This is a genomic window from Corynebacterium sp. UMB6689, assembly GCF_030215295.1.
GTDB classification, from domain to species: Bacteria; Actinomycetota; Actinomycetes; order Mycobacteriales; family Mycobacteriaceae; genus Corynebacterium; species Corynebacterium aurimucosum.
On the sequence record NZ_JASOLS010000016.1, the window covers coordinates 1 to 56,469 of the forward strand.

At 60.9% G+C, this 56,469-nt stretch carries 53 protein-coding genes, 1 tRNA gene and 1 pseudogene (1 of these 55 only partly in view); 32 read left to right on the forward strand and 23 right to left on the reverse strand.

The genetic code is table 11. From position 1 onward, the window contains the following. Window positions 1–149: 149 nt before the first annotated feature. The 7 genes from ssd to QP363_RS09365 all read left to right on the forward strand — a co-directional run bounded on the left by ssd (window position 150) and on the right by QP363_RS09365 (window position 4,545). Window positions 150–1,166 (forward strand): septum site-determining protein Ssd, encoded by a 1,017-nt coding sequence (gene ssd / locus QP363_RS09335; protein ID WP_284764274.1) that lies wholly within the window; start codon window positions 150–152, stop codon window positions 1,164–1,166. A 14-nt stretch (window positions 1,167–1,180) separates the two neighbouring features. Continuing rightward, window positions 1,181–2,299, forward strand: a complete 1,119-nt coding sequence (locus tag QP363_RS09340; protein WP_246815692.1) for a TadA family conjugal transfer-associated ATPase — start codon at window positions 1,181–1,183, stop codon at window positions 2,297–2,299. Further along, window positions 2,296–3,045, forward strand: a complete 750-nt coding sequence (locus QP363_RS09345; RefSeq protein WP_144657356.1) for a type II secretion system F family protein — start codon at window positions 2,296–2,298, stop codon at window positions 3,043–3,045. Before QP363_RS09340 ends, QP363_RS09345 begins: the two co-directional genes overlap by 4 nt. After that, window positions 3,045–3,602 (forward strand): type II secretion system F family protein, encoded by a 558-nt coding sequence (locus QP363_RS09350; RefSeq protein ID WP_216382026.1) that lies wholly within the window; start codon window positions 3,045–3,047, stop codon window positions 3,600–3,602. Before QP363_RS09345 ends, QP363_RS09350 begins: the two co-directional genes overlap by 1 nt. 90 nt (window positions 3,603–3,692) lie before the next feature. After that, window positions 3,693–3,881, forward strand: a complete 189-nt coding sequence (locus QP363_RS09355; RefSeq protein ID WP_070444112.1) for a DUF4244 domain-containing protein — start codon at window positions 3,693–3,695, stop codon at window positions 3,879–3,881. Beyond that, on the forward strand, window positions 3,881–4,204 hold the full coding sequence (locus QP363_RS09360) for a hypothetical protein (RefSeq protein WP_070645699.1): 324 nt from the start codon (window positions 3,881–3,883) through the stop codon (window positions 4,202–4,204). The genes QP363_RS09355 and QP363_RS09360 overlap by 1 nt, the downstream gene beginning before the upstream one ends. After that, window positions 4,201–4,545, forward strand: a complete 345-nt coding sequence (locus QP363_RS09365; protein WP_284764277.1) for an Rv3654c family TadE-like protein — start codon at window positions 4,201–4,203, stop codon at window positions 4,543–4,545. The genes QP363_RS09360 and QP363_RS09365 overlap by 4 nt, the downstream gene beginning before the upstream one ends. Here the strand turns inward: QP363_RS09365 and QP363_RS09370 are convergent. Then, the gene (locus QP363_RS09370) at window positions 4,542–6,917 is read right to left on the reverse strand and encodes a DEAD/DEAH box helicase (RefSeq protein ID WP_284764278.1); all 2,376 of its coding nucleotides are present in this window, start codon (window positions 6,915–6,917) and stop codon (window positions 4,542–4,544) included. The two genes, QP363_RS09365 and QP363_RS09370, sit on opposite strands and share 4 nt — an antisense overlap. A 91-nt stretch (window positions 6,918–7,008) precedes the next feature. Between QP363_RS09370 and QP363_RS09375 the strand changes: the two genes are divergently transcribed. Beyond that, complete coding sequence (locus QP363_RS09375) at window positions 7,009–7,212, forward strand: cold-shock protein (protein ID WP_010189920.1); 204 nt, start codon at window positions 7,009–7,011, stop codon at window positions 7,210–7,212. Here the strand turns inward: QP363_RS09375 and QP363_RS09380 are convergent. After that, window positions 7,209–7,838, reverse strand: coding sequence for a DedA family protein (locus tag QP363_RS09380; protein WP_070645704.1), 630 nt, complete (start codon window positions 7,836–7,838; stop codon window positions 7,209–7,211). The genes QP363_RS09375 and QP363_RS09380 overlap by 4 nt on opposite strands. 165 nt (window positions 7,839–8,003) lie before the next feature. Between QP363_RS09380 and topA the strand changes: the two genes are divergently transcribed. Then, window positions 8,004–10,934 (forward strand): type I DNA topoisomerase, encoded by a 2,931-nt coding sequence (topA, locus tag QP363_RS09385; protein ID WP_284764283.1) that lies wholly within the window; start codon window positions 8,004–8,006, stop codon window positions 10,932–10,934. Window positions 10,935–11,478: 544 nt separating this feature from the next. Here the strand turns inward: topA and QP363_RS09390 are convergent. Further along, entirely contained in the window at window positions 11,479–12,852 is a 1,374-nt protein-coding gene (locus tag QP363_RS09390; RefSeq protein WP_284764285.1) for a DUF418 domain-containing protein, read from the reverse strand. A gap of 33 nt (window positions 12,853–12,885) precedes the next feature. Then, window positions 12,886–14,418, reverse strand: a complete 1,533-nt coding sequence (locus tag QP363_RS09395; RefSeq protein ID WP_070444091.1) for an adenylate/guanylate cyclase domain-containing protein — start codon at window positions 14,416–14,418, stop codon at window positions 12,886–12,888. On the opposite strand from QP363_RS09395, the gene QP363_RS09400 reads away from it, so the two are divergent. Both QP363_RS09400 and QP363_RS09405 read left to right on the forward strand, forming a co-directional pair. Next, complete coding sequence (locus tag QP363_RS09400; protein WP_083308560.1) at window positions 14,417–15,664, forward strand: DNA polymerase III subunit delta'; 1,248 nt, start codon at window positions 14,417–14,419, stop codon at window positions 15,662–15,664. The two genes, QP363_RS09395 and QP363_RS09400, sit on opposite strands and share 2 nt — an antisense overlap. A gap of 103 nt (window positions 15,665–15,767) precedes the next feature. Beyond that, window positions 15,768–15,843 (forward strand) — tRNA-Thr (locus tag QP363_RS09405). A gap of 327 nt (window positions 15,844–16,170) precedes the next feature. On the opposite strand, the gene QP363_RS09410 is transcribed toward QP363_RS09405, so the two are convergent. Further along, window positions 16,171–16,626 (reverse strand): DUF4442 domain-containing protein, encoded by a 456-nt coding sequence (locus QP363_RS09410; protein ID WP_070645713.1) that lies wholly within the window; start codon window positions 16,624–16,626, stop codon window positions 16,171–16,173. Window positions 16,627–16,860: 234 nt separating this feature from the next. Between QP363_RS09410 and QP363_RS09415 the strand changes: the two genes are divergently transcribed. From QP363_RS09415 to nagE, 3 genes are read left to right on the forward strand one after another with little or no spacing between them, the layout of a single operon-like run. After that, window positions 16,861–18,018: an N-acetylglucosamine-6-phosphate deacetylase gene (locus tag QP363_RS09415; RefSeq protein ID WP_284764288.1), complete on the forward strand. Its 1,158-nt coding sequence runs from the start codon at window positions 16,861–16,863 to the stop codon at window positions 18,016–18,018. Window positions 18,019–18,051: 33 nt separating this feature from the next. Further along, the gene (gene nagB / locus QP363_RS09420; RefSeq protein ID WP_070645717.1) at window positions 18,052–18,816 is read left to right on the forward strand and encodes a glucosamine-6-phosphate deaminase; all 765 of its coding nucleotides are present in this window, start codon (window positions 18,052–18,054) and stop codon (window positions 18,814–18,816) included. 51 nt (window positions 18,817–18,867) lie between these two features. After that, a complete protein-coding gene (nagE, locus tag QP363_RS09425; RefSeq protein ID WP_284764290.1) occupies window positions 18,868–21,000 on the forward strand; it encodes an N-acetylglucosamine-specific PTS transporter subunit IIBC in 2,133 nt (710 codons plus the stop codon). 153 nt (window positions 21,001–21,153) lie between these two features. On the opposite strand, the gene QP363_RS09430 is transcribed toward nagE, so the two are convergent. Continuing rightward, on the reverse strand, window positions 21,154–22,839 hold the full coding sequence (locus QP363_RS09430; protein ID WP_070645721.1) for an acyl-CoA synthetase: 1,686 nt from the start codon (window positions 22,837–22,839) through the stop codon (window positions 21,154–21,156). Window positions 22,840–23,007: 168 nt separating this feature from the next. On the opposite strand from QP363_RS09430, the gene QP363_RS09435 reads away from it, so the two are divergent. The 3 genes from QP363_RS09435 to QP363_RS09445 all read left to right on the forward strand — a co-directional run bounded on the left by QP363_RS09435 (window position 23,008) and on the right by QP363_RS09445 (window position 25,678). Continuing rightward, window positions 23,008–23,823, forward strand: coding sequence for a GDSL-type esterase/lipase family protein (locus QP363_RS09435; protein ID WP_070645723.1), 816 nt, complete (start codon window positions 23,008–23,010; stop codon window positions 23,821–23,823). A gap of 67 nt (window positions 23,824–23,890) precedes the next feature. Next, window positions 23,891–25,042 (forward strand): S-(hydroxymethyl)mycothiol dehydrogenase, encoded by a 1,152-nt coding sequence (locus tag QP363_RS09440; RefSeq protein ID WP_070444064.1) that lies wholly within the window; start codon window positions 23,891–23,893, stop codon window positions 25,040–25,042. Beyond that, the gene (locus tag QP363_RS09445; RefSeq protein WP_070444061.1) at window positions 25,043–25,678 is read left to right on the forward strand and encodes an MBL fold metallo-hydrolase; all 636 of its coding nucleotides are present in this window, start codon (window positions 25,043–25,045) and stop codon (window positions 25,676–25,678) included. 14 nt (window positions 25,679–25,692) lie between these two features. Here the strand turns inward: QP363_RS09445 and QP363_RS09450 are convergent, their stop codons facing one another. From QP363_RS09450 to QP363_RS09485, 8 genes are all read right to left on the reverse strand, one after another. Further along, the gene (locus tag QP363_RS09450; RefSeq protein ID WP_070444058.1) at window positions 25,693–26,487 is read right to left on the reverse strand and encodes a cytochrome c biogenesis CcdA family protein; all 795 of its coding nucleotides are present in this window, start codon (window positions 26,485–26,487) and stop codon (window positions 25,693–25,695) included. A gap of 81 nt (window positions 26,488–26,568) precedes the next feature. After that, on the reverse strand, window positions 26,569–27,438 hold the full coding sequence (locus QP363_RS09455) for a thioredoxin domain-containing protein (RefSeq protein ID WP_246815690.1): 870 nt from the start codon (window positions 27,436–27,438) through the stop codon (window positions 26,569–26,571). A 147-nt stretch (window positions 27,439–27,585) separates the two neighbouring features. Next, window positions 27,586–28,452: a glucose-1-phosphate thymidylyltransferase RfbA gene (gene rfbA / locus QP363_RS09460; protein ID WP_070444055.1), complete on the reverse strand. Its 867-nt coding sequence runs from the start codon at window positions 28,450–28,452 to the stop codon at window positions 27,586–27,588. A 25-nt stretch (window positions 28,453–28,477) separates the two neighbouring features. Further along, on the reverse strand, window positions 28,478–29,842 hold the full coding sequence (locus QP363_RS09465; RefSeq protein ID WP_070645725.1) for a bifunctional dTDP-4-dehydrorhamnose 3,5-epimerase family protein/NAD(P)-dependent oxidoreductase: 1,365 nt from the start codon (window positions 29,840–29,842) through the stop codon (window positions 28,478–28,480). Window positions 29,843–29,849: 7 nt separating this feature from the next. Next, entirely contained in the window at window positions 29,850–30,854 is a 1,005-nt protein-coding gene (gene rfbB, locus QP363_RS09470) for a dTDP-glucose 4,6-dehydratase (RefSeq protein ID WP_284764295.1), read from the reverse strand. A 59-nt stretch (window positions 30,855–30,913) separates the two neighbouring features. Then, window positions 30,914–32,272 (reverse strand): M1 family metallopeptidase, encoded by a 1,359-nt coding sequence (locus QP363_RS09475; RefSeq protein ID WP_070645729.1) that lies wholly within the window; start codon window positions 32,270–32,272, stop codon window positions 30,914–30,916. 84 nt (window positions 32,273–32,356) lie between these two features. Continuing rightward, window positions 32,357–33,436 carry an alpha/beta hydrolase family protein gene (locus QP363_RS09480; protein WP_070645731.1) on the reverse strand — a complete coding sequence of 360 codons (1,080 nt, stop codon included), beginning with the start codon at window positions 33,434–33,436 and terminating at the stop codon, window positions 32,357–32,359. 38 nt (window positions 33,437–33,474) lie between these two features. Further along, entirely contained in the window at window positions 33,475–34,908 is a 1,434-nt protein-coding gene (locus QP363_RS09485) for an alpha/beta hydrolase family protein (protein ID WP_070645733.1), read from the reverse strand. 655 nt (window positions 34,909–35,563) lie between these two features. Between QP363_RS09485 and lpdA the strand changes: the two genes are divergently transcribed. Continuing rightward, window positions 35,564–36,976, forward strand: coding sequence for a dihydrolipoyl dehydrogenase (gene lpdA / locus QP363_RS09490; protein WP_070645735.1), 1,413 nt, complete (start codon window positions 35,564–35,566; stop codon window positions 36,974–36,976). A gap of 497 nt (window positions 36,977–37,473) precedes the next feature. Here lpdA and ramB read toward each other — a convergent pair whose 3' ends face one another. Next, complete coding sequence (gene ramB / locus QP363_RS09495) at window positions 37,474–38,880, reverse strand: acetate metabolism transcriptional regulator RamB (RefSeq protein WP_070645737.1); 1,407 nt, start codon at window positions 38,878–38,880, stop codon at window positions 37,474–37,476. A gap of 402 nt (window positions 38,881–39,282) precedes the next feature. Here ramB and QP363_RS09500 point away from each other — a divergent pair, with 402 nt between their 5' ends. From QP363_RS09500 to pdxA, 8 genes are all read left to right on the forward strand, one after another. Then, complete coding sequence (locus QP363_RS09500; RefSeq protein ID WP_070444033.1) at window positions 39,283–40,038, forward strand: succinate dehydrogenase cytochrome b subunit; 756 nt, start codon at window positions 39,283–39,285, stop codon at window positions 40,036–40,038. Between the two features lie 15 nt (window positions 40,039–40,053). After that, window positions 40,054–42,093, forward strand: a complete 2,040-nt coding sequence (locus QP363_RS09505) for a fumarate reductase/succinate dehydrogenase flavoprotein subunit (RefSeq protein ID WP_070444030.1) — start codon at window positions 40,054–40,056, stop codon at window positions 42,091–42,093. Then, window positions 42,093–42,842 (forward strand): succinate dehydrogenase/fumarate reductase iron-sulfur subunit, encoded by a 750-nt coding sequence (locus tag QP363_RS09510; protein ID WP_070444027.1) that lies wholly within the window; start codon window positions 42,093–42,095, stop codon window positions 42,840–42,842. Before QP363_RS09505 ends, QP363_RS09510 begins: the two co-directional genes overlap by 1 nt. Window positions 42,843–42,889: 47 nt before the next feature. Then, window positions 42,890–43,261, forward strand: coding sequence for a hypothetical protein (locus QP363_RS09515; RefSeq protein WP_070444024.1), 372 nt, complete (start codon window positions 42,890–42,892; stop codon window positions 43,259–43,261). A gap of 282 nt (window positions 43,262–43,543) precedes the next feature. Then, window positions 43,544–44,713: a UTRA domain-containing protein gene (locus tag QP363_RS09520; protein ID WP_083276409.1), complete on the forward strand. Its 1,170-nt coding sequence runs from the start codon at window positions 43,544–43,546 to the stop codon at window positions 44,711–44,713. 120 nt (window positions 44,714–44,833) lie between these two features. Further along, complete coding sequence (locus tag QP363_RS09525; protein WP_201828758.1) at window positions 44,834–45,850, forward strand: 2-keto-3-deoxygluconate permease; 1,017 nt, start codon at window positions 44,834–44,836, stop codon at window positions 45,848–45,850. Further along, window positions 45,851–47,104: a four-carbon acid sugar kinase family protein gene (locus QP363_RS09530; RefSeq protein ID WP_284764317.1), complete on the forward strand. Its 1,254-nt coding sequence runs from the start codon at window positions 45,851–45,853 to the stop codon at window positions 47,102–47,104. Then, window positions 47,097–48,119 carry a 4-hydroxythreonine-4-phosphate dehydrogenase PdxA gene (pdxA, locus tag QP363_RS09535; protein ID WP_083276407.1) on the forward strand — a complete coding sequence of 341 codons (1,023 nt, stop codon included), beginning with the start codon at window positions 47,097–47,099 and terminating at the stop codon, window positions 48,117–48,119. The genes QP363_RS09530 and pdxA overlap by 8 nt, the downstream gene beginning before the upstream one ends. A 59-nt stretch (window positions 48,120–48,178) precedes the next feature. Here pdxA and QP363_RS09540 read toward each other — a convergent pair whose 3' ends face one another. The 3 genes from QP363_RS09540 to QP363_RS09550 form a co-directional block, all read right to left on the reverse strand. Beyond that, window positions 48,179–48,496, reverse strand: coding sequence for a hypothetical protein (locus QP363_RS09540; RefSeq protein WP_201828756.1), 318 nt, complete (start codon window positions 48,494–48,496; stop codon window positions 48,179–48,181). A gap of 220 nt (window positions 48,497–48,716) precedes the next feature. Beyond that, on the reverse strand, window positions 48,717–49,115 hold the full coding sequence (locus tag QP363_RS09545) for an IS3 family transposase (protein WP_284764320.1): 399 nt from the start codon (window positions 49,113–49,115) through the stop codon (window positions 48,717–48,719). A gap of 75 nt (window positions 49,116–49,190) precedes the next feature. After that, on the reverse strand, window positions 49,191–49,475 hold the full coding sequence (locus tag QP363_RS09550; RefSeq protein WP_070444015.1) for an IS3 family transposase: 285 nt from the start codon (window positions 49,473–49,475) through the stop codon (window positions 49,191–49,193). Window positions 49,476–49,544: 69 nt separating this feature from the next. On the opposite strand from QP363_RS09550, the pseudogene QP363_RS09555 reads away from it, so the two are divergent. Continuing rightward, a pseudogene (locus QP363_RS09555) lies at window positions 49,545–49,787 on the forward strand (integrase core domain-containing protein); the annotation flags it as partial. A gap of 108 nt (window positions 49,788–49,895) precedes the next feature. On the opposite strand, the gene QP363_RS09560 reads toward QP363_RS09555, so the two are convergent. Beyond that, window positions 49,896–50,201 (reverse strand): hypothetical protein, encoded by a 306-nt coding sequence (locus QP363_RS09560; RefSeq protein ID WP_070444010.1) that lies wholly within the window; start codon window positions 50,199–50,201, stop codon window positions 49,896–49,898. Window positions 50,202–50,372: 171 nt separating this feature from the next. Here QP363_RS09560 and QP363_RS09565 point away from each other — a divergent pair, with 171 nt between their 5' ends. The 4 genes from QP363_RS09565 to QP363_RS09580 are packed head-to-tail and all read left to right on the forward strand — an operon-like array spanning window position 50,373 to window position 52,943. Further along, window positions 50,373–51,707 carry a DUF445 domain-containing protein gene (locus QP363_RS09565; protein WP_284764321.1) on the forward strand — a complete coding sequence of 445 codons (1,335 nt, stop codon included), beginning with the start codon at window positions 50,373–50,375 and terminating at the stop codon, window positions 51,705–51,707. A gap of 15 nt (window positions 51,708–51,722) precedes the next feature. Beyond that, complete coding sequence (locus QP363_RS09570; RefSeq protein ID WP_070444004.1) at window positions 51,723–52,184, forward strand: CGLAU_01105 family protein; 462 nt, start codon at window positions 51,723–51,725, stop codon at window positions 52,182–52,184. A 13-nt stretch (window positions 52,185–52,197) separates the two neighbouring features. Beyond that, on the forward strand, window positions 52,198–52,488 hold the full coding sequence (locus QP363_RS09575; RefSeq protein ID WP_070444001.1) for a DUF2516 family protein: 291 nt from the start codon (window positions 52,198–52,200) through the stop codon (window positions 52,486–52,488). After that, window positions 52,488–52,943: a deoxyribose-phosphate aldolase gene (locus tag QP363_RS09580; RefSeq protein ID WP_070443998.1), complete on the forward strand. Its 456-nt coding sequence runs from the start codon at window positions 52,488–52,490 to the stop codon at window positions 52,941–52,943. Before QP363_RS09575 ends, QP363_RS09580 begins: the two co-directional genes overlap by 1 nt. On the opposite strand, the gene QP363_RS09585 is transcribed toward QP363_RS09580, so the two are convergent. Genes QP363_RS09585 through QP363_RS09595 form a run of 3 tightly spaced genes read right to left on the reverse strand, consistent with a single transcriptional unit; the run spans window position 52,940 to window position 55,089 of the window. Then, complete coding sequence (locus QP363_RS09585) at window positions 52,940–53,737, reverse strand: DUF2993 domain-containing protein (protein ID WP_284764322.1); 798 nt, start codon at window positions 53,735–53,737, stop codon at window positions 52,940–52,942. The two genes, QP363_RS09580 and QP363_RS09585, sit on opposite strands and share 4 nt — an antisense overlap. A gap of 23 nt (window positions 53,738–53,760) precedes the next feature. Beyond that, the gene (locus QP363_RS09590; protein ID WP_070645754.1) at window positions 53,761–54,570 is read right to left on the reverse strand and encodes a methylase; all 810 of its coding nucleotides are present in this window, start codon (window positions 54,568–54,570) and stop codon (window positions 53,761–53,763) included. Window positions 54,571–54,597: 27 nt separating this feature from the next. Then, window positions 54,598–55,089, reverse strand: coding sequence for a DUF2505 domain-containing protein (locus QP363_RS09595; protein WP_070645756.1), 492 nt, complete (start codon window positions 55,087–55,089; stop codon window positions 54,598–54,600). 24 nt (window positions 55,090–55,113) lie between these two features. Between QP363_RS09595 and QP363_RS09600 the strand changes: the two genes are divergently transcribed. Next, entirely contained in the window at window positions 55,114–56,229 is a 1,116-nt protein-coding gene (locus QP363_RS09600; RefSeq protein WP_070645758.1) for a UDP-N-acetylmuramate dehydrogenase, read from the forward strand. Between the two features lie 23 nt (window positions 56,230–56,252). Here QP363_RS09600 and QP363_RS09605 read toward each other — a convergent pair whose 3' ends face one another. Beyond that, window positions 56,253–56,469, reverse strand: the end of a protein-coding gene (locus tag QP363_RS09605) for an S-ribosylhomocysteine lyase (protein ID WP_049154446.1). The gene runs 260 nt beyond the window's last position; only the last 217 of its 477 coding nucleotides appear in the window; its start codon lies off the right edge, out of view; it ends in the stop codon at window positions 56,253–56,255.

Consider the following 56,469-nt stretch of genomic DNA (forward strand, 5'->3'; position numbering starts at 1 on the left):
AATCAAGATCACCGCATTATCCCAGGCTGCCCCAGGAATCCGTATCGGTTTATCCACACGAAATGTCCCTTAAGCCAAAACTGCGGAGTTATCCACAGGCGGCTAGGAAGCCCTAGCGCGTGGTAGGTGTGCTCGCGCATGCTTCGGGCATGAGCACGTTTCACCTAGTTATCGCAGTCGGGGATGCCGCACTGCGAGCAGAAGCAGCTTCCGCGGCTGCTGCCAGTACTGCGGAAGTGAGCACCGTCGAGGATCCGCGGGACTTTTCCCGCCACCTGCCGAAGGCGGATGCTGTCTTAGCTGATTCGCTGACGGCCCGTCTCGTGGCGGGGCATCCGCGGGTGTATTTCCTGGCCTTGGATCCGGGGCCGATCGATTATGAGGCCGCACTCTGTTGCCGTGCGACTGCCGCCTTCATCGTGCCAGCCCAATCGAAAGAACTCCTGGGCGCATTAGCTGCGGACGCTACTCCTGAGACCACCGTGTCCACAGGTTTAACCCTGGCGGTGACCGGCTCCGCTGGGGGCTTAGGTACCTCGACCGTGGCGGTGGCGCTGGCCCGCGAGGCAGGCGCGGATCTCCTGGTTGATGCGTGCCCTTATTCCGGCGGCCTCGACTTGCTCACCGGCATTGAGAACAAGCCCGGCGCGCGGTGGCCGGATCTCGCTGCGGGGACCGGTTCGGTTGATGCAGCAGACCTTGTCCGTGCTCTGCCCACCACTCCGGATGGCATCGCGGTTCTCTCAGAGGCGAGGTCTGCCAACGCGGAGGTGGTTGAGATGAGTGCCACCCGGCGCGCGGCCATTATGCAAGCTGCGTGTTTATACCCGGGGACCGTGGTGGTGGATTGCCCGCCGTGGGATATCCCCGACGCGGCGGATCACGTGGTGGTGCTGACCGCCGCTGAGGTGCGGGCGGCCGCCGCCTGCGCGCAGCTGGTGGCAGAGCTTCGCGCCCGGCCGCAGGAGTGCTCCGTCGTCGTGCGCAACCGTCAGTGGGCGGGTCTGGACGCCAGCGATATTGCCACGGTGACTCATGCAGAACCCATCGCTGAGTTGCCGACGATCCGTGGTTTGACCCGCACGGTGGAAACCAGTGGGCTGCCGTGTCAGCTGCCCCGAGCCCTTGTGCGTGCCGCGCGCCAGATGTGGGAGGCCGTGGCATGAACCTGATCGATACGATGCGCACTATCGTGGCCGCCGAGCCGCAGCTGGCCCACGATGCACCGGCCTTGGCGCGGCGCATTCGCCAGGAGGCCGGAGTCATCAGCGATGTCGATGTGCTCGACCTTCTGCAGCGCTTGCGCCACGATTCCGTGGGCTTAGGATTATTGGAACCGGTCCTATCGCTGCCGGGGCTGACCGATGTTGTTGTTAATGGCCCCGATTCCTGTTTCGTCGATTGCGGGCAGGGCCTGCAGCCGCGTGATATCGGCTTTGCCGATGACGCCGAAGTACGCCAGCTTGCTACCCGGCTGGCTGCGGTGGCGGGCGTGCGGCTAGATGATGCGCAACCTTTTGCCGATGGGCGCCTGACCCGCCCCGATGGAACGAGGATCCGACTTCACGCGTTGCTTGCGCCTCCTTCAGCAAGCGGAACTTGCATCAGCCTTCGTGTGTTGCGCCAGGCGCAAACCAGCCTGGAGGAGTTAATAGCCAATGGCAGCATTGATTCCAGCTTGGAGCATGTCTTGCGGGCCGTCGTTGAGTGCCGGGCATCCTTCCTGGTCACTGGTGGGACCGGCTCCGGCAAGACGACGTTGCTCGCTGCCTTGTTGGGGTGCGTGCCCGTCACCGAGCGCTTGCTCATCATCGAGGACACCCCGGAGCTTTCCCCGAATCACCCGCACGTGGTGACCTTGGTATCGCGCCGGGCCAACGCGGAAGGGCGCGGCGAGATTTCTATGTCGCTCCTGCTCCGCCAAGCGCTGCGCATGCGCCCAGACCGCATCGTCGTCGGTGAAATCCGCGGCGCGGAGGTAGTGGAACTGCTTGCCGCGCTCAACACTGGGCACGATGGTGGGGCTGGCACCGTGCATGCCAACTCTGTTGATGAAGTACCCGCCCGCATGGAGGCCCTCGCCGCGCTGGGAGGACTCGACCGCGTGGCGCTGCACTCGCAGCTAGCGGCCGCAGTGCACGTGGTTCTTGGGATGGAGCGTACCCCGCAGGGTCGACGCCTCGCACACCTCGGCGTGCTGGAGGGAAACCCGGTCACGCCTCAGCTGGTGTGGACGGCCGAAGAGGGCCCGCTTCCCGGGTTTGCGCAGCTGTGTTCGCGGTTGGGGGTGGAACCATGATGTGGCTGTTCCTTGCAGCGGCGTGTTTGCTCTCGCAGCCTGCTTCGGTGACGCGGCTGGAATCTCCCAAGCCTCGCTCGCTGGCACCCGCGGCTGTCTTCCTCGGGGTCGGGTGCTGTGTCTTTTTCGGCAGGCCCACTGTTGTGGTGGCGGTGGGCTGCATTGTGGCCTGTGCGCTGTGGTTTGCCAATGACCTGGCAGCCGCCCGGCGCCAGCGCCGCGGTGCTGAGGCACTCGCCTCCTATTTTGGTTCTATTGCCGCTGAGCTGCGGGCGGGCTCGACAACGGCGGGCGCGCTGCGTCGGGGTGCAGATGCCCTTCCTGACTCCACTCCGGAGAGTCTCCGCGACGCGTTGAGCACAGCGGCGGGACTCGCGGCGCAAGGGGGCTCACCCGCGGTGGCCCTCACGGCACCAGAGGTTAAGCGCTATGCAGCGCTACTTACACTGTCCGGGCGCCATGGCGTGGCACTGGCGAGTCTCATTGAGCAGGCCCAAAGCCAGCTGGATACCGCGCGCCGCCACGCCGGTGAGACCGCCGCCTCTTTGCAGGGGCCGCAGGCCACCGCGGTTATCCTGGCGTGCTTGCCGCTGGCGGGCATTCTCATGGGTGGGGCGATGGGTGCGGATTCCCTGGGGTTCCTGTTGGGCGGTGGCTTAGGGGGCATGCTTCTCGACGTCGGCGTGGCACTCGTCTGCGCCGGCTTTGCCTGGTCGCGCCTCATTCTGCGGAAGGCGGCGCAGTGATGGTCTTGACTTATATCTCCACTGCATTAATGGCCGCGGCACTCGCTATCACGGCTGTTGCGCCCTCTGGGCGGATTGCCGAGTCGGGGTCGCGCACGCCGCGCCCGAAGACGCCGCGCGATGGTCCAGCGGCGGACTATAGTGCGCTCGAAGCAGCCAGCGACCTCGAGCTCTTCGCTGCTTGTTTGGAGGCCGGACTCTCCACGCGAAGCGCCGTGGTGGCCGTCGCCGAAGCCTCGTCGCAGTGGTCGGAGGCGGCAGCACTCATTGGGGTAGGGGTTCCCATGAACACTGCGTGGTCGGCGTTGGCCAGCCAGCCGCATTTGGAAGAACTGGTGCGGCTTACGCAGCTGTCTGGTGAATCGGGCGCTGCCATGGCAACTGGGTGCCACCGGTTGGTGGCGCAGCTGCGTGCCGAAGCCTCGGCACAAGCTACCGCGCGGGCGGAGCGCGCTGGTGTGTTCATCGCAGCACCGCTGGCCGTGTGTTTTCTTCCCGCCTTCCTGGTCCTTGGGTTGATACCCGTCCTTATCAGCTTGGGCCAGCAACTCTTCTAAGTCAGCACATACAACCAACCGTTCAACTAACCACTCACCAACTCAGCACACGCAACCTACACAAACACAGGAAAGAAAGATAGGTTAACCATGCAGAAAAAGGTAAACTACCAGTCACTATTAGCTAATGATGATGGGATGTCCACGATTGAATATGCCATGGGCAGTTTAGCCGCGGCAGCCCTCGCCGCGGTGCTCTATGCCGTGGTCAATGGCGGCGAAGTTACCAGCGCCATTACGTCCATCATCACCGACGCCCTGTCCAACTCTCCAGGCTAATGCGCGCGCTTGATGACGCCGGCTCCGTCACCATCGAGGCGGCTCTGTCGCTGTCCGCACTCGTCATCGTTGCGGCGGGAATCGTGGGTGGCATCGCCACGCTGTCGGCCCACCTCGCTGCCGTTGACGCCGCGGGAGCTGCGGCTCGCTCCGCCGCCATCGGCGTGGACTTTCAGCGCGAAGGAGTGACGGTCACCGTGAGCGAAGGCTCCGGCCTTATGACCGCTGAGGCTGCCGTGCCCGCACCCTTGGGAACCATGCGTGCGCAGGCGGTGTTTCCCGCGGAGATGGCAGCCGGTGGGGCCGCAGGGGCGCAGCCATGAGGTGTCGTCAGCGCAGCTGGGCGAGACACCTCGCGGGTGAGGACGGCTATGCCACCGTCGTCACCGCCGGGATCATCGCCGCAGTGACATCGCTGCTCTTGGCAGTCGCGGCGGTCGGATCAGCGGTGGTGGCGCGGCACGAAGCGCAGGTGGCGGCAGACCTCGCCGCCGTGGCCGGCGCGTGGGAGGCGGCTAAGGGCAGGGACGCCTGCACGAAGGCCACAGAGATTGCCGCGCTTAACGGCGCGGAGCTCGGCTCCTGCGTCATCGATGGGAGCGACGTTGAGGTGGCCGCCCAGATGCGCGGGCGCAGCGCCATCGCCCGTGCTGGTCCGGTCTAAGAGGTCATGGTGACCAGTGCGCCGAGGAGAGCTATAGCGCCCGCCTTGTCCAGAGGGTTATTGCCGTTGCCGCACTTGGGGGATTGCACGCATGACGGACACCCGGACTCGCAGGGGCAGGAGCGCACGGCCTCAAAGGTAGCCTTGATCCACTCGGGGAAACGCCGGAAGCCTTCCTCGGCGAAGCCGGCGCCGCCGGGATGGCCGTCGTAAACGAAAACCGTGGGCAAGCCCGTATCGGCGTGTTGGGCGGTGGACACGCCGCCGATATCCCAGCGGTCGCAGGTGGCAATGAGCGGCAGCAGCCCAATGGCGGCGTGTTCGGCCGCATGGAGGGTGCCGGGCGTGCGCCCGGCGGTGACTCCCATCGCTGCGAGTGCCAGCGGATCGATGGTGTAGGCCACCGCCCGGGTCACCAGGCGCTGCTCCGGCAGGTCAAGGGGGATATCCTCGCCCACGGAGCCATCGGGAAGCCGAACCTGGTAGCCGGTGACCTTGTCGGTCACCTCGACCTCCAGGCTGGCCACCCACAGGCCGGGGGCGTAGTTCACCAAGTCATCGGCCTCGCGCAGGATGCGGATATCCGTCGTGGACTTCGGCTGCGTGGTGTAGTCCGGCGTCTTCGGTACGGCGAGGGCTACGCCTGGCTCGGCGGGAGCTGCGCCACCATCGCCTCCGCCGAGGTGAAGTTCCTCGATCACGAAACTTTCACCGCGGTGCAGGTACACCGCGCCGGGATGTACCTGGCTGACCGCGCGGGCTGCATCGATGGTGCCGAGCAGGCGGCCGTCGGAAGAATCGACAATCATGACCTCCTCGCCTGAGCCGCCGCGCAGCGAGACGGCCGTGTGCGCGGTCTCCGGGGTGAGCTCGCTGGAGCCAGCGGGCAGGGGAGCGGCGAACCAGCCCTGCGGGCGCCGGCGCAGCAAGCCCTGCTGGGCTAGGTCATGAACCACGTCTTCGGCGTGGAAGGCGGCCACGTCGGCGTCGCTCAGCGGCTTTTCTACCGCCGCGCAGTACACGTGTCCGCCCAGGATATAAGGGTTAGCGGGGTTGAACACGCTGGCCTCGACCGGCCGGCCCAACAGCGCTTCCGGGTGGTGAACCAGGTAGGTATCCATCGGTTCATCGCGGGCTACCAACACCACCAGAGAGCCCTGCCCGCGGCGGCCCGCGCGTCCTGCCTGTTGCCAAAAGCTGGCGACCGTACCCGGGAACCCAGCGGTGACCACGGCATCCAGCCCGCCGACGTCAATGCCCAGTTCCAAAGCCGAGGTAGTGGCTACGCCGAGCAAGGAACCATCATCCAGTGCCTGCTCCAGCGCGCGGCGGTCCTCGGCCAGATAACCCGCGCGGTAGGCGGCAATCCGGCGCGCAAAATCCGGCCGGCCCAGCCTCCCGGAGAGCTCTTCTGCTGCACGTAGCGCGGTGGTCTCTGCCGCGCGCCGCGAGCGCACAAAGGTCAACGTCCGCGCGCCTTGCGCCACCAGCGCGGCCATCATCCACGCTGCCTTCGTCGTAGCGGCGCGACGCACCGGGGCACCGTTCTGCCCTTCGATGCCTTCCATGAAGCCCGGCTCCCACAGCGCGACCGTCCGCGCACCCGTCGGCGCGCCATCCTCGGTCACCGCGAGCACCTCGCGCCCCGTCAGCCGCGCGGTATGCCGCGCCGGATCCCGCATGGTCGCCGAAGCCGCAATAATGACTGGCCGCGAGCCATAGTGCTCGCACAGCCGCAGCAAACGCCGCACCACCAGCGCCACGTTCGCCCCGAAAACCCCGCGGTAGGCATGCGCCTCATCGATGACGATGAATTTCAAGTGCCTCAGCACCCGCGCCCACCGCTGATGCGCCCCCAGCAGAGAAGAATGAATCATGTCCGGGTTGGAAAAGATGAACCGCGCTTGATCCCGGATGCCGGCGCGCGCTTCGGTGGGGGTGTCGCCGTCGTAGGGGGCGGGGTGGACGTCGCGAAGCACGGCGATATCCTGCGTGAGCTCCAGCACCGCGCGCAGCTGGTCCGAACCCAGCGCCTTCGTCGGCGTGATGTAGAGCGCGCACGCGGTCGAATCCTGCGCCAGGCGGGACAGGATGGGCAAACGGTAGCCCAGCGACTTTCCGGAACTCGTCCCGGTGGACACCACCACGTCGCGCCCCTCCCACGCGGCCTGTGCCACGGCGACCTGGTGGGCATAGAGCTTGGCCACACCCTGCTCCTCCAACGCCGCCCGCAACTCCGGCAGGACCCACTCCGGCCACTCGGCATAGCGCGCTGGCTGGGCGGGCAGGGTGGTGGAGTGCGTTAGCTCGGACTCGGGGAAACGCTCAACAAGGTGCTCGACGAGCTCCTCACCCAGAGGGTTCTCACTCACGCTTGCCTCCACTAATCTGCTGTAGGTGTCCAAACGTGGCACACTGGTGCACTAGTTTGCACTACTTTATTTCCGCAAAGGACAACTCATCATGGCATACGGTACCGTCAAGTTCTTCAACGCCGAAAAAGGCTACGGCTTCATTGAGCAGGAGGACGGCTCCGGCGATATCTTCGTGCACTACACCGAGATCCAAGGAACCGGCTTCCGCACTCTCGAAGATAACCAGCGCGTCTCCTTTGAGATTGGGGAAGACGCTAAGGGCCAGCAGGCCACCAACGTCGAGGTGGTTTAGGGGGATTCGGCATAGCCGCGCCGGGTATCCCACCATTCCAGCAGCTTATTCTGCCCCTTTTGCAGGCCGAAGCCGATGATGACCGCGGCGATGATGGAAATGAGCATGGCTATCGCGGGCGAGCCGGAGAAAGCCACGCCGCCGAGATAACCAATGGCTAGCGCTTGCGCCACCCACAGCAGCACCCCGAAGGTGTCGAAGAAGAAAAACAGCGGCCACGGGTAGCGCATCGAGCCGAGCAGAATCGTCATGAAGAGCCGGGCCGAGGGGATGAAACGCGCAATGATGATCGCCGCGCCGCCGCTGCGCCGAATGTTGCGTTTAACCCACGTTAAGGCATCGTAGGCCTTCGTGCCTTTTTGGGCTCTATTAATAAGGGTAATGAGCCGCGTTCCCAGAAAGAAGCACAAGTTATCCCCCACAATGGCGGCAACCAGCGCGACGAAAAACATGGTGGGAAGGTGGGGAAAACCTTGGGAACCAGACCAAGCGCCAACCATGTTGAGGGGAACCTCTGAAGGCAACACGGGGAAGAAGCAGTCGAGGAAAATCAGCGAACCCACCAGCGGATAAATCCACTGGGTGGCCATGATGACCTCGAACCATGCAGTAATAGACGCAATCACGCTGTCTCCCGGTTGTGTACTGTGAGGCGAATCCTCGGACGGCCAGTATAGACCCCCTGTTGTGTGGACGCGTACTGGCCTGAATAACTAGAGTGAACCTCTATCTGTGTACTCTAGGGGCAATTGCCCAGCAGAGGACTAACCATCGGAAGGGATGAAGTCGAAGTGGCAGAAGCTACCGGCCCGGGGAAGACCCTGGTCATCGTCGAGTCAGCAACCAAGGCGAAGAAGATTCAGCCTTATCTCGGCGATAAGTACATTGTTGAGGCCTCCGTCGGCCACATCCGGGACCTTCCCCGCGGCGCTGCCGACGTCCCCGCTAAGTATAAGAAGGAATCCTGGGCGCGCCTCGGTGTTAACCCGGAGGATAACTTCACCCCGCTGTACGTCATTAGCCAGGACAAGAAGAAGAAGGTCGCTGACCTCAAAGCCAAGCTGAAGGAATGCGACCAGCTTTATCTAGCAACAGACCCCGACCGCGAGGGCGAGGCCATTGCCTGGCACCTGCTCGAGGTGCTCAAGCCCAAGGTGCCGGTGCGCCGCATGGTCTTCAACGAGATCACCAAGTCCGCCATCCTGGAGGCGGCGGAAAATACTCGTGAGCTCGATGAGAACCTCATCGACGCCCAGGAAACCCGCCGCATCCTCGACCGCCTCTACGGCTACGAGGTCTCCCCGGTGCTGTGGAAGAAGGTCATGCCGCGCCTGTCGGCTGGCCGCGTGCAGTCGGTGGCTACCCGCGTCATCGTCGAGCGCGAGCGTGAGCGCATGGCGTTCATCCCTGCTGAGTACTGGGATCTCACGGCAACGCTCAAGTCCACACCGGACTTTGACGCACGCTTGAGCGCCCTTGATGGCAAGCGCGTGGCCGCGGGCCGCGACTTCAACGATAGGGGGCAGCTGAAGAGCGACGAGGTGGTCGTCGTCAAGCAGGCCCAGGCGGAGCAGCTGGCCAGCGCGCTGGAAGGCTCCACCATGACGGTGGCCAGCGTTGAGCACAAGCCTTATTCGCGCAAACCTTCCGCACCGTTTATGACCTCGACGCTGCAGCAAGAGGCAGGCCGCCGCTTGCACTACACCTCGGAGCGCACGATGCGCATTGCGCAGCGTCTTTACGAGAACGGTCACATTACCTATATGCGTACCGACTCGACCTCCCTGTCCAAGCAGGGCCTAGGCGCCGCGCGTGAGGCCGCCACCTCCATCTTCGGTGCGGAGTTTGTTTCGGATGGGCCGCGCACGTATGACCGCAAGGTGAAGAACTCCCAGGAGGCCCACGAGGCCATCCGCCCCGCCGGCGAACGTTTCGCCACCCCGGGCCAGCTGGCCGGGCAGCTCGACGCCGAGGAATACAAGCTCTACGAGCTAATCTGGAAGCGCACCGTGGCCTCCCAGATGGCCGATGCCAAGGGAACCTCGATGAAGGTGACCGCGGCCGTGAGCGCTGGTGGTCACGACGCGGACTTTTCTGCGACCGGCCGCACGATTACCTTCCCGGGCTTCCTCAAGGCCTACGAGGACGTGGCGGCGAAGGGCTCGAAGGAAGAGTCGCGCCTGCCGCACCTCAACGAGGGCGACACGCTGAAGACCGCTGCGGTGACTGCCGACGGCCACTCCACCAACCCGCCGGCGCGCTATACCGAGGCCAGCTTGGTCAAGAAGATGGAAGACCTGGGCATTGGGCGCCCGTCGACGTACGCCTCCATCATCAAGACCATCCAGGACCGCGGCTACGTGCTCTCCCGCGGCAACGCGCTGGTGCCTTCGTGGGTTGCCTTCGCGGTGGTGGGCCTGCTGGTGAATAACTTCACCGAGCTGGTGGACTATGACTTCACCTCCTCCATGGAGGACGAGCTCGATGCCATTGCTGCCGGTTCGGAGAACGGTACGGACTGGCTGAATAACTTCTATTTCGGCAACACGGAGGCCGGCGAGCGCAAGGCCGCATCCATTGCCCGCCACGGCGGCCTGAAGTCCCTGGTGGACATCAACCTGGAGGCTATCGATGCCCGCCAGGTCAACTCGCTGCGTCTTTACACCGACGCCGAAGGTCGCGATGTCTTCGTGCGCGTGGGCCGTTACGGGCCGTATATTGAGCGCGCCGTGGGTACCAACGAGGATGGCACGGTGGAGTACCAGCGCGCTAACCTCTCGGAGACGGTCACCCCGGATGAGCTCAATGAGGCTTTGGCGGAGAAGCTCTTTGCCACCCCGCAGGGCGGGCGCGAGCTGGGCCAGAACCCGGAGAATGGCCGCACCATCGTGGCCAAGGAGGGCCGCTTCGGACCGTACGTGACCGAGCAGGTGCGTGACGACGAGCGCGAGAAGGCCGAGGCCGAAGCCGAGGAGATCGTCAAGGAAGAGCGCGCCGCGGAGGACGCCCAGCGCGCCGCCGAGGGCAAGCGCGCGAAGAACTGGGAGACCAAGACCGCGGCGAAGCAGAAGGAAAAGCGCATTGCTGAGTACGTCGAGGAGAAGCTCAAGCCAGGCACGGCCTCGCTTTTTGCCTCGATGGAGCCGGCCAGCGTCACCCTCGAGGAAGCACTGAAGCTGCTGAGTCTGCCGCGTGAGGTGGGCGTGGACCCCTCGGATGGCGAGGTCATCACCGCGCAGAACGGCCGCTATGGCCCGTACCTAAAGAAGGGCAAGGACTCCCGTTCCTTGGCCAAGGAGGAGCAGATCTTTTCCATCACCTTGGATGAGGCGCGCCGCATCTACGCGGAGCCGAAGCGCCGCGGCCGTGCGGCCGCGCAGCCGCCGATTAAGCAGCTGGGTGATAACGACGTGTCCGGTAAGCCGATGACGGTCAAGGACGGTCGCTTTGGCCCGTACGTCACCGACGGCACGACGAATGCCTCGCTGCGCCGTGGTGACGACCCGGAGCAGCTTACCGACGCCCGCGCCAACGAGCTCCTCTCCGAGCGCCGCGCCAAGGATGCCGCGAACGGTGGTGCGAAGAAGTCGACGAAGAAGAGCACCAAGAAGTCGACCAAGAAATCGACGAAGAAGGCCACGAAGAAGTCGACCAAGAAGGCCACGAAGAAGCCTTCGCCGGGCACCAAGAACGTGGTCAAGGCCGGATCACGTAGGAAGTAGCAGGACATGAAGACCAGCTTCGCCCGCGATATGGTGGCCCGCACCCAGGAAGGCACGGAGGCTCTCCTGCGCGCGGCGGGCCCGGCCTTTACTGGCCGCGATCACTTCACCCTCGGCGCGCTTGCTGCGGGGGAGACTGCTGTCTGGTCACGCCTGTTTAAGTGGCGCACGCTCGGTGTGGCCACGACGGCCGCTGTACCCGTGCTGCTGGCCCTGCGCCCGGACTGCGCACCGGAGACCCGCGTGGGGCTCATCGCCGCATCCCTGGGGCAGGCCGCCAAGCGCGGTGCACCAACGACGTTCGGCGTGACGTGTGTGAGCGCACAATACGCATCCTTCGCGTGGGCGCTGCGCGGCGCGCGCAATGATGCGGTGGGCTGGGGTCTGCGCGCCGGAGCGTGGGCCGCAGGCATTGCGCTCTCGCGCACCCGGAGTGAGCGCCTCGCCACGGCCGTCGCCGGAATCCCGGCGGCCGCTCTCTCCGCGCTAGCCGGTGATGAGAAGCTCCGCGCCGACGAAGCCACGCAAGGACTGAGCCATGGCGCTAACCTGCTTCTGGCCTCTGAGGCGCTGACGGTCCTGAACCCGGCTGAGCAGCGCCAGGATGCGGGCCTGCGTGGCCGAGCCCTGGATGCGGCGCAGTCGGCGGCGCAGACGGTAGGCCTGGTGCTGCTGGTGGATGGGCTGGCGCGGAAGGGCCGGGGTTAGACGCCGCACCTAATTCCGGGCGCATTGTCTTGCCGTAGGATAGGCGGCGGTGCACCCATTCGAAGGGGCCCGGCTTGCCTGCGGCCTCGAGCGCGCAGGCGATGATAAGCGTTGCTAGCCATACCCCGGCGGCCAACGTTGCTTGGCCTGCGGCGCTGAACTCCGGTCCAATGTTGAGGGCGAAGGGGTAGACCAGCGCCAGGAAGAACACGGACTGTAGCGCATAGCCGGTCATGGAACGCTTGCCGAGTGCGATGAGCGGCCACAGGAACCACGGGCGCGCACCACGGCGCTGCAGGGGTTCCAGGGCAAGTGTCGCCGCCGCCACGATGCCCGGCCCGGTGAGCATTCCGATGCAGCTATTTGCTGCGTTGAGGGGATCTGCCAGCGCTGGATCCAGCACCCCAATCGTCGACAAGCCCCAAGGCAGGCCGAGGAAGAGAATGATGGCTACAGCCACCAGTGTCCACGCCCATAGCTCGCGATGATGGCCCCCGGCCAGAGTGCCGCGGCGCGCCCACACGAAGCCCACGAGCATAACCGGCAGGACCATGGCGCCGGTTAGGGGGATGGACATCAGTTGGGCGCCGACCATGATGGCCTGCTCACCCAGCAGCTCCCAATAGGAGTCGGCGGCAGTAAAGCCGCTGAAATCGAAATCTGAAGTATCGATGAATGCGGCCCCAATACCCATTCCGATGCCCGACACAACCAGCAGCGAACAAAGCCCGTAGGCCACGCGCATGAGGAGCTTGTCAGTTAAAGAAAGCAGCAGTGCGATGAGCATGCCCATCGCGCCATAGAGGATCATGATGTCGCCGGAAAAGAGAAAGAGGCAGTGCAAGACGCCGAACAGGGCGAGAAAGCCATAGCGTTTTGCCAGCACGGCTTGTGCGCGGAGAAGCGGGAAGCCGCGCCGCCATAAGCTCATTGCGATAAGCCCCACGCCGAAACCTAAGAGCGTGGAGAACATCGGCAGGCCGCGCACGTGAATGAACATGGCGGCAAAGACCACGTAGATTTTGTCTGCGAGGGAGTCGACGCCGCCGAAATAAGCATCGGGGCCATTGCCGTCGTTCATAATCCACGCGGTGCAGACGTTTGCCAGCGCAATGCCTAGCAGAGCCATGCCGCGGGCGACGTCGGGGACGAGAAGGCGAGGACTCGAATTCTGGCGTGGCGGATGGGGCTGGTGTGGCTGATGGGGCATGGCCCCGAAACTACCAGAATCACAAAGACTTATTTATCCGAGGGCGCGCTCCGCCAGCGTCGGGCGGATAGGGCGCGCCAGTTGCGTCATGCGGCGACGCCCGCGCAGCTCGATAGACTTCATCAGTGTCCAGCGCGCTTGCTCGGCCTCGTTAGCGCCGCGCAGCGTGGCGGAGTTGGTGAGCACTTGGCCGGGCGTGTCCTTGGCCAGCTCGGTAAGGCGTGCGGCCTCATTGACGGCATCACCAATAACGGTGTACTCGAAGCGGTCCGCACCACCAATGTGGCCGGCTACCACGTGGCCCGCGGCCACGCCGATGCCTGCCTGCAGTCGCAGCCCGCGCAGTTCCTGGCGCAGTTCGCGGGCAGCCTGCAGGGCCATGGAGTTGGCATCGTAGACCGTCAGTGGGGCACCGAACACGGCCAGAGCAGCATCACCCTGGAACTTGTTGATGATGCCCTTATTGCGGTGTACCACCTCAACGACGTGCTCGAAGAACTTGTTGAGCTCTTCCACGACCTCCTCCGGGGTGTGGTTGACGGCGAAGGTGGTGGAGCCGATGACGTCGATAAACAGCACTGCCACCTTGCGGTCCTCGCCGCCTAGCTCCGGGCGCTCCTCCAAGGCGCGCTGTGCCACCTCAGTGCCGACATAGCGGCCGAAGATGTCGCGCACGCGCTGGCGCTCACGCAGGCCGCGCATCATTTCGTTGAAACCAGCTTGAAGAACACCGAGCTCAGAGCCGTCGTAGATGTCTACCTGGACGTCGTTCTCGCCGCGGCGCACGCGGTTGATGGCGTCCTGTAGCTCCAGGATGGGGTCCACCACGCTCATCATGGCGAACATGGTGCCGATAAGCCCCGTGCCCAGCGCCGTGATGCTCAGCGCGATGATGGCGGGGATGATATCGGCGGTATCGGCGGTGAACATCCCCATTTTCTGGCCCAGGTGCACCAGGATGATGCCGATGAGCGGGATGCCGGAGGTCATGAGCCACGTGGAAAGCAGACGGTACTTAATCGGCGGCTCCAGGGTGGAATCCTCAAAGCGGCGGGCAACGGCCTCCGCTGCCACGGGGCGCACGAGGCGCTCCGCCTGCAGGTATGTCAGGAGAACGATGAGGCCGCCGGCCAGTGCAGCAGAAACACCGACGACCACGGCCAGCCGTGCCGAGTGCTGGCCCGCTAATATCACCGCCAAAAGAATGCCCAGCAGCCAGACACCTGCGGCCACGCCAGATTGGTAGAGCGGGATGCGCAGGACCAAGTTGCGCACCATATTGGGATCATGGTCATCGGGACTGCGCTGCCAGTCCAAGACCGGCCGGAACAGCCGCAGGGTCACCGCGATGCCGATGATGACGGCGAAGGTTACGAACAACGTGCCATAGGTCCACAGGTGGGGCGTGTGGGCGATGAAGTCGGAGATCTCCGGCATGGGGAGAAAGAAGACCACGAAGGTCATGATCGCAATGGCACCGATGATGTTGGAGCCAAGGACGAGCGCGGCGTACATCGGCCATTGAGTACCCCATAACCAGCGGGCGCCACGCATCAGTCTATTCATGGTTACTCACTTTAGTTATCCCAGTAGGCTAGGGCGAGTGAATACATCAAGCGTTGCAGAAAGGCTTGCCGACGCCCCCTCCGTCGCCCACACCATCCTCAGTGCTGCCCGCGCGGCACGGGGCGAAGGTGACCCGCGGGCGATGAGCCATTCCTGGCTCTTTACCGGTCCTCCCGGTGCCGGCCGCTCGCTGGCGGCGCAGTGTTTCGCCGCAGCACTCATGTGCACGTCTGCCGACGAGAACGGCAACCCCGGATGCGGGCGCTGTGCCTCCTGTCAAAGCGTCCTGGACAATCAAGAGCACACCGACTTGGTCTACGTGGACCCGCAGGAGCAGTTCATTACGGTCGGCGAGGCCCGCGAGGTCATTGGGCGCGCGGCCAGCCTGCCGAGTGTTGCACCCTGGCGCGTGGTCATCTTCAACAAGGCAGATCGCCTCCGCAACGAGGCCGCCAACGCGTTGCTCAAGACCGTGGAGGAGCCGCCGGAGCGCACCGTCATCATTATGGTCGCGCCCTCGGAGGATCCGGAGGACTTCTCGGTCACTCTGCGTTCCCGCTGCCGCCACCTTTATATCCCGGCGCCGAGCGTGGAGGGTGTGGTCAAGCAGCTCGTCGCCGAAGGCGCCAGCGAGGATGACGCGCGCCTGGCCGCCGTGACCACCCTGCGCCACGTGGGGCGCGCGCGACACCTGGTCAACGAACCCGCCGCGCAGAAGCGCCGCGCCATGGCCATCAACCTGGCCGAGGATGTCTTTCACGGCTCCCAGGCCTTTCAATCCGTCACAGCGCTGCTGAAATTCATTGAGAAGGAGGCCAAGGACTCCCACGCGGCGGCGGAGGAGGCGGAGCGATCCAAGATTGAACAATCCTTCGGCGTTGGTGCCAAGGGTAAGGGCGCGACGAAGGCGCAGCGCGACGCCCGCAGTGCCCTGAAGGATATGGAGGAGCTTCACAAGAAGCGCGCTAAGCGCCGCATCGCCGACGGCCTCGACATCGCCCTCGTGGATCTCGCCGGCATCTACCGTGATGCACTCATGCTCAAAGTTGGTGCCGAGGTGGAGATGACCCACCCGGATTTCGCCGGCCTGGCCGGCGAACTTGCCCAGCGTGTGAGCGAAGATGGCTTGCTGGCCGCCCAGTCCGCCATCCGCACCTGCCGCGAGCAGCTACCGCAGAACGTCACCCCGCAGGTGGCTTTCGACGGTATGGTGGGTCGCCTGCGCCTAGCCTGCGGTGCGCGCTAACTTGCAGCATTTGCTGTGCGTGCCCCACATCAAGCAGCCCGATTTCTTTCTCAGCCCTGGCCTAGGCTAGACTCTCACGCGGTGCATATACACACTGCATCGTGCCGCCTTAGCTCAGTCGGTAGAGCATCTCACTCGTAATGAGAAGGTCGCGAGTTCGATTCTCGCAGGCGGCTCCATTAAGCCCCAGCTAGAACAGTGTTCGGCCTAAACAACACGTTTTGTCGTTTAGGCCGCCAAGGTGAGAACAAAGTAAAAACGCCAACCCTCGGAGCAAAGGAATTCTCAGGCCGAAGCCCTACTCCCATTCGGGAACCCAGCTTTATCCTTCTCGGGTTGACGTTGTGACTCAAGGATAATTGGGCGCGAGGCCTTCCACAACACATAACTTCCCGGTGTGGACGAAATGGAATCAAACTACCAGGTAAACTCGGCGCCAGAATTTTTGGGAAATACTCCGGTAACCCCAGCGTCTGCGACGACGCGCAGGCTTTCGTACTCGCTGCTTATTTCTGCTTGCGTCGGTAATATACCTGCCGGCGCACATGAGCGACGACATCGCCTTCCTCATCGATGATGTTGACGTCGAACCAATGCAGGTACTTCTGACCGTTGGCCGTCTTTTCTTCGATGAGCGCGTAGGTCTCCTCCGGAATGCGCATGTCGGCGGTGACCGTGCCACGGCCGGGCTTGAGGTACTTAATCTCACCAGCGGCATCCCAGATGCGGTACTCCTTGCCTAGACGGTGCATCGAGGCGAGCATGAAGAAGGGATCCGTCATGGCGGAGAGCGTGCCGCCGAAGGCAACGCCCATGGCGTTCTTGGTCAACATGTTCGGCTTGTGGCTGACCACGACACGCGTGCCGTCATCAGCGAATTCCTTGATCTTTATGCCAGCGCCCAGAAAGGGCGGCCAGAAACCCATGAGGTGCTTGAGCTGACGTGCAGAAAAGTGGGCCATGAGGATAGCTCCATTTGGGTGGACGGTCAGGTGGGCTAAATGTGGTCAACTCTACCGTTGTGGGATGAGGAGAGTCCCAGACTTCGGTTCTTGAGCACACTATAAGTCACCTGCGCTCACACACCCCCTTCGGCGGAGGCGTGATTCACAAAAATCAGCAGCCCTGATAAATTTCAAGTGAATTGTCAACCGGGCTGCGCCACGCCAGCCCGTACAAGCAGAATCGAATGAGTCATGCAGACAGAGGCGAAAGGCCACGTCGAGGGCCTCTACATCGATGAGAACTTCGAGCTGCGCGCCGGGGCCGTCACATTTGGGGAAAGTATTGAGGGCATAGCGCTTGGCGACGTCCCCGCAGCCGAGGCCGCCTGGCGCGCCGGGGACCCGGATGCGTTGCTCTGGGTGCCCGGTTTCGTGGACCTGCACAACCACGGCGGCAACGGCGGGGGATTCCCCAACGGCGACTATGAACAGTGCCTGGCCGCAGCCCGCTTCCACCGCGCACACGGCACCACAACGTTGTTGGCCAGCTTGGTTTCCGGCACGCAAGAAGAGCTGTGCGCCCGGGCCGAGCTTTTGGCCCAGCTGGCTGAGGAAGGCGAGATCGCCGGCATCCACATGGAAGGCCCCTTCATCGCGGCGGCCAAGTGCGGCGCGCAGGACCCTTCGCGCATCGTGCCCGGTGACCCGGACTTCTTCCGCGCGGTCATCGCCGCGGCCCGCGGCCACCTGCGTTCGATTACCTTTGCGCCGGAAACGGAGAACGTCGACAAGCTGCTCGAAGTCTGCGCGGAGCACGGCATCATCGCCAGCCTGGGCCACACCGAGGCCGATTACGACACCACGCTGAAGGTTATCGCCCAGGCCAAAGAGCTCGGCGTCACCGTGACCGGCACGCACCTCTTCAACGCCATGCCGCCCATCCACCACCGCGCGCCGGGCACGGTGGCCGCCTTGCTCACCGCGGCGAAGGCGGGGGACGTGGCTGTCGAGCTCATCGCCGATGGCGTGCATCTTGTGGACGGCACCGTGGACATGGCTCACAACCCCCGCTCCTTCGCGGTGACGGATGCCATGGCGGCGGCTGGCATGGCCGACGGTGACTATGAATTGGGCTCCCTGCCCGTCACCGTGAGCGGGGGAGTCGCGCGCGTGCCCAGCGGCGCCATCGCGGGTGGTACGTCCACCTTGGCCCAGCAATTCGCCAGCTTCGCCGCACGCCATGGTCTGGGCGAAGCGGTGCGTTTTACCTCCACCACGGCCGCCGATGTGCTGGGACGCAAAGATCTAGGCCGCATCGCGGTTGGTGCACGCGCCAACCTGGTGGGCCTCAATACCCAGCTGGAACCGGTGCGCGTCATTGTCGGTGGCACTGAATTTATAAACTTTTAAACAAGACTCTCACTCACATCAGAAAGGCAGATTATGGACATCCTCATTCGCTCCACCCCCGCCGAGGTCGCCGCCGCGGCCGCCGATATCCTCGCACGCTACGCCAACAATTCCGCCACCCTGGGGCTGGCCACCGGTTCCACCCCGGTGGCCACGTACAAGGAGCTCATCGCCCGCCACGAGCGCGGCGAGGTCAGCTTCGCGGGCAGCCACGCATTTCTTCTCGACGAGTACCTTGGCCTTAACCCCGAACACGAGCAGTCCTACTACGCCACCATCCGCCGTGACTTCACCAGCCACGTCGATTTCGATGATGCCTTGGTCAAGAGCCCAGAGGGCAGCGCTGCCGACCCCGTGGCAGCCACCGCCGCCTATGACCAGGCCATCCGGAATGCCGGTGGCATCGATATCCAGTTGCTCGGCATCGGTGCGAATGGCCACATCGGCTTTAACGAGCCCTCGAGCTCCCTGACCTCGCGCACTCGCGTGGTGGCGCTGCACCCGCAGACTGTGCAGGATAACTCCCGTTTCTTCGACAATGTCGAGGACGTTCCGCGCCACGCACTCACGCAGGGCTTGGGCACGATTAGCGAGGCCCGCCACCTGCTCCTCATCGCCACCGGCAGCAACAAAGCCAACGCGGTGCAAGCGATGGTTGAGGGACCGCTTTCGGCGCGCTGCCCTGGCTCGGTACTGCAGCTGCACCAGCACGCCACGGTGATTGTGGATGAAGCCGCCGCTGCCCGCTTGGAGGATCGCGAGTACTACCTCTTCGCGGACCAGAACCGCCTGCGTTAAAGCTCCTTTTTCTCATTCCATAACTTCCCTTCTCGAAAGGACGTTTCAGACATGAAAATAGATGTCATGGGGCCGCTGCAGCGGCTCGGAAAAGCCCTCATGGGCGCCGTGGCGGTGCTGCCCGTCGCGGCGATCCTCAGTGGCCTTGGCTACTGGATTTCCAGCGCCGCCGGCCCGGATAACCTCGCCGCCCAGCTGCTGATTAGCTCCGGTGACGCGGTCCTGGCCAACCTGGGCTGGATCTTCGCCATCGCCATTGCTTTCGGCCTGGCCAAGGATTCCAACGGTGCTGCGGCACTCTCTGGTTTCTTGGCCTTCGCCACCTTCATGAAGCTGCTCGGCCCCGACGCCGTGGCCGGCTACCGCGGCATCGAAGACCCCACCGCGCTGACCGGCGATGAGGCTCTGCACTGGGCATCGGAGGGCTGGAACGCCGTGGGCGGCGGAAACGTCCTCTTTGGCATCCTCGCCGGCATCATGGCGGCCTGGGTCTATAACCGCTTCCACGGCACCAAGCTGCCGGACTTTTTGGCCTTCTTCTCAGGCCGGCGCCTCGTGCCGATTCTTACCGCCATCATCGCCATGGTGATTTCCGGCGTCCTCTACTTCGTGTGGCCGTTCATCTACAACGCGCTCTTCAACTTCGGTACCTCCATCCAGGGCCTGGGTGCGGCGGGTGCCGGTATCTATGGTGTGGCTAACCGCCTGCTCATCCCGACTGGCCTGCACCACGCGTTGAACTCCGTCTTCTGGTTCGACGTCATCGGTATCAACGACATTGGCAACTTCCAGGCGGGCCAAAAGACCATCGAAGCAGCCGCAGCCGCCACCTCCGCCGCGGACTGCCCGGGCATCTGGGCGAATGGACAGTGCACGGTCGAGGGCGTTGTGGGCCGCTACCAGGCGGGCTTCTTCCCGGTCATGATGTTCGGTCTGCCGGGCGCGGCACTCGCGATGTACCTGCGTGCGGATAAGAAGAAGCGCAAGGTGGTCGGCTCCTTGATGGCTGCTGGTGCCCTGGCTTCCTTCTTCACCGGTGTGACCGAGCCGCTGGAGTTCTCCTTCATGTTCGTCGCCCCGCTGCTCTACGTGGTGCATGCACTGCTGATGGGCCTGTCCGTCTTCATCGCTTCCACCATGGAGTGGACCGCTGGATTTGGCTTCTCTGCCGGTTTCGTGGACATGCTGCTTTCCTCGCAGAACCCGCTGGCCAACAAGTGGTACATGCTGCTGGTGATGGGCGTGGGCTTCTTCTTCCTCTACTTCATCATCTTCTACTTCCTCATCGGCTGGCTTAACCTCAAGACCCCGGGCCGCGGCGAGGACGAAGCCGACAACGTGGAGGATTCTGCTACCGGCGATGACAAGACCGCAGCCGATGCCGCCCGCATCATCGAGGGCCTCGGCGGCAAAGACAACATCGACTCACTGGACTACTGCACCACGCGTCTGCGCGTGGGTGTGAAGGACCGCGCGCTTGTTCGCGACTCCGTGATCAAACGCGCCGCCGTCTCCGGTGTCATCCACCCCTCCGAGAAGAGTGTTCAGGTCATCGTGGGCCCGGCCGTACAGTTCATGTATGACGAGGTCAGCCACCAGCTGCGCCACGGTTCCCCGGCCCTGGCCACGACTGGTGCAGCGAGCGCGGCTGGAGCTGCGGGGGCTGCAGCCAGCGCCGGTGCCGCTTCCGCTAATCGCGTCAGCAGCGATGACGCGGATGTCGACGTGCGCGCCCCGTTCGCGGGTGACGTCGTTGAGCTCTCCCAGGTCCCGGATGCCTCCTTTGCCCAGGGCATGGTGGGCGAAGGCTTCGCCGTTATGCCTGATGCCGTCGATGCCTTCGACGTCTGCGCCCCAGTAGACGGCACCATCACCATGGTCTTCAAGACGCGCCACGCTTTTGGCATGAAGACGGCAGACGGGCTGGACCTGCTCATCCACATCGGTATCGACACCGTGGAGTTGAAGGGTGAAGGCTTCACGGCCTTGGCTAAGAAGGGTGATACCGTCACTGCCGGCACGCCGATCATCGCGGTGGAGGCAAGCAAGCTGCGCGAGCGCGGCGTCAACCTCATCACCCCGGTGGTGTGCCCGACGGCCAAGCAGGTTGCCGGAGTCGACATTGCTCGCGAGGGCCATGCCCTGCCAGGCGAGGTCGCCGCAACCGTCAAGCGCAGCAACTAATCTGATTCGGTTCAGCCCAGACATAAAACTGCCCTAGTTGACAAAACCCATGCTGCTTCATGCGGTGAGGAGCGAAGGTTTTGGCAACTAGGGCAGTTTTGGCTTGGTGGGTTCTATGCCTTGAGAAAACAAGCAGAGAAAAATGAGCGTGGGCTAGTCGGTGTGGCTTAGCAGGCGCGGCACCACTTTGCCCGTGGCGTTGCGCGGCAGCTTGTCTAGGAAGTGGACGTCGCGCGGCACGGAGTGGTCGGCGAGGTTCTCGCGGACCCAGGTGCGGATGCTATCGGCAGTCACGGTGTTGCCCAGGGCATCCCGCGTGGTTACTGCCCACACGGCGATGCGCTGGAAGGTGGTCTCATCCTCCACGCCGCCGGCGTGCACCTCCGCGATGCCCGGCATGGCCTCAAGAACCTCCGTCACCGACTGCGGGTGCACGTTCTCACCACCGACGATGATCATGTCATCGGCGCGGCCCACCACGTGCAGGTAGCCGTCGGGGTCGATATAGCCCAAGTCCCCGATGGAGATGAGGCCATCAACCTTGTTGAGCGGAATCTTCGGGTTCGTATAGCCAATGAGCGCGGTGGAATTAGTCAGGTAAATCTCGCCGACCTCGCCGCGCGGGACCTCATTGCCTTCCTCATCGAGGATGCGCAGCTTGGTGCCGGAGGCAATCTTGCCGCCGATGGTCGGGTCCTTAGCCACCTCTTCCATGGTGGCCGTCGATGCCAGTGCTAGCTCCGTGGAGCCATAAACATTGCAGAGAATCGGGCCGAAGCGCTCGTGGGTTTCCTTGACAATCTCCGGGGTCAGCGCGTGCCCGGCGGAGGCAATGAACTTCAGGCTTGAGGTGTCATACGCCGAATCCGGGTCAACCTCAACCATCTGGCGGAAGAAGACGGGGGAGGAGAGCAGGCCATCGAGCTGGTAGCGCTGGATATCATCGAGTGCGGCCGCCGGGTCAAAGACACGGCGGGTGACAATGGTATTGCGCAGGCCCAGAGCGATGTTAAGGCAGGCCCAGCCCCACGTGTGGAAGATGGAGGCGGTCATCTGCACCTTTTGGTCCCCGCGCCACGGCACCGCATCCACGATGGAGGCAACCACCACTGGCAGCGTGGGCTCCGGGCGCATGATTCCCTTGGGAATACCCGTGGTGCCGGAGGACATCAGCACGATATGCCCGTGCTTGGGCCAGGTGGGAAGCTTGTGCTTCTCGACGTCCCGCGGGTTCTCCACGATCTTGCGCAGCGATGCCGCTTGCGCCAGCTCAGCGGGAATTTCCGCACCGGACTCGTGGCCAATGACGACGTGCAGGCCATCAATGGGGCTAGCGCTATTGGTGGGATTAGGACCGTCGGCGGGGGCGAGACGGTCGATGAATTCATCGTCGATAACGAGCACGTTGATGCGGTTTTCCTCGATGCATCCGGCGAGCTGTTCGGGGGAAGATCCAACGTTGAGCAAAAAGATGTGTGCCCCCGCATAGCCTTTGGCGGCCAGCGGGGTGATGATGCCGCGGCCATTGCGTGCCATAACACCGAGGCGGATCTCATCGAGCCTCAAAGAAAGCAGCCAGCGCGCGAAGGTCTGGGAATGATCGCGCAGTTGGCGGTAGGTGAGTGCCCCGTCATCGTCGATAAGCGCTAGGCGTTCTGGGCAGGTCATGTATGCCTGCTCTACTTCGCGGGCGGTGGTGAAGCGGTAGCGCGCGAGAACCGGTGCGGTCAAGGCCACCGCCCGCGGGCCGCCGGCGGGGCTAATGAGGCCTGCGCGGAACAGCGAGGGGATAAAACGCCCGAGGGCAGCGGCGTGAAAGGTTACATCAGAAAGCTTCATAAGGTTCTCATCGATAAGAGGGGAAAAGAGGTTACGGGGCGGCGGGGGAGCCGCAATAAAAACGACAACCTGTTACAGGTGTTGCTATTGTTACATAAGCTGCAACCGCTAGCGTAGTCTATTATGGTTTCGGTCTAGAACATACTCTCTTGGAAGGACATTAGTCACGTGAAGTCTACTCAGCGCATTGCCACCCTCTGCGCCGCCCTCCTCGTGGCGGTTGGATTGACTCAAGCTCCCCAGGCAGTTGCCGGCGAGCGTAACCTCGTTGCCTTCGGTGATTCCGTGCTCGCGGATCCGCAACTGGATGTGTATCTGTCCTCGCGATTGGGCTCTTCTCAGCGCAACCCGAGCTTGAACTGCCCGTCCGGCAATAACTACGCCAAGCGCACTGCCGCCAAGCTGGGCATGCCGGTGGCGGATTTCTCCTGCTCCGGTGCTGTGTCCATGTCCCAGGGGCCGCAGGTGAATGCACAGATCGACGATGCCATTCGCCGTGGCGCGCTCAGTGCGGACACCCAGCGCGTGCTCTTCTCCAGCGGGTTCAACGATACGTATAACAACGCCGGGCTTTCCGACGGCGACCTGCGCGCCCGCTGGGTCGGCGCCAATGCGCCGCTGATCCACAAGATCCGTGCGGCAGCGCCCAATGCCCGCATCCAGATTGTGGGTTACCCGACCATTGGCTCGGGTGACCGCTACTGCCTCCTCCACTTCGGCCCGAAGCCGGCCGATGCCACGGCTCTGCCGATGGTGCAGCGCTATGAAAACGTCGCGCAGTGGATGCAGGTGGACCTGGCGCGCGCTACCGGAACCGAGTTCGTGGACATGAAGCCGATGACCTGGGATCGTGGCATGTGTGCCGACGCCGACAAGCGCCTGTGGGCGGGTCTGGTGGACTTCTCCGCGGGGCCGGGCAACCTGCCGCTGCACATTAATGCTCGCGGTCACGAGTTTGTGGCCAACCACCTCGCTAGCTTCTAGAAGCGCGCTCTTCTGACTTTTCAGGCCCGGGCAACGTTGCCCGGGCCTTTCGCGTACCCTCGCGGACATGGCTGTTAATGAAAATGTAAATGAAAATAACTCCCAGCAAGGCGCGGAGGTCGTCCGCGGCGTGATTGCGCGCGCGAAGGGCGAGCCCGTCGAGACCGTCAACATCGTCGTGCCCGCCCCGGGCGAGCACGATGTCGTGGTCAAGGTCCAGGCCTGCGGCGTCTGCCACACCGACCTGGCTTACCGCGATGGCGATATCGAGGATGCCTTCCCCTTCCTGCTTGGGCATGAGGCGGCGGGCGTCGTCGAGCGCGTGGGCGATGCCGTCACCCACGTCGAGGTCGGTGACTTCGTGGTCCTGAACTGGCGCGCGGTGTGCGGCGAGTGCCGCGCCTGCAAGAAGGGTGAGCCGAAGTACTGCTTCAACACCCACAACGCCTCCGCGAAGATGACGCTCGCGGACGGGGATAAGGACGCCGGCACCGAGCTCACCCCGGCGCTCGGCATCGGCTCCTTCGCGGAGAAGACCCTGGTCCACGAAGGCCAGTGCACCAAGGTCAACCCGGAGGCAGACCCGGCGGCCGCGGGCCTGCTGGGCTGTGGCGTGATGGCCGGCTTGGGCGCTGCGGTGAATACCGCGGACGTCAAGCGCGGCGAGTCCGTCGCGGTCTTCGGCTGCGGTGGCGTGGGCATGGCGGCCATTGCCGGCGCGGTGCTGGCGGGTGCCTCCAAGGTCATCGCCGTGGACCTGGACCCGGACAAGCTGGAACTGGCCAAGAAGTTCGGCGCTACCCACACCGTTGCGGCGAAGGATAAGTCTGAGGACGAGGTCATCGAGGCAGTCCGCGAGCTCACCGATGGTTTCGGCACCGACGTGGCCATTGACGCCGTGGGCATCCCGGTGACCACCCGCCAGGCCTTCTACTCCCGCGACCTGGCCGGCCGCATGGTCATGGTGGGCGTGCCGAACCTCACCAGCCGCTTCGACGTCCCGGCGATCGATTTCTTTGGACGCGGCGGATCGCTGAAGTCCTCCTGGTACGGCGATTGCCTGCCGGAGCGTGACTTCCCCATGTACGTCGACCTCTCCCTGCAGGGCCGCTTCCCGCTGCAGGACTTCGTCACCGAACGCATTGGTCTGGACGACGTTGAGGAAGCCTTCGCTACCATGAAGGCTGGCAAGGTACTTCGATCCGTAGTGGAGCTGTAAATGATCATTGAACAGTTTGTAACCTCAGGAAAGTTCCGCCTGGATGGCGGTGAGTGGGACGTGGACAATAACGTCTACATCCTGGCCGCTGGTGGCGCGTCAAGCGACGCCGAGTGCTACATCATCGATCCTTCCCACGACGCCGAGCGCGTCATCGAAGAGGTAGGACAGCGCACCGTCAAGGGCGTTATCCTCACCCACGCACATAACGACCACTGCGAACTCGCGCCCCAGGTGGCTGAGCACTTCGGTGTGTCTGTGTACCTGCACCCGGATGATCGCCCCCTGTGGGAGGAGACGCACGAGGACGCCACCTTCGTGCCGCTGGAGGATAACCAGCTCTTCACCGTGGGTGATAGCGATTTCGTGGTCTTCCACACGCCGGGTCACTCGCCGGGATGCGTGGTGCTCTACATTGCGGACGAGGCCACGCTGCTGTCGGGAGATACTCTCTTCAACGGCGGGCCGGGCGCTACCGGCCGCAAGTACTCTGACTTCGACGTCATCATCGAGTCCCTGCGCAACCGCGTGTTGAACCTCCCGCCGGAGACCCGCGTCCTCCCGGGCCACGGCGATGAGACCACCATTGGTGCTGAGGCGGCGCGCATCGATGAGTACATCGCGCGCGGTTACTAGACCTTAAGCAAACCTTAGGCCTGGGTGCGGGCTGCTTTCACTCCCACGGCCACCGTGGCAGCGAGTGAAAGCCCGAACCAGACCCACGCATCCGCCACGCCCGCGCTGAAGGCGCGGGCTTTTTCCTGCACTGCGAACTGTGCATCCGTGCTTAAGACCGCGGGTAGTGTTGCGCTGCCGTAGCTCAAAATAAACAGCACGCCGATGAGCACGAAGAACGCGCCCGAGACAATGGACAAGGTATTCGTGCGCACGGGGCCGAGGACCACCTCGCGCCCGCGCAGCCAGGACCACGAGCCCACATCGAGGCGCTCCCACAGCGCAGCCAGCACAAAGAGCGGTGCAGCCATGCCCGCAGCATAAGCCACCATAATGAGTCCGCCGTAGAGCGCGCTGCCCGACGCTGCGGCCGTGGTGAGAACAGCACCTAGGAGCGGGCCCGCGCAAAAGCCGGCGAAGCCATAAACCGCGCCGAGCAGAAATACCTTGCCCCGCGCCTTACCGGACAGGGCATCCATGCCGGGGATGCGGAAGCCGCCACCTAGGGCGGTAAAGATTCCCAGCGCGATGATGATCCACCCCGCCACCGTGATGACCTGGCTGCGGTATTGCGCAAGCAGGGCGGCCAGGCCCATGCCGATGGGCACGAGCGTGGTGCACAGGCCCAAAAAGAAGACCATGGTCTTGAATAGCAGCTGGCGCTGTGACTCAAAGGCATAGGCAAAGAAGGCTGGCACCAACAGCGCTGAACAGGGGCTGATCAAAGTCAGCACACCGGCGATGACGGCGCCAAAAATTCCGATGCTCATACGCTCACCCCTACTGCATAACCGCCCAAGAATGCGGTCAAGATAACCAGTGCGATGAAGACCCACACGATAAGCGGTGGTTTAGGCATTGGCCGCCTTTCCCAGCTGTTCCTGGATGACCTGCTCAAATACCTCTAGGGGCTGCGCACCACTGACGAACTGATCTCCCACCACGAAGGCCGGGGTACCCGTAATACCAATCTGGGACGCATAGCTGGTGGCTGTCTCGATGACCTCGGTGTAGGTGTCATCCGTGGCCTGCTGGCGGAACTTCTCCAAGTCCGCAACGCCGGCCTTCTTGGCAAACTTCATGAAGTCCTCGATGCCGAATTCTGGGTGGCCGCTGATGTCCTTGCTGGCGGTGTAGAGCTCGTGCTTGAACTCCTGGAACTTGCCCTGTGCTGCGGCCGCGCGCCCGGCCTTGGCAGCTTCGACGGCGGCGGGGCCGTTCACGGGGAAGTCATTCCATTCGATGCGCACCAGGCCCTTTTCCACGTACTTTTTAAGGATATCCGGCTCGGTGACATTAGCGTGGCGGGAGCAGAACGGGCACTCGAAATCGGAGAATTCCGAAATCACCACGGGCGCATCCACCGCGCCCACGGCGAAAGGATCGTCCTCTTTCTTGCGGTGCACGACTGTGATATCCCCGGTCTTGATATCGCCGCCGGGGCCGAAAATCATCGGGTCACCCTTGCCGTCGGCGAATTTCGTGCCGGGTGTGGCCTTGTCAGCGTCCTTCGTTAGGTCTTCGGTGGGTGCCGTGCTCGTCGCGGTCTCCTGCGCTGCGTGAGTACCTTCGTCGTTGGAAGAAGCACGTTCCGCCAGCAGGAAACCAATGATGATGGCCAGAATTACAATGATTACTAACAATCCCCACGCCACGGGGCTGATGGTGGATAGCGCTGATTTCTTCGAATCATTGGTGGGACGAGAGGATGAACTAGGCATGCGATTACCTTAACGCGTCTGGGCTCGTTTGGGTGATGGTGGCTCCTGATACAGGGCGAGGGACGCTTAGGCGCGTACCGATCGATCAAATAAGGTCCGAAAACCTCCGGTATCTGAGCCCTTATTTGATCGATCGGTACCTCGGGCTTAGCTCTCTTGGGCGGCGGCGAGGAGATAACGGCCATAGCCGGACTTCAGGAGGGGCTCGGCCAGCTCGGTGAGTGCGGCGGCATCGATGAAGCCTTCCTCGAAGGCAGCAACCTCCGGCGAACCAATGACGGTGCCGGTGCGTTTTTGCATCACCTCGACGTAGGACGAGGCCTCACTCATGGAGTCCACCGTGCCGGTATCCAACCAGACGTCACCGCGCTGCATGCGCTTGACGCGCAGCTGCCCGCGGCGCAGGTATTCCTCGTTGACGGCGGTGATCTCTAACTCCCCGCGCGCGCTGGGCTGGATGGATTTGGCAATCTCCACCACCGAATTGTCGTAGAAATACAAGCCCACCACGGCGTGGTTAGACTTGGGTGCATCGGGCTTTTCCTCGATGGACAGGGCCTGGCCGGAGGAGTCAAAGTCGACAACGCCGTAGCGCTGCGGATCGGAAACCTCGTAGGCAAAGATGATGCCGCCGCCTGGGCGGCTGCACTCATTCAGTGCCGTGGAGAAGCCGTGTCCGTCAAAAATATTGTCGCCCAAGACGAGGGCCACATCATCCTCAGCGATGAAGTCTTCCGCGATGAGGAAGGCCTGCGCCAAACCTTCGGGCCGGGGTTGGACCGCATAGTGCAGCATGAGGCCGAGCTGCGAGCCATCGCCGAGCAGGCGCTGGAAGGCTGCCTGATCTTCCGGGGTGGTGATGATGAGGATCTCGCGTATGCCGGTCTGGATCAGGGTGGTCAGGGGATAGTAGACCATCGGCTTGTCATAGATGGGCATGAGCTGCTTCGAGATGCCCTTGGTAATGGGGTAGAGGCGGGTCCCAGAGCCGCCTGCGAGAATGATGCCCTTCATGGGCTTCAAGCTTAACGGAGGAGTGTTATGCCGGGTAAAGCCCCAGGTAGAGCGCCAAAGCGGCCCGCCAGTTCATGGGTTTAAAGCCGGTGGCTTCAATCTTGGACAGGTCGAAGGTGGACTCCTTCGGGCGGGGGGCTTCGGGCCCGGCGATCTCGCGGTACTGCTCGGTGCTGACCGGCGCGACATTGGCGGGATCCTGGCCCACGCCGGTGAAAACGGCCATGGCAATCTCATCGCGGCCCACCACATCGCCCGAGTTGGAGATGTTGTACACGCCGTACTCGGCTTCAGTCTTGAGCAGGTGGATGATGCCCTTGGCCAGGTCCTCGGCGAAGGTGGGGCGCCCGCGCTGATCATGAATGACGGAGGGCTTGACGCCCTTATTCGCCAACGAGCGCATGGTGGCCATGAAGTTGGCGCCATCGCCGAAGACCCACGAGGTGCGGATGACGTAATGGCGCGGTGCGGTTTGCGCGGCGGTATCGCCCGCGGCTTTCGACGCCCCATAGGCCGAGAGCGGGGAAGGCACTTCCTCCTCGGAGTGGACCTCGTGAGAGCCATCAAAGATATAATCGCTGGATACGTGTACCAAGGTCAGGTTATTCTCCGCCGCAATGCGCGCGAGCTTCGCCGGGGCGGAAGCGTTGACCGCCCAAGCTGCGGCGCGATCGTCCTCCGCACCGTTGACATCGTTATAAGCCGCGCAGTTGATGATGGCTGAGTATTGCTTCCACGGGCGGGCAGGCGGGTTAGTGATATCGAATTCTTCGTGTCCACAGAACTCCACCGCGCCCAAGCCAGCGGAGGGCAGGAACTTCTTTAATGCGCGGCCCAGTTGCCCGTTGGCCCCGGTGACCAGGATGCGGCGAGGGGGCATGGGGGAGACGTCGGCAAGCGCGGGGTGCCCCTTGTCCTTGTCGGAGATCTCCGTTGGTTCCAGCGGCCAGTCCACCATGTCCAGGTTGACGCAGGTGTACTCCGCGTCCGGGGACCAATGGTCATTGACCAGGTAGGAGTAGGCGCAGGCCTCCAGAGCCTGGAAACCATTAGCCACGCCCCGCGGCACGAAGACGGCCACGTCCTCGCGCAGCTCGTGGGTTACCAGTTGGCCAAAGGTAGATGAGCCCTCACGCAGATCGCACCACGCGCCGAAGGCCCGGCCGGAGGCTACGGAGACGAGCTTGTTCCAGGGCTCCGCGTGCAACCCGCGCGTAACCCCCTTCTCCGCATTGAAGGAGACGTTGTTCTGCACCGGCTGGAAGTCCGGTAGCCCGGCCGCCACCATCTTCTCGCGCTGCCAGTTCTCCTTGAACCAGCCGCGGTTATCGCCGTGGACGTCGAGCTCCACAATGAGCAGGCCCTCAATGGCCGTTGACTGCACCTTCATGGTTTCTTTACTGTCCTTGCTTTGCGTAGTTGGCTTCGACTTCTTCCTTGCCTGGGCGCCACCAGTCCTCGTGTGCGCGGTACCACTCAATAGTGGCGGCCAGGCCCTCCCGCAGATCTGTGTAGCGCGGGGTCCAGCCCAGCTCGCGGCGCAGCTTGCTGGCATCCATGGCGTAGCGCTGGTCATGGCCCGGGCGGTCCGCCACGTGCTCAAAGCGCGCCCGGCCATTATCCGTCGCCCCCATGAGCTCACAAATCATCTCGATGACCTGGCGGTTGTTCGTATCCTCCTGGTCGGCGCCGATGTTATAGGTCTCCCCGATGCGCCCGCGGTCCAGGATGACGAGCACCGCCTCGTTGTGATCATCCACGTGGATCCAATCCCGCACCTGCTCGCCGGTGCCATAAAGCTTGGCTGGCTGACCTAGAAGCAGGTTGGTGATTTGTCGCGGGATGAACTTCTCAATGTGCTGATACGGGCCATAATTATTGGAGCAATTAGACATGGTTGCCCGCAGCCCAAAGCTGCGCACCCACGCACGCACCAGGTGATCGGAGCCGGCCTTCGTGGCCGAATAGGGCGAAGAGGGGTTATAGGGAGTCTCCTCGGTGAAGTAGGTATCGGCGCCAATGTCCAAATCACCAAAAACCTCATCGGTGGAGACGTGGTGGAGGCGCACATCGTGGCGGCGGCAGGCCTCCAGCAGCACGAAGGTGCCCATGATGTTGGTGTGGAGGAAGGGCGAAGGATCCCGCAAAGAGTTGTCATTGTGGGATTCCGCTGCGAAGTGCACCACGGTATCCGCCTGGGACACGAGCTTGTCGACGACCCCCTCATCCGCCACGTCCCCTACCACGAGCTCGGCGTCCACGCCGTCGAGATTGGCGCGATTGCCCGCGTAGGTGAGCTTATCTAGGACGGTGATCTCCACCTCCGGGCGCTGCTGGGCCACGAGCCGCACGAAGTTTGCACCAATAAAGCCGGCGCCGCCGGTAACAAGCAGTCTGCGCATGGTCTCCCAGTTTAGAGCATGCAGTGCTCATGGTACTGCCGGGATGAAGCGGCCGATTTTTATAGCGGGAAGCGCGGCAGCTCCGGCTTATCCAACCACTGGGCTAGGAGCTGGTCGACGTCACCCGGGTTCTCCGCTGCCTCGCGCATGCGGCTGATGAGATCCTCCGGGGTCACCACCGAGTGCTGCGCTGCGGTGAGGTACTCCCGCACCGTGCGGAAGAAGGCCTCATCACCCACGAGGCGGCGCAGTGCGTGGACGGTCAGCGCACCGCGCTTGTAGACGCGGTCATCGAACATATCGCGCGTACCAGGATCGCTGAGCAGGATGTCCTGCTTCTTGCGGGCCAGCACCTGATAATGCGAGCGCGCTGATTCATGTGCCGGGCGGCCATGCGCGTGCTCAAACCACAGCCACTCGCAGTAGCAGGCGAAACCTTCGTTGAGCCAGATATCCTTCCACTCCATCAGGCCCACGGAGTTGCCGAACCACTGGTGGGAGAGCTCGTGCGCGATGAGCCGCTCGAAGACGTGATCCCCCTTGACGTGGTTGGAGCCAAAGATAGACAGGCCCTGGGCTTCGAGCGGGATTTCCAGCTCATCATCGGTGATGACTACCTGGTAATCGGCGAAGGGGTAGTGGCCAAAGAGCGTGGAATAGAAATCCAGCATCTCCTGCTGCTGGGCGAATTCCTCGAGCACTACGTGCTTGAGGCGGGCCGGTGCCCACGCGCGGACGTTGGCCCCAAGTGAGATCTCGATGTACTCACCAACTTGGACCGTGGCGAGGTAGGTGGCCATGGGGTGCTTGACGCGGTAGTGCCAGCGCGTCATGGAACCACCCGCGCTACGGCGGGAGACCAGCTTGCCGTTGGAGATGACCACGAAAGGATCGTCGGCGGTAATGCGAATATCGTAGGTGGCCTTTGCGGACGGGGTGTCATCGCACGGGAACCAGCTGGGCGCGCCATTGGGCTGGCTAGCTACCAAAGAGCCGGAATCCGTCTCCTCCCAGCCGATCTCACCCCATGGCGTGCGCAGCGGGCGGGGTGATCCGCCATAGCGAATCAGCAGTTCAAACTCTTGGCCTTCTGCGATTGTGTCGGCGAAGTTCAAGCGCAGCTTCCCGCCGGATAGGCGGAACTTGGCTACGCGCGGTGCATGCTTTGCCGTGATGCGGCGGGCCACCATGGCGCCGCCGAGGTCGAGGGTGAGCCTGTCCAAGTCCTCCAATGCGCGAATATGAAGCACAGCTTCGCCTTGGAGCATGTTGGGCTCCACGCGGTAGGCCAGGTCCAAGTCATAGTGGGTGATTTCGAAGCCGAGGTTGAAATCCACCCCGGTATAGCTATCCCGAGTAGGTGCGGCGTGGCCGCGGGCGGACGAGATATGCGAAAGGGCGGTAGAAAGCAGCTTCATAATGCCGCTATCCTACCGCCCTGTTTGACTTATCCGAAGCCAGGGGAGCAGGCATGCCGAACCACGACATGCTTAGCTCACTGTTTAGGAGTTGAAGGCTTCCTCAAAGGTAGGCCAGGACTTCACCAGGTCCTCGCGCCAGCCCGGCCAGGAGTGCGTGCCCACATTGCGGAGGTTGTAAGTTGCCGGAATGTTCTGCTTATCCAGCTTTGCCTTGAGCATGTGGGTGCAGTGGTTAACTGCCGCCTCGATGACGCCGCCTTCCACCTGCAGCTGCGCCGAGCCCAGGTAGGCCGTCAACGGGCTGTAACCCTTGTTGATGTAGTAGGACGGGGTATCCTGCTCACCGGCGAAGCCCGATGCGGAGGAGATGTACAGCTTGGTGCCGCGCAGCTTCTCGGAGTTCATCAGGGCGTCGTTGTAGCGGTTGTAGGCAGAGCCCATCGGTCCCCACATCTGCTCCGGCTGGCCGCCACCGCGGTTCACAGTGAGGCGCAGGAACTCGTACTCGGTGGGGTAGGCGGTCGCAGCACAGCCGGCGAAGGAACCAACTGCGTCATAGAAGCCTTGGTTGTGCTGAGCAAACAGCAATGACGACGTCGCGGACATGGACATGCCGGCGATGGCGCGCTTGTTGCTTGCGTTCAGACGCTCCTCCAGCGGGCCAGGCAGCTCCTTGGTCAGGAAGGTCTCCCACTTCTGCGGGCCCTTGAGGTACTTGCCGTTGGGATCCTCCAGCCAGTCGGTGTAGTAGGAGAAGGCACCTGCCTGCGGAACCACCACGTTGACGTCCTTCTCAGCGTAGAAGTCCACGACATCCGACATGTACAACCAGTCGGAATCCTGCTCGGCGGAACCAGCGCCGTTGAGCAGGTAGACCGTCGGGCGGTCCGGGTTCTTAGCCGGGATGACAGCCAGCGGAATGGCGCGGCCGTTCATCGCCGGCGAGGTAGCCTCCAGCTTGAGAACGCGGGCGTCATCCTTGTAGTGCTCATACCACTTTTGGCTCTCCACCTCCGGGGTGACCTGCAGGTCCGAGATAGTGGATAGGGCAGTGTCACCCGCAACCTGCTGCGGGGTGATGGTGGCAGCACCGGCAACGGGGCTGACCAGCGCGGCGGCGCTGAGCGCGCCGGCGGCGAGGAGAGAGCTAAGACGCTTCATAACGTTCCTTATTCAATAATTGGTACGGCGAATAGAGCTTAGTGCTCGGTCGCCTCAGTATCTACTGGCAGGGAATCAGCGGGGGCGTCGTTGTTCGCCTCTGCCTCATCCAATTTCGCATCCTGACTATCGGCCTCGGCCTTCATTTCGTTAGCGCTCGTGTCCTCATCTGCGGCATAAGTTGCCGCTTCAGGTGCGGAGGGGTTCTCAGGAAGACCGAAGGCGCGTGCAAAGGTTGGCCACGAGGAGTTGACGTCGTCGTACCAGCCCGGCCAAGAGTGGGTACCGGTGTTGCGCATGTTGAATACAGCGTCGACACCTTCGCGCTCCATCTTTGCCTTCAGGTCATGCGTGCAGGCGTTCATGGCTGCCTCGATGACGCCGCCCTCAACCACGAGGGTGGAGGAGGACTTGAACGCCTGGGACGAGCCCAAGGCGTCAATCTTGGACGAGCCCAAGTCAGTTGCTCCAGCCAAACCGGAGTTGGCGGAAACGTAGACCTTGGAATTGCCCATGTTGTTCTTCGTGGCGTTAATGAGGCCATCGTTGTAGCGGTTGTAATCGCCGCCCTTCGCACCCCACATCTGCTCGGTGCTTCCGCCACCGCGGTTCACCGTGAGCTGCGCGTAGAAGTTTGGCAGCGGAGTCGAGGTAGCAGCGCAACCGGAGTAGGAGCCGATGGCATCGTAGAAGTTCGGGTTGTGCTGCGCCAGCACCAGCGAGGAGGTAGCAGACATGGACATGCCGGCGATGCCGCGCTTGCCGTTGCCGTTAATGCGATCCTCCAGCGGTCCCGGCAGCTCCTTGGTCAGGAAGGTCTCCCATTTCTGTGGGCCCTTGAGGTAGTCGCGGTCCGGGGTAGTCAGCCAGTCGGTGTAGTAGGAGAAAGCACCCGCCTGCGGGATGACGACGTTCACGTTGCGGTTGGCGTAGTAGTGAACGAGATCCTGAGTCTTCTCCGTATTCGGATCGAGATCCTTGGCCACGGTGGAAGTAATCCAGTCCATGCCCTGCTCGGCGCCGCCGGCACCGTTGAGCAAGTAGAGGGTGGGGCGGGAGGCGTCAAAGGTGCCGTCCGGGGTGATCACTGCAAGGGGGACGTCGCGGCCCATAGCGGGCGCGGTGGCCTTGATGCCCCTCACCTTATGGCGATAATCCCAGTACTTGAAGACATAGCCCATCCACTTTTTGTCATCCGGGATGTTCTTGATATCGACGTTCTTAAAGGAGACTTTCTTGTCGAAGGAAGCCTCAAACTGCTCACGGGACGGCGTCGGGTTGCCGGCTTTGTCCTTAGGCAGGTACTCCTCGAGCTCGTCGTAAAGGTCGATATCGGAAATCTGGGATTTTTCAGCGTTACCGCGGATTTCATCCGGGTCAATGTCGGATGCGCTGGCGATAGGGGATACAACGGCGCCGAGGGCTAAGGCTGATGCCGCTGCCAGCGTCGTGAGAGAGCGCGCAATCTTCATGGAATCTCGCTTTCTTGATGATGAGCGGAAGTGTAGGGGCAAGTTTAAAAGATGCTCCGGACAAACCACCCTTGAAATGGGCAAAAGTACTGATAGACGGGCAATTCAGTACCCCCGAAGATAAGGGTAGCGTGATTAAACATACCAAGTTATTAGAGTGAATGGTGGTATTGAAGTTGAAACCGTGTCATAATCTTTCCGCGCCTATTCCTGGGTTATGTAACGCAACGACAGTCTCGTTCGTTAGTGGAGCTAGGTACCGAGACCGCCTCCGGCGGCTGCCTGCATCGCTGTGACCTCGCGGGAGGGGTGCCGCGTAAAGTCGCGCACGCCGCTCAAATACCAACAGAAAGAAGAAGAATGAACTTTTTTGACACCATCCTCGTTTCCATCAACCAGGTGCTGGGCCAGATCGCTCACTTCGGCTCCTCCACGTCCTCGAAGGCTGCCCTGGACTGGGGTCTGTTCTAAGAAATCTGCAGGGGGTAGTGCCCCGCTTTCCTTCCCCTAATCCCCTTCATTGGGGGTTGGGGGTTTATTTGTGCCAGTTTGCATTCCGCGCGTTAGGCCTGCATCGGGACGGCTATGAACGTCTGGTGGATACATGCTCGGGGGTGGTGGGACAGCGAGCCTAAAGTTACGTATCCTATAGAGCGTGACTAATGAACATTTTGACGTTGTAGTACTCGGCGCGGGCCCCGGCGGCTACGTGTCCGCCATCCGCGCTGCCCAGCTGGGCAAGAAGGTTGCCGTTATTGAGAAGCAGTACTGGGGCGGTGTCTGCCTCAACGTGGGCTGCATCCCGTCCAAGGCTCTTCTTAAGAACGCTGAGGTTGCACACACCTTCAACCATGAGGCAAAGGCCTTTGGTATTTCCGGCGATGTTTCTTTCGACTTCGGTGTTGCGCACAAGCGCTCCCGCAAGGTTTCGGAGGGCATCGTCAAGGGTGTGCACTACCTGATGAAGAAGAACAAGATTACGGAGATCAATGGTCTCGGCTCCTTCAAGGACGCCAAGACCATCGAGATTACCGAGGGCGATGACAAGGGTAAGACCGTTACCTTTGATAACTGCATTATCGCCACCGGCTCCGTTGTCCGTTCCCTTCCGGGCGTGGAAATCGGCGGCAACATCGTGTCCTACGAGGAGCAGATCCTTAACGATGATGCCCCGGATTCCATGGTGATCGTTGGCGCAGGCGCCATCGGTATGGAGTTTGCTTACGTTCTGGCCAACTACGGCGTGGACGTGACCATCGTGGAGTTTATGGACCGCGTCCTGCCAAACGAGGATAAGGATGTTTCCAAGGCTATTGCCAAGGAATACAAGAAGCTTGGAGTGAAGCTCCTGACCGGTTACAAGACCACCGCCATCAAGGACAACGGCGACAATGTCACCGTTGAGGTCGAGTCCAAGGACGGCTCCAAGACCGATACGCTGACCGTGGACCGCTGCATGGTCTCCATCGGCTTTGCCCCGCGCACCGAGGGCTACGGCCTGGAGAACACCGGTGTCGAGCTCACCGAGCGCGGCGCCATCGCTATCGATGATTACATGCGCACCAACGTTGAGGGCATTTACGCCATCGGTGACGTCACCGCGAAGCTGCAGCTTGCACACGTGGCTGAGGCGCAGGGTGTCGTGGCCGCTGAGGTCATCGCCGGCGCTGAGACCCAGCTGCTGGGTGACTACATGAATATGCCGCGCGCTACCTTCTGCAACCCGCAGGTTGCCTCCTTCGGTTACACCGAGGAGCAGGCTCGTGAGAAGTTCGCTGACCGCGACATCAAGGTTGCTACCTTCCCGTTCTCCGCTAACGGTAAGGCAGCTGGTCTGAACGAGACCGCGGGCTTCGTCAAGCTCGTCGCTGACAGCGAGTTCGGTGAGCTCATCGGTGGCCACATGGTGGGCTCCAACGTTTCCGAGCTGCTGCCGGAGCTGACCCTAGCGCAGCGCTTTGATCTCACCGCTGAGGAGATCGGACGTAACGTTCACACACACCCGACTCTGTCTGAGGCTATGAAGGAAGCAGCCGAGGGTATCGGCGGCCACATGATCAACCTCTAAGGTCACGGCAAGAAGCCAAAACAAGAACTCTCCCCCTCAAACCCAGAAAGGGTTTGAGGGGGAGAGTTGGTTTTAGCGCCGTAGCGCGCCTGCCTTTAGCCGAAGAGCTTGGAGGACAGAACGAACGGTGCATTAACGATGGTTACGAGAAGGCCCTGAATCTGGCCAAGGAAACCGTTAGCAAAGCTGCTCATGATAGTGATCCTTTCGATAGGGGATATCGGTCATGTTCCATTATAAGAAATTCGACCCTGAAAAATCTATGTATTTTGATAGGCAAAATCATGAGAAAGCTTTTTAAGGTCAATGTATATGGGCTGGCGGAAGCTTAAATGTCCAGTTCAAGATGTATAACAGGATTCCTGGGGGCGGATCTGTCCCCGGAAAAATTCATCCCGACTCTGGAGAGCGCTCCCCATAAAAGACAATAAAACGTTATTTGTGGTGTAAAAGCGTTCCTTTTGGCTAGTCCCTACTGCACGTGTCGCGAGATCTGGTTAGTACGGCGCAACCGCGGAGCGGTGGGCATCAATGACTAACTGCTCGTTGATAGCGGGGAAAGCTCGCTGCGAACAGTTCTGGCGCGGGCAGGTGCGGCAGCCAGCGCCAATCGGGGTCGCGGAAGAAAGGGCATCGAGGTTCAGGCCCTGGGCGTAGACAGTGCGGTTGGCGTGGCGGGCCTCGCAGCCCAAGCCGATGGAGAAGAGCTTGTTGGTATCCCCGAAACGGCCTTGCGGGTAGCTCACCGTGCGCGAAACCCAGAGGTAATTGCGCCCATCCGGCATCTGCGCCAGCTGGCGGGAAATGGTGTTGGGGCGTGAGAAGGACTCGTAGACATTCCACAGCGGGCAGGTGCCGCCGGAGTTGGAAAAGTGCACGCCCGTGGCTGATTGGCGCTTGGACATGTTGCCGGCGCGGTCCACCCGTACAAAGGTAAAGGGGATGCCGCGCTTGTTGGGTCGCTGCAGCGTGGAAAGGCGGGAGGCAATGGTTTCATAGCCCACGCCGAAAACATTGCAGAGGTACTCCACGTCATACCCGGATTGCTCGGCCTCACTATGGATGAGGTTGTAGGGCAAAAGGATGGCTGCAGCGTAGTAGTTGGCGATTCCCCGCTTGGCCAAGTTGATCGAGGCATCCGAGGTGAAGGGTTCTTCGTCCACGAGGTGGCTAATAAGCTCACCCGCTTCCAGGAACCCCAGCTCCGCCGCCATGCGGAAGGCGCGCTGGCCCACGCTCAGGCGGCTGGCTAGGCGAAGGGTGCCGGTGTTCTTGTCAAAGCGGTGCAGTGTGCCATCCATGCGATCGGTGGTGAGAATCTCCACGCCGTGCTGGGATGTGAGCCTGTCATTTAGAGCCTGCTCGATATCGCGGATGTGGAAGGGGGTGACGCCGAGCTCCGCGGCAATTCCCTCCGCATGAATATCCAATTCATCGAGGTAATTCTGCCGGGCATAGAAGAAGTCCCGCACCTCGTCGTGGGGCATGGATAGCGCCTGGCTGCCATCCGAGCGGCGGGTGTCGGTGGCAAGCGAAAGCTTGTCGCGAATGTTGCGGTAGCGACGGTGGATATCCACGAGCGTGCGGGCAACGGTGGGGTGGTTATAAACCAACTCGGACAATTCCTGAAGCTCCACGGGGGAGGGGCAGATTTCCTGGTCTTGTACGACATCCTGGATTTCTGCCAGCAGGCGTGAGTCATCATCGCGGGAGAAGAACGTGGCATCAACGCCAAATGCTTCAGTGATTTTCAGCAAGACCGGGACGGTAAGCGGGCGCACGTCATGCTCAATCTGGTTGACGTAGCTCGCTGAAAGTCCCAGCGTAGCGGCGAGGGAGGCTTGGCTGAGATCACGTTCGCGGCGCAGCTGGCGCAGGCGCGAACCCACGTATGTCTTGCTCATGTGAGCTAGGTTACCTAGTGCCTTTCACTCATAACAATATTTTTGCAAGGAATGTGTGAAGTATTTTAACTCCGCTGCGAAGTGGGGGTGTTGGCAAGGTGCTGGGCGGGAAATGAAAGGCGGATACCAAGCGAAAGTTTGACACCTAAAGGGGTAGGGTCGTCACTCACGCCACACCCTGTGACAAAAGTCTCATCCGCGAAATGTTTTCGCAAGGTCAATATTGCGTAAAGGGAAGTGATCAAGGTAGAGCGGCAAAAGGGGTGGGGCACTTAAGGCAACCCTTGCCTTATCTCAAATCTTTCGGCGGGCTGTAGGAGGGGCAAGAGGCCTGCAAAGCAAAGAGATAACTAGTGGTCAGCGTGAAGTTCTGCGTAAGGTAAGGACGACTATGGAGGTGTCATGTCTGTAAAAAATCCTGACCGTGAAGCTCTCGCTCACGGCCGCATTACTAATGAAACGATTCGTCCTAAGCCGGGAATTCCGTCCTGGGCTTTGAAACTGACGATGGCAATTACCGGTCTGTTCTTCGCACTCTTCGTTGTGGGACACATGGCCGGCAACTTGAAGCTTTACCTGCCGGCTCATGACGGCCAGGAAGCCCTCGATGCCTACGGTGCATTCCTGCGCAGCATGGGTGATCCGCTGATTCCGAGCGGCCACCTTCTGTGGATCATCCGCATCGTTTTGCTGGCGTGCGTGATCGCCCACATTTACGGTGCCTTCGCGCTGACCGCTCGCTCCAAGGCATCCCGCGGTAAGTTCAAGCGCACCAACCTGATGGGCGGCATGGATTCCTTTGCGACGAAGACCATGCTGGTGACCGGCGTCGTGCTGCTCCTGTTCATCGTCTTCCACATCCTGGATCTGACGATGGGTGTTCAGCCGATCGCTCCGGAGGCTTTCGCTCATGGTGCCGTGAAGGCCAACATGATCGCTACCTTCTCCCGCTGGCCGGTGACCATCATTTACATCGTCGCCATGCTCTGCCTCTTCCTGCACCTGACCCACGGCATCCGCCTTGCGGCTTCCGACCTGGGTATTACCGGTGCTAAGTGGCGCGAGGTATTTGTCATCCTGGCGTACGTTGTCCCGGCCGTCGTGTGCCTGGCAAACATCGTCATGCCGTTGTCCGTCGCCCTGGGCTGGGTCAGCTAAAGGAGTTTTGAACCCATGACTAACGCGAATCCTGTGTCGAACGCGAACACTGAACTCAAGCGCGAGCACCCGAACTTCTCGCACCCGCAGTCCATCGTCCCGGGCGTTAAGCCGGGCCGCATCCTGGAGTCCCACGAGCCGCACGGCGTCCCGATGAAGGACATGTGGAGCTACCAGAAGGACCACATGGAGCTGGTCTCGCCGCTGAACCGCCGCAAGTTTGAAATCATCGTTGTCGGCACCGGCCTGGCTGCTGGTTCCGCTGCGGCTGCCCTCGGCGAGCTGGGCTACAAGGTAAAGGTCTTCACCTACCACGACTCCCCGCGCCGTGCGCACTCCATTGCTGCGCAGGGTGGTGTGAACTCTTCCCGCCACAAGAAGGTGGATAACGACTCCGCTTACCGCCACACCAAGGACACCGTGAAGGGTGGCGACTACCGCTGCCGCGAGTCCGACTGCTGGCGCTTGGCTTATGAGTCCATCCGCGTCATCGACCACATGAACGCCATCGGTGCTCCGTTTGCTCGCGAGTACGGCGGCACCCTGGCTACCCGTTCCTTCGGTGGTGTGCAGGTCTCCCGCACCTACTACACCCGTGGCCAAACAGGCCAGCAGCTGCAGCTGTCCACCACGTCTGCGCTCTACCGCCAGATTGGCCTGGGCAACGTGGAGCTCTTCGCTCACCACGACCTGCAGGACATCATCACCTACACCGACGGTGGCAAGAAGCGCGCCGGCGGCATCGTGACCCGTAACCTCATCACCGGCGAGCTGAAGGCCTTCACCGGCCACGCAGTCATCCTCGGTACCGGCGGTTACGGCAACGTCTACCACATGTCCACGCTGGCTAAGAACTCGAACGCTGGCGCCATGATGCGTGCGTACGAGAACGGTGCTTACCTGGCTTCCCCGGCATTCATCCAGTTCCACCCGACTGGCCTGCCGGTGAACTCCGAGTGGCAGTCCAAGACCATCCTCATGTCCGAGTCGCTGCGTAACGACGGCCGCATTTGGTCTCCGATCAAGGAGAAGGATGACCGTCCTGCCAACGAGATTCCGGAAGAGGAGCGCGACTACTTCCTGGAGCGCCGCTACCCGGCCTTCGGTAACCTCGTCCCGCGTGACGTGGCGTCCCGTGCCATCTCCCAGCAGATCAACAAGGGCCTGGGTGTTGGACCGCTGCACAACTCTGTGTACCTGGATTTCCGCGACGCCATCGAGCGTCTGGGCAAGGACAAGATCCGCGAGCGTTACTCCAACCTCATCGAAATGTACGAAGAGGCCATTGGTGAATCCGCTTATGAGACCCCGATGCGTATCGCCCCGACCTGCCACTTCACCATGGGTGGCCTGTGGACGGACTTCAATGAGATGACCGCCATCGACGGTCTCTTCGCCTCCGGTGAGTGCTCCTGGACCTACCACGGCGCCAACCGTCTGGGTGCGAACTCCCTGTTGTCCGCTTCCGTTGATGGCTGGTTCACCCTGCCGTTCACCATCCCGAACTACCTGGCACACCACCTGGGTGAGGCCAAGCTGGCTGAGGATTCTGCTGAGGCCAACGAGACTGTCGCTCGCGCTCAGGCTCGCATCGACCGCCTCATGTCCATCCAGGGCCAGAACCCGCACGGCCCGGCGTACTACCACCGCCAGCTGGGTGACATCCTCTACTGGGGTTGCGGCGTGTCCCGTAACGTCGAGGACCTCAAGGTTGCCATCGAGAAGGTTCGCGAGCTGCGCAAGGACTTCTGGGCTAACGTCCGCATCACTGGTGAGGCCAACGACATGAACCAGGTCCTCGAGTACGGTCTGCGCGTTGCTGACTACATCGACCTGGGTGAGCTCATGTGTATTGACGCCCTTGACCGCGACGAGTCCTGTGGTGCTCACTTCCGCGAGGACCACCTCTCCGAGGACGGCGAGGCCGAGCGTGATGACGAGAACTGGTGCTTTGTTTCCGCTTGGGAGCCGGGCGCTGCTGAGGGCGAGTTCATCCGCCACGCTGAGCCGCTGTACTTTGATTCGATCCCGCTGATGACAAGGAACTACAAGTAATGAAACTGACACTTGAGATCTGGCGTCAAGCCGGACCGACGCAAGAAGGCAAGTTCGAGACCGTGCAGGTTGACGACGCCGCCGAGCAGATGTCCATCCTGGAGTTGCTCGACCACGTCAACGACCGCCTCATTGAGGAAGGCACCGAGCCTTTCGCATTCGCTTCTGACTGCCGCGAGGGCATCTGCGGTACCTGTGGCCTCCTGGTCAACGGCCGCCCGCACGGCCCGGGCCAGAACACCCCGGCCTGCCAGCAGCGCCTCTTCCAGTTCAAGGATGGCGACACCATCAAGCTGGAGCCTTTCCGCTCCGCTGCCTACCCGGTTATCAAGGACATGATCGTGGACCGCGCCAAGCTGGACCACGTCATGGAGCAGGGCGGCTACGTGTCCATGGATGCGGGTACCGCTCCGGACGCTGACACCCTGCACGTCAACCACGAGACCTCCGAGTACGCCCTGGATCACGCTGCCTGCATCGGCTGCGGTGCCTGCGTGGCATCCTGCCCGAACGGTGCTGCCCACCTGTTCACCGGCGCCAAGCTGGTTCACCTCTCCCTCATGCCGCTGGGCAAGGAAGAGCGTGGCCGCCGCGCACGCAACATGGTGGACGATCTGGAGCAGAACTTCGGCCACTGCTCGCTCTATGGCGAGTGTGCCGACGTCTGCCCGGCTGGTGTGCCGCTGACCGCGGTTTCCGCGGTTACCCGCGAACGCGCACGTGCTGCTTTCCGCGGCAAGGACGACTAAGCTATAGTCATTCACAGGATTAACAGGAACGAGAGAAAGTTTCAGCCATGAGCGACCTCAACCCGGCAGTTGCTGATCACCACAGCGAGACCTACCCGGAGTTCTCCGGTAAGATTCAGGACTCCTACATCGAGGGATATGACCCCGTTTCTTACGGCGCACCGCACTCTTCTTTGCTGCGCACCTCCACCTGGGTGGGCATGGGTCTGACTCTCTCGATCCTGCCGCCGCTGGGCATCCTGATCTGGGGCCTCGGCACCTGGCTCTACCCGGACGGTACCGCGGGTGCTGATTACCAGATCAACCTGATCGTGGGTGCCATCGCCAGCGTTGTCGTAGCCATCCTGGCTATCGCCGCCGTCAAGTATGGCCGCCGCTACTACCGCCAGTACCGCAAGGAAACCGGCCGCATCAACTAGGCACCTCCTAGGCCGTTGAACGCCTGAGTTTCTGTACTGGTACCACAACAACCCCCACCTCCAAACAAACACAACGCATGGGAGACCATGTGAGGAGGTGGGGGTTGTTGGCGTTTGGGGTGAGCGCCGGCGCTTGGCGACGTCCCGCTCGTGCCTCCTTGCGCGGAATATTCATTCAGCCTAGAACTGTGATGTCTAGCGACTTTTTGGACGCGGAGTCCAGGAGGTTTTGGACAGGATGTCTAGTGGCTTTTGGGACATTTACGGCGGTGGAATAGCCGGATGGCTATTCCATTGCATAAGCGTAGAAAGGTCGCAGATTTCGATCCCGTTCGTGACGGCAAGACGGTCACACAGTTTTGCAAAGAATTGGGGATCTCGCGGCAGACGTACCACAACATCAAACACCGGATAGCGCAGAAGGGCCGAGCAGGTATTGTGCCGGATTCGACTGCCCCGAAGAACCCGTTTAAGAAATTTGACGAAGCCGACAAAATCGCAGTCGTCCATGCCAGACAACAGTTAATGGAGCAAGGCTTAGATTATGGCCCTTGGTCGATCTACTATTTCTTGTTCGACACCCCTAGCCCCCAACCTTGCCCCAGCCGAATCAACCAACCTTCTGCACTCGATACCGATCTCCAGGAAAATAGAATCTCGAACGACCCAATGCATTTCCAAAGGAATGCCAAAGCATGTTCAAAATGTGGTTCCAACAATGCGAGGGGATTTGCCGATAGGATTAGACCTAAAACAGGTTCAATAACCCCGAATATTCCAATGCCAACTCGAATACCGCTCTATTTGACCGTCGCCACAACACTCCGAGACGAAATAAATTCATCTGTGCTAGTTGGATACTTACCTTCCGAATCCAGCCTTCAACAGCGTTTTGACGTCTCCCGATCCGTCATTCGCCAAGCGCTTTCCCTCTTAGAATCAGAAGGTTTACTTTCCAAATCGCAAGGTCGACAAACAGAGGTAATAAATCCGAAGAGAGTCCATCGAGTTGCCCAATCACTTAATGGTCTAGGCATGCAGGCCCTGCTCCAAGAAATGGACGTTCGTACGAAAGTGCTGACGCTGACAAGGAATTCCATTAGTGGAGATATTACATTTCGCCGAATCAGATTCTTGGACGGTGTACCATTCTGCGTCATCGACACGCAGGTACCTTTCGAGGCTGCCACGGGGGTAGACGAAGATTCACTGGAGCAGAGTTCGCTACATGACCTATTCCGCTCAGCAGGAAACATGCCTACCCATTCGTCACGATCAATTACAGCCATTCCTGCGTCTGAGGAATTAGCCGCCCTCTTAGAGTTGCCAGTTGGCGCCCCCCTTCTTGTGCTCTCAGGCAATACAACAAATATCGACGGGGATGAGATCGAACGATTTACCACTTTCCACGCCGGTACCCGCGTTGCGCTAGATCTCGAAACTTCCACATAGTGTGAACCGGCACACAAAAAGACAGCCATAAGACCCTTGACTTATCCGTACAAGTTGCTAAATTCTTACTTGTACGGATAAGCGATGCTGTCTGTCAGCATCTACACTAAGGATATTGGAATGGCTGAATCACAAAAATCAATCCTTCCTCTCTGGGATTGGATGAATAAAGTCCCTGGCGGAACAATGGTCATCCCCCTCATTCTGGGATCAATCGTCGGAACTTTCTTCCCTTCATTCCTTGACATGGGTTCTTTTACCACCGGACTTTTCAAATCGTCCGCGACGCCACTAATTGCACTACTAATTTTTGCTACAGGTACCCAAATCACTGTTCGAAGCTCCGGACCAGTGCTCGCACATGCGGGAACAATTCTTCTCGCCAAGACAATTATTCCGGGCCTTCTGATCGTTGGGCTTGGACACCTGATCGGTTTGGATGGATTCTTCGGAATTTCAATCCTCGCTCTACTAACCGTGGTAGCAAATTCCAACGGCGGAGTATGGCTCGCTTTCACTGGCAAATACGGCGACTACCGAGATCGCGGCGCGTACATCGCTTCAGCCGTAAATGATGGCCCCTTCTTCACTTTACTTTTCTTAGGCGCTTCAGGAATGGCCGACATCCCTCTCTCGCTAATGGCCGCAGCAGTCATTCCACTCATCATTGGAATGGTTGTAGGAAATCTTGATCCCAAATGGACCGACGTTCTCCGTCCTACCGGTGCCATCGTAATTCCATTCTTTGCCTTTGCTCTAGGAACCGGAATTAACTTGGGCTCAATCGCCACAGGCGGAGCGATGGGACTGATCCTCGGCGTAATTTCGGTACTTCTTACCGGCGCGGTTACCTATCTTGGATACAAATTTGTTCTTCGACGCGGCCGAGAATCAGGCATGGGCTTCGCCGCGGCTACAACAGCTGGAAATGCTGTAGCGACTCCGTTAATCGTTGCAGAAGCAGACCCTACGTTTGTCCAATATGTAGATGCAGCCACAACTCAGGTAGCCGCCGCAGTTCTTGTTTCTGCAATTCTGGCTCCCCTACTCGCAGCGTACGTTCTCAAGAAAGAAGGCGGATTGATAGATCGGAGTGAGGCCGAAGTGCCACAAAATCTTGACGAGGAGAAAGTCTAAATGTTACCTCGTACCCTAGTCTTAGCGGATGACCTTACTGGAGCAAATGACACCGCAGTCCAGTTCGCAGACAACGGTTTCAACACGCTCCTCACAAGCTCCGTTCAAGAACTTGTAAAACTGGACAATTCAAGAAGTGAAGTTGTCGCAATCAACGCTGCCACCCGACCAAGCTACGCAAAGGCCGAGGAAACCACAAGGAATTTGACTGAGCAAGCTATAAGAGCCGGGTTTGAGCAGATTTATCTCAAGGTTGATTCAACGATGCGGGGATCTGTGGCGCAACAAATTAAGGGCGCAATCGCAGGACTTGGTAATCGAAATGCGCTCGCATTCGTTTGCACCGCATATCCAGAAATGGGACGAGTCATCAATGATGAAGTTCTATACGTAGACGGAATTCCAGTTACCGAAACTCGCAGTGGGCGAGATCCGATCACACCCGTGAAGTCTTCCAGAATTGGCGATCTAATTCCTGACTCATTTCATGTTAGGAATCACCACGACGTCGACCACTGTGTCCAAGAAATTATCGAAAGCACCGCTCAAATAATTACTTTCGATGCAAGAGTTCAAGAAGATCTAGAGCAGATTAGTGAAGTCGCGGACCGAGTCGAGCGGCCAATTGTCTTTGTCGGCTCTGCCGGCCTTGCACAAGCACTTATCGCCAAGGCAAGCGAACCAAAATCAGCAGCAAAACTACCGCTACCAATCGATTTTCCACCTTTGGTCGTGGTGACATCGATTCATGACGTGAGTCAAGCACAGGTCGATGAATATATTTCAGACTCCGCAGGAGTTTCGTCTACTGTGTTCAGCCCGGCCCCAGCTCAGCTCACACAAGACCCCTCAATGCCCAGCCTTCTACGGCAAATCAGTGTGCTTTCGCAAGACACCAATGGTGTACTCGTCTTGAGAGCAAACCCAACGGTTACTGCATCGATTGAAAAACGAGCTCAAGTTGCATCTGACTTCGCGAACAAGCTTTCATCACTTACTAAGAAGGCACTACAAAGCGGAAAGTTTGGATCGCTAATCATTTTCGGTGGAGACGGCTCTGCTGCATGCTTCAAAGAACTTTCCATAGCAAATACCCAAGTTCTCGGAAGCATTGAAAAAGGCGTTCCTCTCTCAATAGTCGTAGACGGGCCATTTGAAAAGCTACCCATCGTGACAAAGTCTGGTGGATTTGGGGAACCCAATCTATTGATCAATATTGTGAATCAAATTTGGAAAGGAATTTCAAATGAATAATCCAACACTTGCTATTACCATCGGAGACATTTCCGGAATCGGACCCGAAATCACAGCTAAGACACTCCTGCTTCACCCTGAACTGCGTGAAATTTGTGTCCCCATAGCCTACGGTGATGCCAATTCATTGCGCCATGGATGTGAGGTAGCAGGTCTAGATCCAAATTCCGTTCACGTCTTGACTTCTCCAAGTGACGCAACTAATGATCCCAACCGAATCGAAGTCATCCAGGTTGGACCAGAACTTGAACGAGTTGAGCTCGGCAAAGTTTCGGCCACCGCAGGCGATGGTGCATACCGATTCGTCGTCGCTGCATGCGACGACGCAAAAAAGAACCTCGTTCAAGGGATTGTCACCGCACCGCTGAACAAAGAAGCCATGCATGCGGGCGGACACCTGTGGCCTGGACATACAGAAATCTTGGCACATGAATTTGGCGTGGAAAACTATTCAATGATTCTTTCCGCAGATGATCTATTTCTCTTTCACCTGACCACCCACCAATCACTCAAGTCCGCAGTTGATTCGTGTACACCGGATCGAACCTACAATGTAATCAAACTCGCAGCAGCTCTTGGAAAGGCTAATGGACACCCTGAGTGGACAATTGGAGTTTGCGGAATCAATCCACACGCAGGTGAAAATCGTCTGTTCGGCGATGAAGACCAAGACCAACTGCTCCCAGGAATCCAAAGAGCTCAAGAAGAAGGAATAAACGTCACAGGACCGCTGCCAGCTGATGCACTGATTCCTGCTGCAGTAAAAGGAAAATACAACCTTGTTATCGCCTGTTATCACGACCAAGGACACGCTCCGTTCAAGGCCGTATACGGAGACAACGGGGTAAACATCACTTCTGGCCTCCCAGTTGTACGTGTTTCCGTGGATCACGGCACCGCTTTTGACATCGCTGGAAAAGGCATTGCACGCGAAGAATCTTTAGTACTGGCAACGAGGCGTGCCGCTGAGCTTTCTTCTGGATGGGCCGATGTCTGGACCGTGGCTTCGAGCTAAACGGATCCACAAGACCTCATTAATTACTTGTTTGCCGTCTTCGGAGACCAATCCTTTCGTCAGTCTCCACTTTCAAAGACGTACTCGAGCTCGCGCTTGGGGTTGATCTCTCGGTAGAAGTCCTCGGCATAGACCCACATGTGCGCGAGGATCCCGCCCAGCTGCGCCCGCAGCTGGGCGTCGCTGTAGTCCCAGGCGGTGGAAATGCGGCCGAGAAGCAGCAGGTTCAAGTCCTCGTGGCCGTCATTGAGGATGAGGTAGGAGGTCACGACGGCTTGCTCCTGGTTGGCCTTGACCACCCAGCCCATGAGCTCCGGCAGGGAGCAGCCACAGCGCGCGGACGGCACCGTGAGGCGGAAGACGATGTCGCCGCGCATGCCACCTGTCGATTTGGGGTAGTTGGTACCGCGAGTCCGCGTAGTTGGTACCGGTGTTCTGCGTACCCGGTACTGCAAGGGGGTTTTCTTTCATAGTTGATGTTGGCGACACCACAATCCGCTGGTGTTGCGTCAACTTCTACTTGGAAGGAGCTGGTCCTTGTGGCCAACTTCAAGCAGATCATCGCGATGTGCCTTGATGGTGCTAGCTACGCGCAGATCACACACGCATTGGGATGTTCACGACGAGAGGTATCCTGAAGGTGATATCGCCTACGTAGACGTGGTTCGGCCTGTCAGCGGTGAATTTGCGGCCTATTAAATCGGGCATGACTCGATGGCCAGGCTTGCGCCTGGTGGTGATGCATCGACGCCGTTTAGTAAAGCCTTTCAGCCCCATGGATTTCATGATGCGTGCGACCTTCTTGTGATTGGTCGGAGGAAAGTCCGTATCGTCGTTAAGGCTTGCAGCGATGCGTTTAGCACCATAAAGCCCGTGCTCATCATCGAAGATGGTCTTGATTCTCGCACCAATAAGGGCATCGGAACACGTCTTTAACCTGCGTTCTTGGCGGATGTTGAGCCATTTGTAGAACGAGGAGCGATTGAGATTTAACACGTGGCACATCCGCTTGACCGAGTATTCGGTTTGGTGGTCATCGACAAACTGGAAGCGGATTACCAGCGTGTCTCTTTAAGCAAAATATTTCGCGGCCTTGCGCAGGATGTCGCGTTCTTCGCGCAGTTTCGCGTTTTCTTTTTCTAGCTGGCGGATCCGTTCAGAATCAGTGGTCGCCTGGGCCTTGTCACGCATGGTCTTCGTGCGGGCACGTTTGCCGGTGCCGTACTGCTTAAGCCAGGAATAAAGTGAGGAGCGATTGACTCCAAGCTCTGCTGAAGCCGCGTGAAGTGATAGGTCCTCATTGTTTTCGTAGAGGGCCACAGCATCACGTTTGAACTGTTCGGAGTACCTAGGCATGGTGGTAGATTACCTTTCTTCCCAACCCAACCGGGCTGGATATCAGGTGTCTACCTAACAGGGGTCAGGTCCAAGCTCTGGGAGGTGTGCCGCAGCCTGGGCATTGCTCAGTCCGTGGGGCGTACTGGTGTGTGCTTCGATAACGCGATGGCCGAGTCGTTCTGGTCCATGCTTAAAACCGAGTTCTACGACCGTAAGCGCTGGGCGACCCGTGATGCCGCGCATAAGGCCGTTGCCTACTGGATTGAAGTCGTCTACAACCGTCGGCGCCGGCACTCCGCACTGGGGATGGTCAGCCCCGTCGACTTCGAGAACCACACCGGTTCAACCACCAGCAGAAAAGAAATAGCTGCCTAACCACTAGGTAGCTCCACTACGTGTCCACGATTTGCGGGCAACCCCACTCGTGGGCCGAGCAGCTTATTCAGCTGCTCGGCGTTGGCGTAGGTCTTGGCAAATCCTCCTTTGAGCTTGTTTATAAACAGGGGCGCGATGGAATTCAGTCAGACCACCTGTCGTTTCGCGGAAGTAGATGACATTCTTCTGAGCTACTTCGTGTTCCAGATCGTCAGCGATGTTGAGTGAGCCGTTACGAAGGCGGGTGATATTTCCCTTGGAACGGCCGTAGGCGAGCATGAGATCGAAGATGAACTCGCGGTCATACTCATCTTTCCCAGCAAGCGGCTTGATGCGTTCTTCGATTGCTTTGAGGCTGAGTCTTGCCACCTAGTTCACCCTTCAATTCAGTGGAATAGCCCTCGGCAGGCTGGCGTTCATAAAGCTAGGAGTCGATCTTAGTGTTGGCGGCGATCGAGTGTGTCCGTTACGCGCACTAATGTTGATTGATGGATTAGCTATCCATCACGAAGCCTCGTTTACCCCAAGGAGAACCAACCCATGACGCACCGCGCAGACGCAGGGCTTGAGCCGGCTAAGGAAACGTCGGCGGCGCAGACGTCGTTTGTGCCGCAGCCAGGAAACCAGGAGGCGCGCCGGGCGGACCTGCGCCGCTGGAAGGCGATTGCGCTGTCCTTCCTGATTGGTGCGGCGGTGATCTTTTTGGGGTGCTCGTGGTGGCAGGCGTCGGCAAGCGGGGCTCCGGTCTGGGTGGGCTACGTGCGTGCGGCAGCGGAGGCAGGCATGGTCGGTGGACTGGCGGACTGGTTTGCCGTGACCGCGCTGTTCCGCCGCCCCATGGGGCTGCCCATCCCGCACACAGCACTCATCCCCAACAACAAGGACCGCGTGGGTGATGCACTCAAGGACTTCGTGGAGGAGAACTTCCTCACCGCGGATGCACTCAGCGCCAAGGTGCGGGAGGCGGAGATACCGCTGTGGCTGGCGCGCCAGGGCGTGGAGCCTGGGCGGGCGGAGGAGGTCTCCGCGTGGATTGGTGAGCGCGCAGCCAGTGTGGTCGCAGACCTAGACCCGGCGGAGGCGGAGCAGTTCATTCGCACCCAAGTCATGGACCGTCTGGCAGAGCCGGAGTGGGGCCCGCCGCTGGGGCGCCTGCTGGAGGGCTATATTGCAGACGGCAAGGCTCGCCCGCTGGAGGATGACCTCATCGAGTGGGCGCACGGCAAGATCCTTGGCATGGAATCCACTGTGGTCACCGCCATCGATGAACGCATGCCAGGCTGGGCGCCGCGCTTTGCCCGCGAGATGGTGGGGGAGAAGGTCTATGCCGAGCTCGTGGAGTTCGCTGATGAGGTCCGCCGCAACGGCAACCACGAAGCCCGCCTAGCCATTCGCCGCAACCTGTCCAAGCTGGCTTCGGACCTGCAGTGGGATGAGGATATGCGTGGGCGCATCGAAGGAATCAAGCAGGAGATGTTGGCCTCCGATCAGGCGCAGAAAGCCCCGGCGGCGATGTGGGCGACGGTCTCCTCCACGCTCATTGAGCAGCTCACCGACTCAGAGTCCTTCCTGCGTCAGAAGATCACCGCCAAGGTGAAGGAATTGGCGCACCGTCTGTTGGAGGATTCGGAGTTCCTGGCTCAAGCCAACGAGCTGGTGGATAAGGCCGCGCGCTACGCGGTGGAGAAGTTCGCGCCGGAGATCATCGCGATTATTCCAGAGACCATTAAGCGCTGGGATGCCCAGGAGGCTTCCGAGAATATCGAGCTGATGGTGGGCAAGGACCTGCAGTTCATTCGCCTCAACGGCACGGTCGTGGGTGCGCTGGCTGGGTTGGTTATCTACACTGTCAATCATCTGCTTTTTGGCGTCTAACAAGGAGTGACGACCATGTCCGTATTTGACTCAATCAAGAATGCCGGTTCCTCTGCTTTTGATGTGGCCAAGGATTTTGGTGGCCGTTTCAAGGAAGAGCGCCAGAACCAAGCCCAGAGTGCGCAGGCGGATCGCATCGCGCGTGCTGCCGATGAGGCGGGCATGGGTGATGGCACTGCGAAGGAGGAGTCCTTCTTCGACCGCGTGACCTCCACGGCGAAGAATATTGGGGAGTCTGTGTCCTCCGCCGCCCGTGAGACCCGCAACTCGGAGTCTTTCGAGAAGGCTCGTGAGGATTTCAACACCGCCTTCAACGAGACCCGTGAGGGTGTGCAGGGCGCTATCAACAATGCCAAGGAGCAGCGCGCGGAGGGCAAGCATGCCCAGCAGCCGCAGGAGCCGCAGAGCCCGCGCAACCCTTATGCCCCGAAGCCGAATGACGATGTCATTGACGGCGAAGTAGTTGACGAGAACTAGTTAGTCTTTCTTGATGCACACTTTTCTTAACACCATTGCGTCGATACCGCAGTACATTTTCATGGCGGTATCCCTCTTCGCCCTCTTTGGTGCCGTTCTGGCAGCGATGACGCGGGAGGACGCCTTCCGCGCCGGTGACCGCCAGAACAAGTGGGTATGGGTCGGGCTGCTCGTCGGCTCTGCCCTGTTGATGAACCTGCCGCTGCCCTTTGTCAGCTGGATTGGCGCCATCATCACCGGCGTGTACTGGTTCGATGTGCGCCCGCAGCTCAAGGCCATCATCAACGGCGATTATTCCTACTAATGCTGAACCTGCTTGAGGCCTCCGTGGAGGAGGCGCGAACCCAGTCAGCGGGGCAGCAAAGAGCGCTTGTCTCCCCGCACCACGTGCTTGCCGCCGAGGGCGCAGAGCACGTCATTGCAGTTGCCGGCTATCCCACCGGGCGCCACCACTCCTTGGTGAAGGCGGCAGAAGCGCGGCTGGCCGTGCAATCAGGTGCGGCCGAGGTGTGGGTTGCGGTGGATGCGCTGCTAGGGGATGCCACCTCGCTCCTCTCCGAGCTCGTCACCCTCCGCGAAGCCTGCCCGCTGCCCGTGCGCTTGGGGCTCATTCTTCCTGAGCATCCAGCTCTGCCGGTGGCGGAGTATCTGCGTGCTGCCGAACAGGCAGGTTATCAGTGCCTCATTGAAACGGGCTCCGTCGTTTCAGACGACGAAGCCCTGGATACGCAACTGTCCGTGGAGAGTCTTAATTCTTAATTAGCCGGTGCCTGCTGTGCTGGTGCGGTAGCGGAATCGAGCTCGCTCATCGGAACGTCGTGGCCAATGAGGGTGAGCGTGAGTTCGCCAGCCCCAACATCCACGGATTCGAAGGTCAGCTGCTGGCCCGCGAGCTGTTCCTCCATGCCTTCGGCCAAGGCATTCGAAATCGCGGAGGTGGCCTGCTCGGGCAGGTCGAAGCCGAAGAGCGATGCTTCCTTCGTATCGATGGCGAGCTTGCCGTCGCGAGCTTCCGGCTTGAGCGAGAGCGTGGCCAGGCCAGCGGCAAATTCCACTTCGAGGTCATCCTCGGCATCGTTGGCGGTAATCGCGGTCACCACGAGGTTGCCCAGCGCGTCATAGCCGGACTGCTCAGCAATAGCCTTTTGGAAGCTGGCCAGTAGGAATTGATCCGGGACCGTCGTCGAAGCCCGCAGCGTGCCCGCGACCGGCTCCTGGGACAGCGTCATGTCTTCGACGTGAATATCAGCGGCCGGTTGGCCGGTGATGTTAGTGCCCTCAATCTGTAGCGTGGACGGGGTCTTCATATCCATCTGCGGAATCTTGCCGTTGAGCATGCCAAAGACCATGGGGCTGGCACCAAAGCTTACCTCCGGTTCCTCGGAGGTCTCCACGCCTTGCTCCTTGGCGGACTGGGTGAATTCGCTCTTCATCTGTGAGCCCAAGAACCAGCGTATACCGAGCTCAGCTACCAAGATGATGAGTAGGAGTACTACGAGTACGCCGATGAAAATTTTCCAGGCCGTTGAGGCGGGAGATTTAGAAGAAGCCATGACTACTAGTGTGGCGCACGGGCTTAAAGTTGGCCAACTACGAGTTCCCAATCCACTGTGAGCACGTTATCCCGCAGGCGGCGGTTCACCGGATGGATGGGCACTGTCTGTCGGAGTTCTTTACGCGCCATGCGCCAGCGCACCCGCGGTCCATAAGGAGACCAGCCGGCGGCGTGGTCCCAGGCGGCATCGGCCGCTTGCAGGAGTTCATGGATTGGCTCACCCGGCACGTTGCGGTGGATGAGGATCTTGGGCAGGCGCTCCGCGATATCGCTGGGGCGCTGAACGTCGAAGGGATCCCAGGCGAGGGTCAGCGTGCGTGGACCGGCGGCGCTGAGAAGCACCCAGGCCGCCCTGCGCCCTAGCTCATCGCAGGTTCCCTCCACGAAGAAGCCGCCCGGAGCAAGACGCGAGGTCACCGTGTTCCAGGCTTTCTCTACTTGGTCAACGTCATACTGGCGCAGCACATTGAAGGCGCGCACCAGTTGCGGGCGGTAGCCGGCAAGCTCGAAGCCACCGAGCTCGAAGGTGACGCCATCGCGCGGCGGCAAGACGCGCTCGGGGGAAATCTCTAGGCCCGTTACCCGGGTATTCGGGTTAACGCTGCGCAGCCAGCCGGCCCACTCCACGGTGGTGGTGTGGGAGGCGCCGTAGCCGACGTCGAGAGCCAGCGGCTTACTCGTGGAGCGCAGCAGCGAAGAGATTTCAGGGTGCGCCACCATCCAGCGATCGCAGCGGCGCAGCCGGTTGGGGTTGGTGGTGCCGCGGGTAACAACGCCGAAAGGCCGACCAGCGCTTTCCTGAGCCTTCAGGTTATGCGCGTGATCGGCCATAGCAACAACTGTGGTGTAGGGAGTTGTTTAGAGGTTGTTGGAGATCCACTCTTCGGTGAGCTTGCCCTCGTTGGTGTAGAGCTCTTGCAGAGCCTCAGCGACCTTCGGCTCGATGGCAGCGCCCATCATCGGGATGTTGACGGAAACCTCGGAGACATAGTCCAGAACGGTGGTCTCATCCTGGGACTTGTAGGTGATGTCACCCTTGAAGTCGACCGGGGTGCCCTTGACGTCAGCGGTGAAGGAAACGGACATCTGATCATCGACAACCTCGCCGATGGTCACGGTGCGCTTTTCCTTCAGGTCCTGGGAGACCATGGCACGAACAGCCTCCGGGAGGAGGGAGGTCGGAAGAATCTCGTAGAGCACAGCGGTGTTGCCAGTGAACTCGTGCACGGTACCCGGTTCCGGGGACAGCTTGGCCACGATGAAGTCCCAGTACTCCCGTGTGGTCAGTGCCTTGTGCACCTTATCGATGGGCTGGTTGATGATAACGGTGTTTTCGCTACGGGTTGACATGAGTTACAGACTACCTTGGTAGACGTGCTAGATAAATTCCTGACCCTCGCTGACATTGACGGAGTCACTCTGGATTCCGAGACCACCTTCGCCGATCTCACGACGCTGCGCATCGGTGGTGCACCGCTGGTGACGGTGCGCTGCGCCAGCGCTGAGGCCGCTATCGCTGCGTTGGCCACGCTTGACGAGTCCTCCCAGGACTACCTCGTTGTCGGCGGCGGCTCCAACCTCGTGGTGGCGGAAGGCCAGTTGGATGTCGTGGTGGTCACCCTCGACTTCGAGGACATCGACGTCACCGTGGCCAACGGACTCGTGCGCGCTGATGCGGGCGCGGTGTGGGATGACGTCGTGGCCCTGACCGTGGAGTGCGGTCTGGGCGGCATCGAGTGCCTTTCCGGCATCCCGGGCAATGCGGGTGCCGTACCGGTACAGAACGTCGGCGCCTATGGTGCGGAGACCTCCGACGTCCTCACGCAGGTCTACCTCTACGAGCGCGCTACCCGCACCGCGACGTGGGTACCGGCGGAAGAATTAGAGCTGGCCTACCGTTACTCCAACCTGAAGTTCACTGGCCGCGGCGTGGTGTTGGCTATTGAACTCCAGCTGACCACCGACGGCCTGTCCAAGCCCTTGCGCTTTGGCCAGCTCACTCAGAACCCCGGTGAGCGCCGCCCGGTCACGGAAGTCCGCGAGGAAGTGCTGAAGCTGCGCCGTGGCAAGGGCATGGTGCTCGACCCAGAAGACCACGACACCTGGTCTGCCGGCTCCTTCTTTACCAACCCCATCGTCGAGCCCGAGCTTGCCGATTCCATCCAAGCCACCGTCCGCGCCGCCCGCGGCGACGAGGATGCCGACCGCATGCCCCGACATGCGGTGCTATCCACCGTATCTGGAGAAGATAAGGAAAAACTTTCCGCCGCGTGGCTCATCGAGCGCGCCGGCTTTGCCAAGGGCTACCCAGGTGAAGAGTCGGGTGCGAAGGCAACGCTGTCCACCAAGCACACCCTGGCGCTGACCAACCGCGGTGAGGCCACTGCGGACGATATCGTTGCGTTGGCCCGCGATATCCGCGCCGGGGTGCAGAAGGCCTTCGGCGTGACTCTGGAGCCGGAGCCCATCTGGCTAGGGGTGAGCATTTAAGAAGAAGTGGAGTGGCTGAGCAGCTAGGCCATGACGTTAAGCCACTCATCCTTGGCTGCGAGGAAGTTGCGTGCGGCCTCCTGCGCGCCCTCAAGTGAGTGGTGGGCGCCCCAGCCGCACTGCACCTCGTTGGCGGCGGGAACCTCGGTGGCATTGAGGATGTCATTGAGCGCGCCCTCGACAGCGCGGAGCAGCTCATCCTGCTCCATGCCGTTGGTGATGGCGTAGAAGCCGGTGCGG

Coding starts and splice junctions, on each gene's coding strand:
- ssd (WP_284764274.1), top strand. CDS start 150: ATGAGCACGTTTCACCTAGTTATCGCAGTCGGGGATGCCGCACTGCGA.
- QP363_RS09340 (WP_246815692.1), top strand. CDS start 1,181: ATGCGCACTATCGTGGCCGCCGAGCCGCAGCTGGCCCACGATGCACCG.
- QP363_RS09345 (WP_144657356.1), top strand. CDS start 2,296: ATGATGTGGCTGTTCCTTGCAGCGGCGTGTTTGCTCTCGCAGCCTGCT.
- QP363_RS09350 (WP_216382026.1), top strand. CDS start 3,045: ATGGTCTTGACTTATATCTCCACTGCATTAATGGCCGCGGCACTCGCT.
- QP363_RS09355 (WP_070444112.1), top strand. CDS start 3,693: ATGCAGAAAAAGGTAAACTACCAGTCACTATTAGCTAATGATGATGGG.
- QP363_RS09360 (WP_070645699.1), top strand. CDS start 3,881: ATGCGCGCGCTTGATGACGCCGGCTCCGTCACCATCGAGGCGGCTCTG.
- QP363_RS09365 (WP_284764277.1), top strand. CDS start 4,201: ATGAGGTGTCGTCAGCGCAGCTGGGCGAGACACCTCGCGGGTGAGGAC.
- QP363_RS09375 (WP_010189920.1), top strand. CDS start 7,009: ATGGCATACGGTACCGTCAAGTTCTTCAACGCCGAAAAAGGCTACGGC.
- QP363_RS09390 (WP_284764285.1), bottom strand. CDS start 12,852: ATGCCCCATCAGCCACACCAGCCCCATCCGCCACGCCAGAATTCGAGT.
- QP363_RS09400 (WP_083308560.1), top strand. CDS start 14,417: ATGGTTACTCACTTTAGTTATCCCAGTAGGCTAGGGCGAGTGAATACA.
- QP363_RS09395 (WP_070444091.1), bottom strand. CDS start 14,418: ATGAATAGACTGATGCGTGGCGCCCGCTGGTTATGGGGTACTCAATGG.
- QP363_RS09410 (WP_070645713.1), bottom strand. CDS start 16,626: ATGGCCCACTTTTCTGCACGTCAGCTCAAGCACCTCATGGGTTTCTGG.
- QP363_RS09415 (WP_284764288.1), top strand. CDS start 16,861: ATGCAGACAGAGGCGAAAGGCCACGTCGAGGGCCTCTACATCGATGAG.
- nagB (WP_070645717.1), top strand. CDS start 18,052: ATGGACATCCTCATTCGCTCCACCCCCGCCGAGGTCGCCGCCGCGGCC.
- nagE (WP_284764290.1), top strand. CDS start 18,868: ATGAAAATAGATGTCATGGGGCCGCTGCAGCGGCTCGGAAAAGCCCTC.
- QP363_RS09430 (WP_070645721.1), bottom strand. CDS start 22,839: ATGAAGCTTTCTGATGTAACCTTTCACGCCGCTGCCCTCGGGCGTTTT.
- QP363_RS09440 (WP_070444064.1), top strand. CDS start 23,891: ATGGCTGTTAATGAAAATGTAAATGAAAATAACTCCCAGCAAGGCGCG.
- QP363_RS09445 (WP_070444061.1), top strand. CDS start 25,043: ATGATCATTGAACAGTTTGTAACCTCAGGAAAGTTCCGCCTGGATGGC.
- QP363_RS09450 (WP_070444058.1), bottom strand. CDS start 26,487: ATGAGCATCGGAATTTTTGGCGCCGTCATCGCCGGTGTGCTGACTTTG.
- QP363_RS09455 (WP_246815690.1), bottom strand. CDS start 27,438: ATGCCTAGTTCATCCTCTCGTCCCACCAATGATTCGAAGAAATCAGCG.
- rfbA (WP_070444055.1), bottom strand. CDS start 28,452: ATGAAGGGCATCATTCTCGCAGGCGGCTCTGGGACCCGCCTCTACCCC.
- QP363_RS09465 (WP_070645725.1), bottom strand. CDS start 29,842: ATGAAGGTGCAGTCAACGGCCATTGAGGGCCTGCTCATTGTGGAGCTC.
- rfbB (WP_284764295.1), bottom strand. CDS start 30,854: ATGCGCAGACTGCTTGTTACCGGCGGCGCCGGCTTTATTGGTGCAAAC.
- QP363_RS09475 (WP_070645729.1), bottom strand. CDS start 32,272: ATGAAGCTGCTTTCTACCGCCCTTTCGCATATCTCGTCCGCCCGCGGC.
- QP363_RS09480 (WP_070645731.1), bottom strand. CDS start 33,436: ATGAAGCGTCTTAGCTCTCTCCTCGCCGCCGGCGCGCTCAGCGCCGCC.
- QP363_RS09485 (WP_070645733.1), bottom strand. CDS start 34,908: ATGAAGATTGCGCGCTCTCTCACGACGCTGGCAGCGGCATCAGCCTTA.
- ramB (WP_070645737.1), bottom strand. CDS start 38,880: ATGAGCAAGACATACGTGGGTTCGCGCCTGCGCCAGCTGCGCCGCGAA.
- QP363_RS09500 (WP_070444033.1), top strand. CDS start 39,283: ATGTCTGTAAAAAATCCTGACCGTGAAGCTCTCGCTCACGGCCGCATT.
- QP363_RS09505 (WP_070444030.1), top strand. CDS start 40,054: ATGACTAACGCGAATCCTGTGTCGAACGCGAACACTGAACTCAAGCGC.
- QP363_RS09510 (WP_070444027.1), top strand. CDS start 42,093: ATGAAACTGACACTTGAGATCTGGCGTCAAGCCGGACCGACGCAAGAA.
- QP363_RS09515 (WP_070444024.1), top strand. CDS start 42,890: ATGAGCGACCTCAACCCGGCAGTTGCTGATCACCACAGCGAGACCTAC.
- QP363_RS09520 (WP_083276409.1), top strand. CDS start 43,544: ATGGCTATTCCATTGCATAAGCGTAGAAAGGTCGCAGATTTCGATCCC.
- QP363_RS09525 (WP_201828758.1), top strand. CDS start 44,834: ATGGCTGAATCACAAAAATCAATCCTTCCTCTCTGGGATTGGATGAAT.
- QP363_RS09530 (WP_284764317.1), top strand. CDS start 45,851: ATGTTACCTCGTACCCTAGTCTTAGCGGATGACCTTACTGGAGCAAAT.
- pdxA (WP_083276407.1), top strand. CDS start 47,097: ATGAATAATCCAACACTTGCTATTACCATCGGAGACATTTCCGGAATC.
- QP363_RS09540 (WP_201828756.1), bottom strand. CDS start 48,496: ATGCGCGGCGACATCGTCTTCCGCCTCACGGTGCCGTCCGCGCGCTGT.
- QP363_RS09550 (WP_070444015.1), bottom strand. CDS start 49,475: ATGCCTAGGTACTCCGAACAGTTCAAACGTGATGCTGTGGCCCTCTAC.
- QP363_RS09565 (WP_284764321.1), top strand. CDS start 50,373: ATGACGCACCGCGCAGACGCAGGGCTTGAGCCGGCTAAGGAAACGTCG.
- QP363_RS09570 (WP_070444004.1), top strand. CDS start 51,723: ATGTCCGTATTTGACTCAATCAAGAATGCCGGTTCCTCTGCTTTTGAT.
- QP363_RS09575 (WP_070444001.1), top strand. CDS start 52,198: ATGCACACTTTTCTTAACACCATTGCGTCGATACCGCAGTACATTTTC.
- QP363_RS09580 (WP_070443998.1), top strand. CDS start 52,488: ATGCTGAACCTGCTTGAGGCCTCCGTGGAGGAGGCGCGAACCCAGTCA.
- QP363_RS09585 (WP_284764322.1), bottom strand. CDS start 53,737: ATGGCTTCTTCTAAATCTCCCGCCTCAACGGCCTGGAAAATTTTCATC.
- QP363_RS09590 (WP_070645754.1), bottom strand. CDS start 54,570: ATGGCCGATCACGCGCATAACCTGAAGGCTCAGGAAAGCGCTGGTCGG.
- QP363_RS09595 (WP_070645756.1), bottom strand. CDS start 55,089: ATGTCAACCCGTAGCGAAAACACCGTTATCATCAACCAGCCCATCGAT.